This is a genomic window from Escherichia sp. WS3063, from assembly GCF_046486595.1.
Classification (GTDB): Bacteria; Pseudomonadota; Gammaproteobacteria; order Enterobacterales; family Enterobacteriaceae; genus Escherichia; species Escherichia coli.
Window position 1 is genome coordinate 1 of sequence record NZ_JBJQKY010000022.1, and the last position, 57,671, is coordinate 57,671.

Below are 57,671 nucleotides of genomic sequence, written 5' to 3' on the forward strand. Positions count from 1 at the left end.
CAGATCAAGAGCCTGTCCAATGTGCATAAAAAAATCCGGAAACAAGTGAGCGTTTCCGGATTCTTACACAGCCACTGGATCGGTCAACTGATCCTTAACTGATCGGCATTATCCCTTCTGGGGCCGTTTTTTTGTTTTACCCAAAGCAACTTTCCCATAAACCGACAGCATTGTCCTTCATCATATTTGCGACGATGTATAACGCCTACACACAGCGATATTGTACTTTACAGGTTACAAGTCAATGTCGGTGTATAAGCGCTCTGTGAGGGGTATAGTGGCGTTAAAGAACTGTCGAGAAGGGTATATACACCGGATGAAGTGAGTAAAACGAACTGACAGGATAAAAGCGCCCTGCTCACCCTGTCAGTAAAGAAATTCTTATTAATCGTGGCGATGCCTTTCCTGAATAGCCGTTAATGAGCCGACTTCTAACGCTTCTTTATAGTGTTTACGGCATACAGAAACGTAGCGTTCATTACCACCAATAACCACCTGCTCACCTTCGTTATAAGGTCTGCCTGCTTGATCAAGACGCAGCACCATGCTTGCTTTGCGGCCACAAAAACAGATGGTTTTTAATTCAACCAGTTTGTCGGACCATGCCAGTAAGTATTGGCTGCCAATAAATAACTCACCTCGAAAATCGGTACGTAAACCATAACAAAGTACGGGTATATCGAGTTGATCAACAACCTCCGATAATTCATATACTTGTTGTCTGGTTAAAAACTGGCATTCATCAACCAGTACGCAATGAATTGCCTGCTGTTCATGTTCCGCACGAATCTCATCAAATAATGATGAATTTTGGTTAAATAATTTTGCAGGCGATGACAAACCTATACGCGAACTGACTTTCCCGGCACCAAAGCGATCATCAATTTCTGCCGTATATACGACAGTGCGCATGCCGCGTTCCTGGTAATTGTATGAAGATTGCAACAATGCTGTAGACTTACCCGCATTCATTGCGGAATAGTAGAAATATAGCTGTGCCATCAGCCACAGGCCCTCAATGATATGAATTAAAGTTGGCTGGAGTTTATCATAATTCGTCAGTTTTTCAGCTCAACAGTATGCACAGAAGTGGTATATGCGTTCTCCCTTACGAAGCCTTGCATAATCCTTCTGAGCTATCATTACAACTGCCTCGCTTGTTATAAGCGGGTAAATGACTGCTGGTAACTATTCACAATCTTTAACCTGTTGCGCAAGTAATAGCCCTCTGTTGACCTCCTGGAGATAGTGCAATACTAAGTCCCTGCTCTTATTGCGACTGTTCTACTTTTCATCATTCGCTTAATAGGGAATTCTCGTAAACACGACTAATACAGAAGACTGAAAGGTCGTCAGCCTACGATAATCTCCCCATAAAATGTGACATGAATCAGGAAGTTTTAACCTCACGTGCTGCGAAATCATCGGTGCAAATAGGGCTATATGCCGCGTCTTTTCTGGCTAATTTTATGAAAAGATATTTATTGGCGGCACAAAATAAAGAACAATTTTGAATTCCTTACATTCCTGGCTATTGCACAACTGAATTTAAGGCTCTATTATTACCTCAACAAACCACCCCAATATAAGTTTGAGATTACTACAATGAGCGAAGCACTTAAAATTCTGAACAACATCCGTACTCTTCGTGCGCAGGCAAGAGAATGTACACTTGAAACGCTGGAAGAAATGCTGGAAAAATTAGAAGTTGTTGTTAACGAACGTCGCGAAGAAGAAAGCGCGGCTGCTGCTGAAGTTGAAGAGCGCACTCGTAAACTGCAGCAATATCGCGAAATGCTGATCGCTGACGGTATTGACCCGAACGAACTGCTGAATAGCCTTGCTGCCGTTAAATCTGGCACCAAAGCTAAACGTGCTCAGCGTCCTGCAAAATATAGCTACGTTGACGAAAACGGCGAAACTAAAACCTGGACTGGCCAGGGCCGTACTCCAGCTGTAATCAAAAAAGCAATGGATGAGCAAGGTAAATCCCTCGACGATTTCCTGATCAAGCAATAATCTTTTGTAGATTACACTTGCTTAAAATCCCGCCATCGGCGGGATTTTTTATTGTCCGGTTTAAGACAATTTAATAAGAATAAGCTATAAAAAAACGGCGTCGATTGCTCAACGCCGTTTCGTGGATAACACCGATACGGAAGTTACTTCTTAATGCCCATCTCTTCTTCAAGCCAGGCTTTAAATTCCGTGCCAAGGGTGTTATGACGAATACCGTATTCAACGAAGGCCTGCATGTAACCTAATTTATTACCGCAGTCATGGCTCTTCCCTTTCATATGATAGGCTTCCACCGTTTCTTTTTCGATCAGCATATCAATTGCGTCGGTGAGCTGAATTTCATCACCAGCACCCGGAGGGGTTTTTGCCAGCAACGGCCAAATATCCGCGCTAAGAACGTAACGACCCACAATAGCGAGATTAGACGGCGCAACATCCGCTTTTGGTTTTTCAACCACGCCAACCATCGGTACGCTTTCACCCGGCGCTAATTCAACGCCTTTGCAATCCACAACGCCATATGCGGTCACATCAGCAACCGGTTCAACCATGATCTGGCTATGACCCGTTTCATCAAAGCGGCGGATCATCTCTGCCAGGTTATCCTGTGACAAATCGGATTCATATTCATCCAGAATAACGTCAGGCAAAATAACAGCCACAGGTTCATCACCCACTACCGGGTGAGCACACAATACCGCGTGTCCCAGGCCTTTCGCCAGCCCCTGACGAACTTGCATAATAGTCACGTGCGGCGGACAAATAGACTGCACTTCATCAAGCAGTTGACGTTTTACACGTTTTTCCAGCATTGCTTCCAGTTCAAAACTGGTATCAAAGTGGTTTTCAATCGAGTTTTTAGATGAGTGAGTAACCAGCACAATTTCAGTAATGCCAGCCGCAATACATTCATTCACGACGTATTGAATTAATGGCTTATCGACAAGTGGCAGCATCTCTTTCGGGATGGCTTTCGTCGCCGGCAACATCCTGGTTCCTAATCCCGCAACGGGGATAACGGCTTTTTTGACTTTCGTATTAATGGCAGCCATTTAAATTCTCCTGGACTGTTCGTGTTTTGAACGTGTTCATATTTCTGTATCGCATCCCAGTATATCAGCACCCCGAAGGGGCTAAGTTCTGAAAAGGAGGCGAGTTAGCATAATTAAGACAATTACTTATACGAATGGCGACGATAGTACCACCAGCCGACATTAGCAGGTAATGCAAATTTAGCCCGCGTTATCGTTTGCTCATTCTGCAGACAACATCAAGCGAAGCCGACCACCGGTTCCCCATATTTGACATTGCCAGGCATCGCATCGCTGGCTCAATTGATTCAAATAAGCGTTACCTAAAGTGCCTAACGGAACACCATTACTGATTTGTACCTGGTGTTCGCCGGTATTTAACGTCGCATTCAGACCCGCAGAAACCAGAATGAGATTTTTCAGTTCGCGATGATAATAGCCAACTAATAGCGGAAACTGCCCCGGCAGATTGGCCTGACGGAGTAAATGGTTTACCTGCTTCAATAACGCGCCCAACTCTGGCAACCGTTGATTTTGATGTGCAAGCTGTTCCTGTAATAATCCGTTAAACAATGCGCGTAATAACAAGGCAGCAAGTACGCCATTATGTCCAGCTCGGGTGACATCAAGGCAATAAAATGCCAGATCGTTTTCCGAAAGTGCGGCAATATCAAGCACCAGGCCGGGTTTGTCCGCGGCAACCAATTGACGATAATTAACCCGGCAATGGGAAATCACCTGCTGAACCGGCGGTTGCAATTCCTGTAATAATTTCGCCGCTGCGGCAGGGTTATCAACCATTGCATCCCAGTCGCGAAAAAGCCTTTCCTCTTCCTCAACGCGGGAATTAAACATGCTGGGATAGAGACAGGCAAAAACCATCTCGCGCAAGCGATTCAGATCTTTAACTGGTTTCAGCAAAACATCTTCAACGCCCAGACGTAACGCTTTGGCAATATCTGCCATATTTTCAGTGGCAGATATCACCAGAACCGGTGTCTGGTCACCTCTGTTGCGTATATGTTCCAGCAGTTTAAGCCCGTTCATTCGTGGCATCGCGATATCACATATCATCAGGTCTGGAGTGAAACCTCCCAGCAACTCAAGGGCATCCACCCCATCAGCCGCCAGTACCGTTGTCGCTCCCAATGAGGAAAACCACGAATCCAGAAGCGAGCGAAATACCTGCTCATCTTCAACAATGAGAATCTGTTTTCCGACCAATGGCTGCGTCATGTTCTCTCCCCTGACTGGCTTTACTCAATAGTGGCATGCTATTGCCACCTGCGCCTGTCAGAATTAACTTAAGTGTAGATAAAAATTCTGGTCAAATGTTGGTGCGTACCAACGGCAAAAGTTCGTCCATTTTCCTTTCCACTGCCAGCTGTCCGGCCGCAATGGCAGCGTGCGCGCGATGGAAATCAAGCGTAGATATTTGCGGGCAAACAGGTTGAATCAGAATATCGGGCGGATCACCTGCCATGCGGTTCCTTTTAAGGCGGTTCTCCAGCACCTGGATAGAAGTGGTCATAATCTCTGTTGCCGTTGGCGCTGTCACCGCCCGACGTGTCGTTATGCTGCCCAACCTTTCTTTCAGACGCGCATGCCACGGCAGAGAATCACCATTCTCGCTATTTTCTTCACTGACATTAAATGAGAGCAGATCTTGTTGCATCAAATGAGCATCGTGCTGCAGGTCGACCGCTATCACAATATCAGCACCCAATGCACGCGTGAGCGAAATAGGAATTGGGTTAACTACTGCCCCATCAACCAGCCAGTAGCCGTTATGCGCAACGGGTGCCATGAGTCCTGGAATACTGCATGATGCACGAATAGCAAGATGGATATCGCCTTCAGTAAACCATAATTCGCGCCCAGTACTTAAATTGGTGGCAACAGCCGCGAAGCGACGGGAACAATTTTCGATCTCTGTTTCCGGCATTATTTCGCGATATTGATTGAAGACACGCTCGCCGCGCAGTAACCCACCGCGCTGCCAGGAGAGATCCATCAGGCGTAAAACATCCCAATAACTGAAAGAGGTTACCCAATCTTCCAGCGCAGATAATCGATCGCATGCATAGGCCGCGCCCACCAGCGAACCAATTGAGCATCCTGCAACGATATCAATTTCAATACCCACTTTTTTTAGCGCATTAATAACGCCAATATGCGACCAACCTCTCGCCGCGCCAGATCCCAGCGCCAGCCCTATTTTTATCTTTCTCATTATTCCCGCAAGATTCCCCTGGAATGCAATCGTAGCAACATCGCTACTGCTCGGTTAACATAGTGCTACTCAGGCGGTTAATACGCCGTTATTGTTTCCAGGGAGATTATTTGTGTCTCAGCTTTGTCCCTGTGGTAGTGCTGTCGAGTATAGCCTATGTTGCCACCCTTATGTGTCTGGTGAAAAGGTTGCACCTGATCCAGAACATCTCATGCGTTCGCGTTACTGCGCTTTTGTGATGAAAGACGCAGATTATTTAATAAAGACCTGGCATCCATCTTGTGGAGCGGCGGCGTTACGTGCCGAATTGATGGCCGGATTTGCGCATACTGAATGGTTGGGATTGACCGTATTTGAACATTGTTGGCAGGACGCCGACAATATCGGATTTGTCAGTTTTGTTGCTCGATTTACCGAAGGTGGTAAAACAGGTGCAATAATTGAACGTTCGCGATTTTTGAAAGAAAACGGTCAATGGTACTATATTGACGGTACACGTCCGCAGTTTGGTCGCAACGATCCCTGCCCTTGTGGTTCAGGTAAAAAATTTAAAAAGTGCTGCGGCCAATAATGGTTGACGGTACGGTTTAGCAAACACTCTCAACAAGGTTTTTCCAGCAATGCATTCACTCCAACGTAAAGTTCTGCGTACTATTTGTCCGGACCAAAAAGGTCTGATCGCACGTATTACCAATATTTGCTACAAGCACGAGTTAAATATCGTACAGAACAATGAATTTGTTGATCACCGTACCGGGCGCTTTTTTATGCGCACGGAACTGGAAGGGATTTTTAATGATTCCACCCTGCTGGCGGATCTCGATAGCGCATTGCCAGAAGGCTCCGTGCGTGAGCTGAATCCTGCCGGTCGTCGCCGGATAGTGATTCTGGTCACTAAAGAAGCGCATTGCCTTGGCGATTTGTTGATGAAAGCCAATTACGGCGGCCTGGATGTCGAAATCGCGGCAGTTATTAGTAACCACGATACTTTACGTTCTCTGGTTGAGCGTTTTGATATTCCGTTTGAGCTGGTAAGCCATGAAGGGTTAAGCCGCAACGAGCACGATCAAAAGATGGCGGACGCCATTGATGCTTATCAACCTGACTATGTGGTGCTGGCGAAGTATATGCGGGTATTAACGCCGGAATTTGTGGCACGCTTCCCGAATAAAATCATCAATATTCACCATTCATTCCTGCCTGCGTTTATCGGCGCACGTCCTTATCACCAGGCCTATGAACGTGGTGTGAAGATTATTGGCGCAACCGCTCACTATGTGAATGACAATCTGGACGAAGGCCCAATCATCATGCAGGACGTTATTCATGTCGATCATACCTACACAGCTGAAGATATGATGCGCGCAGGTCGTGACGTCGAGAAAAACGTCTTAAGTCGTGCGCTATACAAAGTACTGGCACAGCGCGTCTTTGTTTACGGTAATCGGACGATTATTCTTTAATCGCCAGCAAAAATAACTGGTTACCTTTAATCCGTTACGGATGAAAATTACGCAACCAGTTCATTTTTCTCAACGTAACACTTTACAGCGGCGCGTCATTTGATATGATGCGCCCCGCTTCCCGATAAGGGAGCAGGCCAGTAAAAAGCATTACCCCGTGGTGGGGTTCCCGAGCGGCCAAAGGGAGCAGACTGTAAATCTGCCGTCATCGACTTCGAAGGTTCGAATCCTTCCCCCACCACCATCTCAAGTATTACCTCAAAATTTGAATTACCCCTGGTGGGGTTCCCGAGCGGCCAAAGGGAGCAGACTGTAAATCTGCCGTCATCGACTTCGAAGGTTCGAATCCTTCCCCCACCACCATCACTTTTCAAAAGTCCGTAAACTCTCAAACGAATCCGCAATTAAATATTCTGCCCAAGCGGGGAAGGATGAGAAGCTTCGACCAAGGTTCGACTTGAGCGCCAGCGAGAGAGCGTTGCCGCAGGCAACGACCCGAAGGGCGAAGCGCGCAGCGCTGAGTAATCCTTCCCCCACCACCATCACTTTCAAAAGTCCGTGAACTCTCAAACGAATCCGCGATTAAATATTCTGCCCATGCGGGGAAGGATGAGAAGCCTCGACCAAGGTTCGACTCGAGCGCCAGCGAGAGAGCGTTGCCGCAGGCAACGACCCGAAGGGCGAAGCGCGCAGCGTTGAGTAATCCTTCCCCCACCACCATCACTTCCTTAAATAATCAAAACCTGTTACTCCGAGCTAATTTTGCCCGATGGCACCACGTTTACCGGGCCTACAATATCCTCCCCTGTAGGTCGGATAAGCGAAGCGCATCCGACAACTCACCCCGCACCGTGCCCATAAAAAAACCCCGCCGAAGCAGGGTCTATGTGAACTAAAATTCGCTTAGTGACGAGCGCGCACTAGCTGGTACTTACGTGTCAGATACTCCACCGGTACGCTCCAGATGTGTACCAGACGCGAGAACGGGAACAGCAGGAATAACGTCATCCCCAGCACCAGGTGCAGACGGAAGATAAACGCCACACCATCGAGGTGTTGAGAAGCGCCACCGTGGAAGGTCACCACCGACTGCGCCCAGCCAACCAGTTTCATCATCTCGCTACCGTCCATATGCTGAGCGGAGAACGGAATGGTCAACAGGCCCAGCGCGCACTGGATAACGAGCAGCGACAGGATCAGGATATCCGCTCCGGTAGTGGTTGCACGCACGCGTGGGCTGAACAGACGACGCTTCAGCAACAGCACGCCGCCAATCAGACACAGCACGCCGCTGGCACCACCAGCAAACATCGCCATTTTCTGTTTCACTTCAATCGGCAGCCAGGCTTCATACATCCAGTGCGGCGTCAGCATACCGAAGAAGTGACCAACAAAAATCCCCAGAATACCGATATGGAACAGGTTCGACGCCAGGTTCATCCCTTTGCGATCCAGCATCTGGCTGGACGCCGCGCGCCAGGTGTACTGCCCGTAGTCATAACGCAGCCAGCTACCAATCAGGAAGACCGCCCCGGCTATGTACGGGTAGATATCAAAGAAGAACATATTCAGGAATTGCATTAGTGCTGTCCTCCGGTGGTGATATTCAGATATTGCGGCGCGACGGCACCGGCAAAGCGACGCTGATGAGCAGTGATTGCTGAATCACCGCAGCCTTTGTCAGCAAAGAATTTAACCTGCTCTTCTTCCCAGACAGCATCCAGCGCCTGCGGCGTATCATCGCGCGCTTCGTCGGCAATTTTTTCCGCCACTTTGTCGCTGTCGATAGCGGTATTGGCCAATTTCAGCAGCAGATCAAACATCACGGCATAACGGCTTTCACGCTGTTGCAGACGCGCGCTCAGCAATGCCAGAATCGGCGCGATATCTTTCAAACCTTCCACGGCTTCGCTTTGCGGCAGCTGCGACAGGTACTCCAGATACAGCGGCAGATGGTCCGGTAATTCGCGGCTGTTTAACTGCAAGCCGTGCTGCTCGTACTGCGCCAGCAGGTCCACCATCGCCTGGCCGCGGTCACGGGATTCACCGTGAACATGTTCAAATAGCAACAGTGACGTGGCGCGGCCACGGTCGAACAGTTCGCTGTACTGGGCCTGGGCATCGAGCGGATCCATCGCCGTTAAATCGCGCAGGAAAATGCCCAGCGCATGGGCATCTTCTTTCGACAGATTTTTCGACGCAGCAATCGCCTCAAACATCTCTTGTTGATGCTGCCATAAGGCAGCATCCGGATATTCAAGGAGACGCGATACAATCACGAGTTCGATCATGGATGCGGCTCCGTTTTGCTGGTCACATCGATGGCATCGATACGACGGCTGTTGAACAGATTGAATTTGGTATCTGAACCGTGGCAGCCATCACCAAAGGTAAAGCCGCAGCCATTTTTCTCCGGGAAGGCTTCCCGTGCCAGTTCACGATGACTACTCGGCACCACAAAGCGATCTTCGTAGTTAGCAATCGCCAGATAACGGTACATCTCCTGTGCCTGGGCTTCGGTCAGACCGACCTCTTCCAGCGCACGGGTATCAACTTTACCGTCAACGGTTTCAGCACGTTTGTAATGACGCATCGCCAACATACGTTTCAGTGCGCGCAGTACCGGTTTGGTATCACCGGCGGTCAGCAGATTCGCCAGATACTGTACCGGAATACGCAAGCTTTCGACGTCTGGCAGAATGCCGTTGCTACCCAGCTCACCCGCGTCTGCTGCAGACTGAATCGGAGACAGAGGCGGCACGTACCAGACCATCGGCAGTGTGCGATATTCTGGATGCAGCGGCAGCGCCAGTTTCCATTCCATTGCCATTTTATAAACCGGCGACTGCTGTGCGGCTTCAATAACGCTCAGCGGAATACCGTCTTTAATCGCCTGCTCGATGACTTTCGGATCGTTCGGATCGAGGAACACCTCCAGCTGACGCTGGTAAAGATCTTTCTCGTTCTCGGTGCTGGCTGCACGTTCAATCGCGTCGGCATCGTACAGCAGCACGCCAAGATAACGGATACGACCGACACAGGTTTCTGAGCACACGGTCGGCTGACCCGCTTCAATACGCGGATAGCAGAAGATGCACTTCTCAGACTTACCGCTCTTCCAGTTGAAGTAGATTTTTTTGTACGGGCATCCGGTGATGCACATACGCCAGCCACGGCATTTATCCTGGTCGATCAGGACGATGCCATCTTCTTCACGCTTGTAAATCGCACCGCTCGGGCAGGTCGCCACACATGCCGGGTTCAGGCAGTGTTCGCACAGGCGCGGCAAATACATCATAAAGGTGTTTTCGAACTGGCTATACATCGCCTTCTGGATGTTGTCGAAGTTCTTGTCTTTCGCCAGTTTGTCAAACTCACCACCCAGGTCATCTTCCCAGTTCGGCCCTTTTTCGATTTTCGCCATCCGTTCCCCGGTAATCAGCGAACGCGGACGGGCAATCGGCTGCGATTTGCTGCCTTCCGGCGCGGTATGCAGGTTCTGATAGTCAAAATCGAACGGCTCGTAATAATCGTCGATCCCCGGCAGATGCGGGTTAGCGAAGATTTTACCCAGCAACATGGCACGGTTACCCATGCGCGGCTGCAGTTTGCCGTTGATTTTACGGATCCAGCCGCCTTTGTATTTTTCCTGGTTTTCCCAGTCAGTCGGGAAGCCCTGACCCGGCTTGGTTTCCACGTTGTTGAACCACGCGTATTCCACGCCTTCACGGCTGGTCCAGACGTTTTTACAGGTAACTGAACAGGTGTGGCAGCCGATGCACTTATCGAGATTCAGCACCATGCCGACTTGTGAACGAATTTTCATTTTACGCTCTCCTGTACCTGGTCATTGCCTTCGCCATCTAACCAGTCAATGTTCTTCATCTTACGCACTACAACAAACTCATCGCGGTTAGAACCTACGGTGCCGTAGTAGTTAAAGCCGTATGCCAGATGGGCATAGCCGCCGATCATATGCGTCGGTTTCGGCGTGATACGGGTGACCGAGTTATGGATACCACCACGCTGTTGGGTAATTTCCGAACCAGGCAGGTTAACGATACGTTCCTGCGCGTGGTACATCATGGTCATCCCTGCCGGAACACGCTGGCTGACAACCGCACGGGCAGTCAGAGCACCGTTGCTGTTGAAGACTTCAATCCAGTCGTTATCGGCGATACCCAGATCTTTGGCATCGGCTTCACTCAACCAGACCACCGGACCACCGCGACCTAAAGTCAGCATCAGCAGGTTGTCGCTGTAGGTGGAGTGGATACCCCACTTCTGGTGCGGCGTCAGGAAGTTGAGCGCTTTTTCCGGGTTGCCATTGGATTTCTGGCCCATCACTTCTTTCACCGAACGGGTGTCGATCGGCGGACGATAAACCAGCAGGCTTTCACCGAAATCACGCATCCATTGGTGATCCTGATACAGCTGCTGACGGCCAGAGAGCGTACGCCACGGGATCAGCTCGTGAACGTTGGTGTAACCGGCGTTGTAAGAAACGTGTTCATCTTCAAGGCCAGACCAGGTCGGGCTGGAGATGATTTTGCGCGGCTGTGCCTGAATATCGCGGAAGCGAATCTTCTCGTCTTCTTTATTCAGCGCCAGATGCGTATGGTCACGACCGGTAAACTCGCTCAGGGCAGCCCAGGCTTTCACGGCTACCTGACCGTTGGTTTCCGGTGCCAGCGTCAGGATCATCTCTGCCGCATCAATTGCGGTGTTCAGCATCGGCTGGCCTTTCGCCGGACCTTCCGCTTTGGTGTAGTTGAGCTTACGCAGCAGATCCATCTCGCTCTGGGTGTTCCAGGCAATCCCTTTACCGCCATTACCGATTTTCTCCATCAGCGGGCCGATAGAGGTAAAGCGTTCGTAAGTCGCCGGATAATCGCGCTCTACGACCATAATGTGTGGCGCGGTTTTACCAGGGATCAGGTCGCACTCGCCTTTTTTCCAGTCTTTCACATCCAGCGGCTGCGCCAGTTCAGCGGCAGAGTCGTGCTGGATAGGCAGCGTGACGATGTCGGTTTCTTTACCCAGATGGCCGACGCACACTTCGGAGAATTTCTTCGCGATGGCTTTGTAGATTTCCCAGTCGCTTTTCGCTTCCCAGGCCGGATCGACCGCCGCAGACAGCGGGTGAATAAACGGATGCATATCCGAAGTATTCATGTCGTCTTTTTCGTACCAGGTCGCCGTCGGCAAAATGATGTCGGAATAGAGACAGGTGCTCGACAGACGGAAGTCCAGCGTAACCACCAGATCCAGCTTGCCTTCCAGACCATTGTCCTGCCAGTCCACTTCTTCCGGCTTCACGCCGCCCTGTTGCCCCAGATCTTTACCCTGGATACCGTGCTCCGTCCCCAGCAGGTACTTGAGCATAAACTCATGACCTTTACCGGAAGAACCGAGCAGGTTAGAACGCCAGATGAACAGGTTGCGCGGGTGGTTTTTACCGTTTTCTGGTTGTTCTGCCGCAAAACGGATGGAACCCTCTTTCAGGGATTTCACCGTATAGTCCACCGGATTCATCCCGGCTTTTTCCGCTTCGCCAGCGATAGTCAGCGGGTTAGTGCCTAACTGCGGTGCAGACGGCAGCCAGCCCATGCGTTCCGCACGGACGTTAAAGTCGATCAAGTGTCCGGTATAGCGGGATTTGTCCGCCATCGGTGACAGCAACTCTTCCGCCGTGACGGTTTCATAACGCCACTGGCTGGAGTGGTTATAGAAATAAGAAGTGCTGTTCATGTGACGCGCCGGACGCTGCCAGTCAAGGGCAAACGCCAGCGGCTGCCAGCCGGTTTGCGGACGCAGTTTTTCCTGACCTACATAGTGCGCCCAGCCGCCCCCGCTCTGACCGACACAGCCGCAGAAAATCAGCATGTTGATCAGACCACGATAGTTCATATCGAGGTGATACCAGTGGTTCAGCCCCGCACCGACGATAATCATCGAACGACCGTGCGTTTTATCAGCGTTATCGGCAAATTCACGGGCGATGCGAATAATCTGGCTGCGAGAAACGCCGGTAATCTGCTCGGCCCAGGCCGGGGTATAAGCTTTCACATCGTCATAGCTGGTTGCACAGTTAACGTCGTTCAGGCCACGTTCCAGACCGTAGTTTGCCAGCGTCAGATCATAAACGGTGGTCACCAGGGCGGTGCTGCCATCAGCCAGTTGCAGGCGTTTCACCGGCAGTTTGTGCAGCAGCACGTTTTCCAGTTCCACTTTGTTGAAGTGTTCCGTGCCGTCGCCACCAAAGTACGGGAAGCCTACCTCAGCGATCTCATCCTGGCTACCCAGCAGGCTCAGTTGCAGCTCGGTTTCTTCGCCAGTTTTGCCGTCGCGCTGTTCAAGATTCCATTTGCCCTTCTCGCCCCAGCGGAAGCCAATAGAACCGTTCGGCGCAACCATTTCGCCATTGGTATTAAAGGCGACAGTTTTCCATTCCGGATTGTTTTCCTGGCCCAGCGCATCAACCAGATCAGCAGCGCGCAGCATACGACCTGCAGCGTAGTAACCGTCGCGTTCTTCCAGCATCACCAGCATCGGCATGTCGGTGTAGCGACGCACATAGTCGGTGAAATACTGGCTTGGGTTGTCGAGGTGGAATTCACGCAGCATTACGTGGCCCATCGCCAGCGCCATTGCCGCATCGGTGCCCTGTTTCGGTGCCAGCCACAGATCGCACAGTTTGGCGATTTCAGCGTAGTCTGGTGTGACGGCAACAGTTTTGGTCCCTTTGTAACGCACTTCAGTAAAGAAGTGAGCATCCGGGGTACGCGTCTGCGGCACGTTTGACCCCCAGGCGATGATGTAGCTGGAGTTGTACCAGTCAGCAGATTCCGGTACGTCAGTTTGCTCGCCCCAGGTTTGCGGAGACGCAGGAGGCAAGTCGCAGTACCAGTCGTAGAAGCTTAAGCAAGTACCGCCAATCAGCGAGAGATAGCGTGCACCCGATGCGTAAGAAACCATCGACATTGCCGGAATTGGCGAGAAACCAGCAACACGGTCCGGGCCGTAGTTTTTGATGGTGTAAACGTTAGATGCGGCGATCAGTTCGTTCACCTCCTGCCAGGAAGAACGAACAAATCCACCGCGTCCACGCGCCTGCTTAAAGCTTTTCGCTTTATCGGCGTCTTCAATGATAGAAGCCCATGCCTCAACCGGATCGCTATGCAGCGCCTTCGCTTCACGCCACATTTTCATCAGGCGTTTGCGCATCATCGGGTATTTCAGGCGGTTGGCACTGTAAAGATACCAGGAGTAGCTGGCACCGCGCGGGCAGCCGCGAGGTTCATGGTTTGGCAGATCCGGACGGGTACGCGGATAGTCAGTCTGCTGGGTTTCCCAGGTGACCAGACCGTTTTTGACGTAGATTTTCCAGCTGCAGGAGCCGGTGCAGTTTACCCCGTGGGTAGAGCGGACGATTTTGTCATGCTGCCAACGCTGGCGATATCCATCCTCCCAGTCACGGTTGGTATTGAGAAGCTGGCCATGCCCATCGGCAAAGGTTTCACCCTTCTGTTTGAAGTAGCGAAACCGGTCCAGGAATTTACTCATCGGTTTTCTCCTGTGGGAGCCTGTCGGCCCTCTGATAAATCGACATTGCTAATGTTTAAGGGCAAGGTAACGCTCTGAAACAGCGTGGGAATTGATAACGATCAAGAGTGATGGGGATGAAAAATAAAGTAAATTCCTAAGATACCCCTTTAGGATAATTAACAGACACCACATAACAGACTGTAAATTAAGACGTTTTATACCTGTAGTTATTTAAACTATTAAGATTTTTATGCAGATGGGTATTAAGGAGTATTCCCCATGGGTAACATATTAATGGCTCTTAATGAAATCCGGCGAAATAAGCCATATAATATGAGTATGTTGTAACTAAATGACGCATAAAAAAAGCGCGACATCATGCCGCGCAAAGGATAATCAAATATTTTACTCTATATAATTCGGTTTACAGGAAGGCGGCAAGTGAATGAATCCCAGGAGCTTACTAAAGTAAGTGACTGGGGTGAATGAACGCAGCCGCAGCACATGTAACCCGAAGTATGACGAGTAACGGTTTATTTTTTAGAATGCCGACCATATACCGCCCAGGTAATCACTACGCAGGCGATATAGAAAATCAAAAATACCTTCATTGCGCCGACTGGCGAACCCGTTAATGCCAGCGAGCTACCAAACGCTTTCGGGATAAAGAAGCCACCAATAGCGCCAATCGCAGAGATGAAACCCAGCGCCGCTGCCGTGTCGGTTGCCGCTTCACGCATCGCACGTTCGTCAGAACCCCCTTCTGCTTTCACGCGATCCATTGTCAGTTTACGGAAGATCACGGAAATCATCTGGAATGTGGAACCACTACCCAGCCCAGCTGTCAGGAACAGCGCCAGGAAGACTGCGAAGAACGCCATGAAGCTTCCGCCCTGTCCGTCAGTCGGTAAGGTCAGGAACAGCAGGCCGCTGAAAATCGCCATCAGGATAAAGTTCACCAGCGTGACACGAGTTCCGCCCAGACGGTCAGATAATGCACCACCTGCAGAACGCGCCAGCGCACCAATAAACGGCCCGAAGAAAGCGTATTGCAGAATCTGAACATCCGGGAACTGCGTTTTTGACAGCATCGCAAAGCCCGCGGAGAAGCCGATGAAGGAGCCGAAGGTTGCCAGATACAGCAGGCTCATAATCCACAGATGACCCCGTTTGAGTACCGGCAACTGCTCCTTGATGGAGGCTTTCGAGGTAGCAAGATCGTTCATGCCAAACCACGCCGCAATGGTGAAGATGGCAAGGAACGGCACCCATACCCAGGACGCATTCGCCAGATACAGCTCAGTCCCATCCGGCTGTTTGACACCCTGGCTACCAAATACTGCGAAAATCGACAGTGATACCACCAGCGGAGCAACCAACTGCATGACGCTGACGCCCATGTTGCCCAGACCACCATTCAGACCCAGCGCCCCCCCCTGCTTCTGTTTCGGAAAGAAGAAGCTGATGTTTGCCATACTGGATGCGAAGTTCGCGCCAGCAAAGCCGCACAGCAGAGAGATGATGATGAAGACGCTATAAGGCGTGGAGGTATCCTGCACGGCAAAACCCAGCCAGACGCAAGGAATAATCAGAATACCGGTGCTGAACGCCGTCCAGCGACGACCACCGAAGATAGGAACCATAAAGGAGTATGGAACACGTAATAACGCGCCAGAAACCGAAGGCAGCGCAGTCAACATAAATAGCTGATCGGTCGTAAAATTAAAACCGACTTTCGGTAAGTTCACCGCAACAGCGCTGAACAACATCCATACGCAAAACGCCAGCAGCAGACAGGGAACGGAAATCCACAGGTTGCGGCTGGCAATACGTTGACCGCGTTGTTGCCAGAACGCAGGATCTTCCGGTCGCCAATCTGTAATGACAGCTCCAGTAGCCCTTTCGGGGGCGGATGAGTGACTCATAGACACCTCTGATACTCGTTTCGATGTCTGCCACCTTAGTGTCTGTAGCTAAAGGCAATTTGATGTAAATCAAACGATAAGATAACTTTATCTATCATTGATATTTATCATTACCCATAGTGAGTACAGTGATTTCATAAAAATTATGAGATTTTTCACGGTGCTGTAAAATCCCTACCCTTACCGATGTAAAGCGACTAACCACGCGGCAAATAAGGAGTAACTCTTTCCGGGTATGGGTATACTTCAGCCAATAGCCGAGAATACTGCCATTCCAGAATGTATCGTCACATTCATTAAGGTTATTGCTCATTTAAAGCCTGAAGGAAGAGGTTTACATGCTTAAACGTTGTCTCTCTCCGCTCACCCTGGTTAATCAGGTTGCGCTTATTGTGTTGCTTTCTACTGCTATTGGACTGGCAGGGATGGCAGTTTCTGGCTGGCTGGTGCAAGGCGTTCAGGGCAGCGCCCATGCGATCAACAAAGCGGGATCGCTGCGCATGCAAAGTTACCGTCTGTTGGCGGCAGTGCCATTAAGCGAGAAAGACAAGCCCTTAATTAAAGAAATGGAACAAACGGCATTTAGCGCCGAGTTGACTCGAGCAGCGGAACGAGACGGACAACTGGCGCAATTACAGGGTTTACAAGATTACTGGCGTAATGAACTGATCCCTGCGCTGATGCGTGCACAAAACCGCGAAACGGTGTCAGCGGATGTCAGCCAGTTTGTTGCCGGGCTTGATCAGCTGGTATCTGGTTTTGACCGCACCACGGAAATGCGCATTGAGACAGTGGTACTGGTCCATCGGGTAATGGCGGTATTTATGGCACTTTTACTGGTGTTCACTATTATCTGGTTGCGGGCGCGACTGCTACAACCGTGGCGGCAACTGCTGGCAATGGCGAGTGCCGTCAGCCATCGCGATTTTACCCAACGCGCAAACATCAGCGGGCGCAACGAAATGGCGATGCTTGGAACTGCATTGAACAATATGTCTGCAGAACTGGCCGAAAGTTATGCCGTACTTGAGCAGCGGGTTCAGGAGAAAACTGCCGGGCTGGAGCATAAAAATCAGATCCTCTCTTTTTTATGGCAGGCTAACCGCCGTTTGCATTCCCGCGCCCCGCTGTGTGAACGCCTGTCACCGGTACTCAACGGCTTACAGAATTTAACCCTGCTACGTGATATCGAACTGCGGGTGTATGACACTGATGATGAAGAGAATCATCAGGAGTTTACCTGCCAGCCAGATATGACTTGTGATGATAAAGGCTGCCAGCTCTGCCCGCGCGGCATATTACCCGTTGGCGATCGCGGCACAACCCTGAAGTGGCGGCTGGCTGACTCTCATACGCAGTACGGTATTTTGCTGGCGACCCTGCCGCAGGGGCGTCATCTTAGCCATGATCAACAACAACTGGTGGATACCCTGGTTGAACAACTCACCGCCACGCTGGCGCTGGATCGCCATCAGGAACGTCAGCAACAGTTGATCGTGATGGAAGAGCGTGCCACCATTGCGCGCGAACTGCATGATTCTATTGCCCAATCTCTCTCTTGCATGAAGATGCAGGTGAGTTGTTTACAGATGCAGGGCGATGCGCTGCCAGAAAGCAGCCGCGAACTGTTAAGTCAGATCCGTAACGAACTGAATGCATCCTGGGCGCAGTTGCGTGAATTGCTCACCACATTCCGTTTGCAGCTCACCGAGCCTGGATTACGTCCGGCGCTGGAGGCGAGTTGCGAAGAGTACAGCGCCAAATTTGGCTTCCCGGTGAAGCTGGATTATCAATTGCCGCCTCGTCTGGTGCCTTCGCATCAGGCAATCCACTTGTTGCAAATTGCCCGTGAGGCATTAAGTAACGCCCTCAAACATTCGCAAGCGAGTGAGGTCGTGGTGACGGTGGCGCAAAACGATAATCAGGTCAAACTGACCGTCCAGGATAACGGCTGCGGCGTGCCTGAAAATGCCATCCGCAGCAATCACTACGGCATGATAATAATGCGCGACCGTGCGCAAAGTTTACGAGGCGATTGCCGCGTCCGCCGTCGTGAATCAGGTGGCACCGAAGTGGTTGTCACCTTTATTCCCGAAAAAACTTTCACAGACGTCCAAGGAGATACCCATGAGTAATCAGGAACCGGCTACTATCCTGCTGATCGACGATCACCCGATGCTGCGAACTGGCGTAAAACAGCTTATCAGTATGGCACCAGATATCACCGTGGTTGGCGAAGCGAGTAATGGCGAACAGGGTATTGAACTGGCGGAATCTCTTGATCCCGATCTGATCCTGTTAGATCTCAATATGCCCGGCATGAACGGTCTGGAAACGCTGGATAAACTGCGCGAAAAGTCCCTCTCCGGTCGCATTGTGGTATTCAGCGTCTCTAACCATGAAGAAGATGTGGTCACCGCACTGAAACGCGGCGCGGATGGCTATCTGTTAAAAGATATGGAACCGGAAGATCTGCTGAAAGCATTGCATCAGGCAGCTGCTGGCGAAATGGTATTAAGCGAAGCATTAACGCCTGTTCTGGCCGCCAGCTTGCGCGCTAACCGTGCCACTACTGAACGCGATGTTAACCAGTTAACCCCACGCGAGCGCGATATTCTCAAGCTGATTGCCCAGGGTTTGCCGAACAAGATGATTGCCCGCCGCCTGGATATCACCGAAAGCACAGTAAAAGTGCACGTCAAGCACATGCTGAAGAAAATGAAGCTCAAGTCTCGCGTGGAAGCTGCGGTATGGGTGCATCAGGAGCGCATTTTCTGATTACGGTTCCCAGCGCAGTTCGTCGTTTGACAATGCGTCGAACGGTTCGACAAGCGTTAGCGTGATCTCATTGGAGGAGACACGCTGCCCCTGGTTATCTTCCACCACTACTGACAATCGCCAGTGATTGCTTGCGCCTTCCCCGTTTTGCCAGTCAGGCATGATCAGCGTCCAGCCCTCCTCACTGTTGGCTTGTGCGCCCGGCGTCAAACTTAATATCTGCGTATCGCCCTGCCAAATCAGTTGCCGAATACCGTAACGACTGCGGATTTGTAATTTCAGCGGCACTGTTTCGCCAGGTTTTAGATCCCACGGCGGTGTCGCCAGAAACACCGTTAAGGTTTTTCGCTGTCGGTACTCAAGAGTCGGAAGATTATTTCGCTGCGGATTGTCATAGCGACTACCACGTAACGACTGACTTTCGGCAACTTCGCCCGCAGAAAGTTGTTTTTTGAGCGGTACACCAAAGCGGTAGTTAAGATTCAGCCCGAGGTTATTTTGATTCTCGCCACTTTCACCCTGTTTATGCCGGGCCGTCACAGTGACTAAGGGCACAGGGGTGTAATTTAATCCCAGACTCAACGCGACGGGATTGTGATAACCCGTACCAGAGTTAAACAAATCGACACGATCACCAAAATACTGTTCTACGCTGACACTGGTATTGAGGTGTTGATAGAACGGCATGCGCATCCGGGCTGTCAGGTCGTACCCGCGCGCCATCCGCTGTTCCTGCGTGGCTGTCTGTTCATGCCATGCAGCAAACGGCTGATAAAAGTTTGCCGATAGTCGCAAATATTCGCCCCACGCTTCGGCACCAAAGCCCGCTCGCTGAAGATTTTCGTCCAGCAAGTTGTCATAAAAAGTGTTATAACCCACCAGCCAGTTGCCGCGCGCCCAGCGTTGCCCTACGCCCACATTGCTCACCAAGCCATCATCCTGCTGAGTAAGACCAAGCTGGCTCCAGGTGAGATAACGATCATTATCTTGTAACGGCACAAACCAGCTTCCGCGACTGCCGGTGAAATGTCCTTCGTTATCCACTTTGACGTCAACACTGGCATTTCCCCACGGTGATAGCCAGGACTCTACGTGCTGATTAACCTGTTGACTAAGCGCGTCGCGGACTTTTCCTAATGCGAAAGCTTTTGCCTGCTCGCCAGTATCCAGCCCGTTATCATTCATACTGGTTTCGCCGAAATCTTTCACAATTTCCGCAAAGTGTTTTTCCCCATCATGATTTTCAGGTGCCATGCCTAAATCCGGCAGACCATCATTGTTATTATCAAAGGGATTTGCCGCTTTTTGCTCGAAGGTAGATTGTGCGTTAGCTGTACCGCCTGCCGCCAGCAAGAGTAAATAAAACGGAATAATGCGAGGAACGAAACGGCTCAAAACGTCGGTAACTTCCGGTAAAAATGAAAAACCATAGCCTTAAAGAATAACGATTACTGGCACCTTTTGTCGTATTTTCTCGCGCTTTCAGGAAAATCCTTAAAAATGTGACCGATTGGTCAGACGCTGCAGAAGCGGTAAGATAGAAGATGAGTGTCTAATTCCCTGAATACAGGAGTAAATAATGCAAAAAATCGTGATCGTTGCCAATGGAGCACCTTACGGGAGCGAATCCTTGTTTAACAGCTTGCGGCTGGCCATTGCGTTACGAGAGCAGGAGAGCAATCTGGATCTGCGTCTGTTCCTGATGTCTGATGCGGTCACAGCCGGGTTGCGCGGGCAAAAACCAGGGGAAGGCTACAACATTCAGCAAATGCTGGAGATCCTTACCGCTCAGAATGTACCGGTGAAATTGTGCAAAACCTGTACTGACGGACGCGGGATTAGCACACTTCCTCTGATTGATGGGGTGGAAATCGGTACTCTTGTTGAACTGGCGCAATGGACGCTGTCAGCCGATAAAGTGCTCACATTTTAATGTTTGAGGGGGCGTCTGACGCCCCACTATGAGGGAAGTTTACTCAGGCGAATCCCGGCCGTAACACAGCATCCGGATAATTCTCCGCCAGCAGTTTTTTTACCGATACCAGCAAATCATTCAGCCCATCGTCCTGCATTCCCAGTTTGATAAGCTCCTGTTCCAGTGAAAACAGGTATTGTGCGTTGGTTCCCAGCGGACCGCTCGCCGCCGCAATCAACGGCGCGATGACCTGAGCGCGAGTGTCAGATTCATATTCTGGATGTCGCGGGTCCATAATAAACACAATGGCGTTTACTGTGCGTCCATCATCAAGATCAAGCTGACACCAGGTTGGCAGATAACAGCCGGTAATCATCTCGCGCTTCCACAACAGGGTTAGTTCCTGCTCCAGCGTCTCTTCTGGCAGTCGATAGGCGACGCCTGTGGTGCGTCCGCCCTCTTTCAGTGCAAGCATCCGTCCCGGCTGGTGCGCAGTCCCGCGCCCGGCGGTCAGGCGCAGGCAAAACGCGCGATGCCATCCAACCAGTGTACCGGTGCACGACTCGGTAAACTCCAGTGCCGGATTCCACATCAACGATCCATAACCGAAGATCCACACCGGTCCCTCATCAGGTCGACAAGCCAGCGTCGCCGCCAGCGAAGCCGCCCGTTGTTCTGCTGACCATAAGAGTGATTCTTCAATGGCACCAAATGCCGTTTTACAATCGGCATTCATCAAGAAATCACGCGTTATCACCTTACACCTCCGCCACTGCATACTTCCCTGCGACAACTTTTTGGTGTCTTCCGGACATTTTTACTGCTCATTTTGAAACCACTAACGGGACAATATGCAATCCACGGACCACTTGCAAGGCAACACCGCACGAATAGCTTTAACTAAGCTACCGGTTTTACGATTTTTTATGCCATTTATCATCATCCCCTTTGGCATATTCATGCTTCACAGCAGCCCAGGCCACTTTATGCGCGGTTTCTTCGCGACTGGCGTCATCACGCCGATCGTCTTTATCTTTATATTGATCCCATGCGCTGTTGAACGCTTCTTTATAGATATCCTGGGCATGAGACGGTAGAACGTGCTTTACGCTTTCCGGCAGATCGCTTTTCGTTTTATACGGCATCGTTGACTCCTTTTACAAAGTTGAACATTAAGTGTGGTCAACAATATCTACTCTTGCCAAAACATAAGAATTTTCATGTCAGACTCTTCTTAAGAAACGCTAAAACAAACATTGTCTAAACGTAATACTTATTTTTATGCCCCAATGAGTAAAAAATCGACAGCGGGGTAAAAATTCGTAAAATGTTACCGATATCCAGACACTTTCTGTTATTTTCCCTACCTATTTTTTACATTTTCGATAAATTCATCTGCAAAGGGATAACCATAATGTCAAATGCTCAAGAGGCGGTAAAAACCCGCCACAAGGAGACTTCGCTTATTTTCCCGGTTCTGGCGCTGGTAGTGCTGTTCCTGTGGGGAAGCAGCCAGACACTACCAGTGGTCATTGCCATCAATCTTCTTGCGCTTATTGGTATTTTAAGTAGCGCCTTTAGTGTTGTCCGTCATGCGGACGTATTAGCCCATCGCCTGGGAGAACCTTACGGTTCGCTTATTCTTAGCCTTTCAGTGGTTATTCTTGAAGTCAGTTTGATTTCAGCTTTAATGGCAACCGGCGACGCCGCGCCAACGCTAATGCGTGATACGCTCTATTCAATCATTATGATTGTTACCGGTGGGCTGGTTGGCTTTTCATTATTGTTGGGCGGTCGTAAGTTTGCCACCCAATATATGAATCTGTTTGGTATCAAGCAGTATTTAATTGCGCTGTTCCCCCTGGCGATAATCGTACTGGTATTTCCAATGGCTCTGCCTGCGGCGAATTTTTCAACCGGTCAGGCGTTACTGGTAGCATTAATTTCTGCGGCAATGTATGGCGTATTTTTGCTGATCCAGACCAAAACGCATCAAAGTTTGTTTGTCTACGAGCACGAAGATGACAGTGATGACGACGACCCGCATCACGGTAAACCGTCTGCCCATAGCAGCGTGTGGCATGCTATCTGGTTGATTATCCATCTGATTGCCGTTATTGCAGTCACCAAAATGAATGCCAGCCCGCTGGAGACATTGCTCGACAGCATGAATGCCCCTGTCGCCTTTACTGGCTTCCTGGTGGCTCTGTTGATTCTGTCGCCGGAAGGTTTAGGTGCGTTAAAAGCAGTGTTGAACAACCAGGTCCAGCGCGCGATGAATCTGTTCTTTGGTTCAGTGTTAGCAACCATTTCGCTTACCGTACCTGTCGTCACGCTAATTGCCTTTATGACGGGTAACGAATTACAGTTTGCACTTGGTGCGCCAGAAATGGTGGTGATGGTGGCCTCTTTAGTGCTGTGCCATATCTCCTTCTCCACCGGACGTACTAACGTGCTCAATGGCGCAGCGCATCTGGCACTGTTTGCCGCCTATTTGATGACGATATTTGCCTGACAGTTATATCTCCTCCGATGACGGAAATCGGGGGAGATAAGATAAATTCCTGCTTATTGTATTTCTTCATACTACCTGGACAGCTCGTTAATCAGAATTGCGAGCCTGTACCACAACCTGCACGAAACCACTGCAACAGCTGTTGAAAAGCCGGAATGTACTCTTTATTGCAAACATTTCAGGGATGAAGTGAAGATGAATTGAGACGTAGTATCCACACCAAGCCGGAATTATCCGGTGAGGCGCAATGTTGCGGGGGCTTTATCCCTGGTGGCATTGGTTGCTGGAAAGAGAAAACCCCCGCACGTTGAGAGGTAAAACCTGACAACAAAACGGGGGCTAATCTTGAAACCAGACACTTCAAGAATAGCCGCAAAATGTTGTCATTACAACAAGGCGGCTATATGACGCTCGCGCAGTTTGCCATGACTTTCTGGCACGACCTGGCAGCACCGATCCTGGCGGGGATTATTACCGCAGCGATTGTCAGCTGGTGGCGTAACCGGAAGTAAGGTGAAAACGGGCGTCAGGCTGCCGTGATGGCAATATGCGCCCGAAACCGGCCGCAGGGGTAACAGCCTGCGGCCATTTTTGTCTTTATCTCTTCCACAAGTAAATATTGGCACCCCGAGCTGGAAGCATCATCCAGAGTACTCATGAAACGACTGTAACAGCTGTTGAAAAACCGGAATGCACTCTTCATTGCAAACATTTCAGGGATGAAGTGAAGATGAATTGAGTCGTAGTATCCACACCAAGCCGGAATTATCCGGTGAGGCGCAATGTTGCGGGGGCTTTATCCCTGGTGGCATTGGTTGCTGGAAAGAGAAAACCCCCGCACGTTGAGAGGTAAAACCTGACAACAGAACGGGGGCTAATCTTGAACCATCAACAATTCAAGAATAGCCGCAAAATGTTGTCATTACAACAAGGCGGCTATATGACGCTCGCGAAGTTTGCCATGATTTTCTGGCACGACCTGGCAGCACCGATCCTGGCGGGGATTATTACCGCAGCGATTGTCGGCTGGTGGCGTAACCGGAAGTAAGGTGAAAACGGGCGTCAGGCTGCCGTGATGGCAATATGCGCCCGAAACCGGCCGCAGGGGTAACAGCCTGCGGCCATTTTTGTCTTTATCTCTTCCACAAGTAAATATTGGCAACCCGAGCTGGAAGCATCATCCAGAGCCCTCATGAAACGACTGTAACAGCTGTTGAAAAACCGGAATGCACTCTTCATTGCAAACATTTCAGGGATGAAGTGAAGATGAATTGAGACGTAGTATCCACATCAAGCCGGCGTTATCCGGTGAGGCGCAATGTTGCGGGGGCTTTATCCCTGGTGGCATTGGTTGCTGGAAAGAGAAAACCCCCGCACGTTGAGAGGTTTAACCTGACAACAGAACGGGGGCTAATCTTGAACCAGAACAATTCAAGAATAGCCGCAAAATGTTGTCATTACAACAAGGCGGCTATATGACGCTCGCGCAGTTTGCCATGATTTTCTGGCACGACCTGGCAGCACCGATCCTGGCGGGAATTATTACCGCAGCGATTGTCGGCTGGTGGCGTAACCGGAAGTAAGGTGAAAACGGGCGTCAGGCTGCCGTGATGGCAATATGCGCCCGAAACCGGCCGCAGGGGTAACAGCCTGCGGCCTTTTTTGTATCTGGCACCCATGAAAAAAGTCTTAACGCAGAACGCTAAGACTTTATTTTTCAAGCAAAAAAGATTACTTGCTGGTATCCAGTTCTTCGAAACCTTTCACCAGATCATCAATCGCTTTCATCTGCTTGAGGAACGGTTCCAGTTTAGCCAGCGGCAGCGCGGATGGACCATCACATTTCGCATGTTCCGGATCCGGATGCGCTTCAATAAACAGCCCCGCCAGACCTACCGCCATACCGGCTCGTGCCAGCTCAGCCACCTGAGCACGACGACCACCGGAAGCTGCGCCAAACGGATCGCGGCATTGCAGTGCGTGGGTCACGTCGAAAATCACCGGCGAGTTACCAGACACTTTCTTCATAATGCTGAAGCCCAGCATATCAACAACCAGGTTGTCATAGCCGAAGTTAGCACCGCGATCGCAAAGAATCACTTTTTCGTTGCCGCCTTCTTTGAATTTATCAACGATATTACCCATCTGTCCCGGGCTGACAAACTGCGGTTTCTTGACGTTAATTACCGCACCGGTTTTCGCCATGGCTTCAACCAGGTCTGTCTGGCGAGCAAGAAACGCCGGCAACTGAATCACATCTACAACATCAGCAACGGGCTGTGCCTGGCTTGGTTCGTGAACGTCGGTGATAATTTTCACGCCAAAAGTCTGCTTCAACTCCTGGAAGATTTTCATTCCTTCTTCCAGGCCCGGTCCACGATAAGAGTGGATGGAGGAGCGGTTGGCTTTGTCAAAAGAGGCTTTGAATACGTAAGGGATACCCAGTTTCTGGGTCACGGTTACATAGTGCTCGCAAATGCGCATCGCCAGATCGCGAGATTCCAGCACGTTCATACCGCCAAACAGTACGAACGGCAGGTCATTTGCTACGTTGATGTCGCCAATGCTAACCACTTTTTGTTTCATAGGATCGCCTTAATCTTGAGTAAAATGTCGATTAATTAATGCAGCACAATATGTTTATGCGCGATGTTATTTATTTGCGCACGGATCATTTCGCTGATCGGGTCTTCCGGACACTGTTCAACGAAATAACTTAAATCGTTCAACGCAACGTGTTCGCAATCCAGTTGCGCATAAATCAACCCGCGATCGCGAATTTCATAGGGATCTTCCGGGTTAAATTGTAATAAAGCTTCGCTGGTACGTAGCGCCAGCTCCATCTGATTTTCTTCCATCAACGAGGCTTTGAGTGTATCCAGCAATTTGCGGATTACCTCAATGTTATCAGCTTCATCAAGGTCTTCATAAAACAGTTCCGCCGACGGGCTGATATTTCCCTTTAACCACACATCCAGCATATGTTCACTTAACGATTCACCGTTAAAAGGATTAATCAGCCAAATTTCGCCATCCGGACATTCAATGCGCAATATCAGCTGCGTAGGGAAAATCACCGGCAGCAGCGGCAAATCGAGACGATTCGCGACCCATAATAAAACGGCACCTAATGATACCGCACTGCCCTGTCGATTCTTTAACACCTGGTCCAGCCATAATGCATCGGAAAGACGATAAACGCCGCGTGAGGCTTTAAATCCCCAGTCGCCGTAAAACAGCGCGATCAGTTTTTCCAGCTGTTCTTCTAAAGGCAGAAGCTGGCTGATTTCTTCCTTCGCCAGACTAACGAGACGCTCCAGTTCGTCGTAAACATCTTGCGAGGGAAAATCGCGGCGGATTGCTTCGCAAGCCAGGATCATGCCTTCGCACAATGGCGCTTTATTAAATTCGAAATCAGCTAACGATCTCATGACTTACCCCAGTAACGGTACTTTTGTGGTGGCGAGTTTAATGATGATGTACAGCACCACCAACGCCAGCGGGAAGGCAATAATGCGCGCCTGCTGACTGTGCATACGACGATAATCGAGTGCAATAAAACCCAAAACGATATAAATGATAACTCCAAACAGCTTTTCAGTCAGCCACTGTGCCTGCCCGGAAAATGGCAGGATGTGCGCTTTAGCCATCAACGCAATGCCGCTTAACAATAACAGCGTATCGACAACCGGCGGCACAATGCGCGTCCAACGAGCAAAAGCCTGTGGATGTTTCTGATAACGTAGCCAGAAACGTAAGGTTAATAGCCCAACAGAAAGCGCGATACTAATAAGATGAACACTAAGCAGTGTAGAAAAACTTGTCATTGATAATAGCGGCCGAGCGTTACGCGCTCGTTATCACCATAGTCCCGACAGGTTTCGACGTCATGATATCCCGCGTGGATAAATGCCTGTCGCACCGCTTCGCCCTGCTGCCAGCCATGTTCCAGAAGCAGAAAGCCGCCGGATACCAGCGCGTTACGCGACTGTTCGATGATATGCACGATGTCTGCCATTCCACTGTCTGCCGCAACCAGCGCAGTGAGCGGCTCAAAGCGGACATCGCCTTGTTGAAGATGTGGGTCCTGCTCGTCAATATACGGCGGATTACTGACAATCATCGCAAACTGCTGCCCGGCTAGCGCGCTAAACCAGTCGCTTTGCAGAATATGGATGTTTTTGATCGCCAGATTCTGGGCATTACGTTGCGCCAGAGAGACAGCATCTGGCATACGATCTACAGCGGTAATTTCGCAGTCCGGGCGCTCGCTAGCCAGCGCCAGCGCAATCGCCCCGGTACCCGTCCCGAGATCGAGAATACGGCAAGGTTGTTCAGGCAACCGCGCCAGTGCCTGCTCCACCAGACACTCCGTATCCGGGCGCGGAATTAAGGTCGCTGGCGAAACAAATAACGGCAGCGACCAGAATTCTCGCACCCCGGTTAAATGAGCAATAGGTTCACCATCGCGACGACGCGTCAGTAGCGCATCAAGTTGCTGACATTGTTCGTCAGTCAGCTGCGTTTCACCAAAGGCGAGAATAAAAGTACGCCCTTTGCCGGTAACATGCTCCAGCAGGATTTCAGCATCACGCCGCGGGCTTTCGCTCGCCTGAAGTTGGCTTATTGCTTCACGTAACCAGTGTTGATATTCCATTATTCCTGCTCGGACAACGCCGCCAGTTGGTCGGCCTGATGTTCCTGGATAATCGGTTCAATCAGCATATCCAGCTTACCTTCCATCACTTCATCCAGGCGGTAGAGCGTCAGGTTGATGCGGTGATCGGTAACGCGCCCCTGCGGGAAGTTGTAAGTACGGTTACGGTCGCTGCGATCGCCACTCCCCAGCAGGTTACGACGGGTAGACGCTTCGGCCTGTTGCCGTTTTGCCATTTCAGCAGCGTGGATACGAGCACCGAGTACAGAAAGTGCTTTAGCTTTGTTTTTATGTTGTGAACGTTCGTCCTGACATTCAACAACAATTCCGGTCGGCAAGTGAGTAATACGAATTGCCGAATCGGTGGTGTTAACGTGCTGCCCCCCCGCCCCTGACGAGCGGAAAGTATCAATGCGCAAATCTGCTGGGTTGATGTCCGGCAGTTCTGCGTCAGGCAGTTCTGGCATTACCGCAACGGTACAAGCAGAAGTATGAATACGACCCTGCGATTCCGTAGCAGGAACACGCTGCACGCGATGACCGCCAGATTCGAATTTCAAACGACCATATACACCATCACCGCTAATTTTGGCGATGATCTCTTTATAACCACCATGTTCACCCTCGCTGGCGCTCATGATTTCTACCCGCCAGCGGCGGGCTTCGGCGTAACGGCTGTACATACGGAACAGATCGCCAGCGAAGAGCGCCGCTTCGTCGCCGCCGGTTCCGGCACGGACTTCGAGGAAGGCGTTACGTTCGTCATCAGGATCTTTTGGTAGTAACAGAACCTGTAATTGCTGTTCCAGTTGCTCGCTTTTTTCTTTAGCTTCGCGCAGTTCATCCTGCGCCATCTCACGCATTTCAGGATCGTCGAGCATCATCTGTGCGGTTTCGATATCTTCCTGAACCTGTTGCCAGTCGGTAAAACAGCGCGAAACATCACTTAACTGCGCATATTCGCGTGATAATGCGCGAAAACGTTCCTGGTCGGCGATAGTTTGCGCGTCACCCAGCAACGCCTGAACTTCTTCATGGCGTTCATGCAGGGCTTCCAGTTTGGCAACGATAGAAGGCTTCATAGGCGTAAATGCACCCTGTAAAAAAGGAAAATGATGTACTGCTACTCCAGCCCGAGGCTGTCGCGCAGAATATTCAGGCGTTCGTTATCCCCGTCACGGGCGGCCTGTTGAAGTGATTTCGTTGGCGCATGGATCAGGCGGTTAGTCAGTTTCCATGCCAGATCCTGCATAATGGCTTGAGCGTCGCCGCCCTGCTCAAGGGCCGCTAACGCTTTGGCGGTTAACTCATCGCGAACGTGCTCTGCCTGGCTGCGATACTCGCGAATGGTCTCGCTGGCGCTTTGTGCGCGCAGCCACGCCATAAATTCGCTGGTTTCCTGAGCGACAATAGTTTCCGCCTCAACCGCTGCGGCTTTACGCTGCGCCAGGTTGTGCGAAATGATGCTTTGCAGATCATCAACGCTGTAAAGATAAGCATTCGCCAGTTTGCCAACTTCCGGCTCAACATCGCGCGGAACGGCAATATCCACCAGCAGCATTGGTTGATTGCGACGGCTTTTTAATGCGCGCTCCACCATGCCTTTACCGATAATCGGCAACGGGCTGGCGGTGGAACTGATGATGATATCGGCTTCGCGCAGACGTTCGTCGATATCACTCAGGGCAATCACTTCCGCGCCAACCTCATCTGCCAGAATTTGGGCACGTTCGCGAGTGCGGTTGGCGATAATCATCTTCTGTACTTTGTGTTCGCGCAGATGACGCGCTACCAGCTCGATGGTTTCGCCCGCGCCAACCAGCAGTACCGTCACCGTAGAGAGCGATTCAAAGATCTGCCGCGCCAGCGTACAAGCCGCAAAAGCGACAGACACAGCACTGGCACCGATATCTGTTTCAGTGCGAACGCGTTTCGCCACAGAGAAAGATTTCTGAAACATGCGTTCCAGTTCGCTGGCCTTCATATGACCTTTTTGCGAATCAGCAAACGCTTTTTTCACCTGACCGAGGATTTGTGGCTCGCCAAGGACGAGAGAATCAAGCCCACTGGCAACGCGCATTAAATGACTGACCGCATCGTTATCCTGATGCCAGTAGAGGCTATTACGCAGATCGTCTTCGTTGAGATTATGGTAATCACACAACCAGCGAATGAGCGCCTCTTGCAGGTCATCCCGTTCTTCAACGCTGAGATAAAGTTCTGTGCGGTTACACGTCGACAGCACCACACCGCCCTGCACCATCGGCTGCGCGAGCAGACTGTCAAGCGCCTGATCGAGCTTATCCGGCGAAAACGATACACGTTCTCGCAGCGATACAGGTGCCGTTTTATGGTTGATACCGAGTGCTAAAAGGGTCATGTCTGCGGGAAATAATACCAACGTTGATAGGGTTAGTCTGCTTGCATCATACAGGATGCGTAAGATCAATAAAAGAGAGCGCCCCCTTTTGGAGTAATTGCCGAAAGCCGTTAGATTCTGGCAATTAAGACAACTTGAACATAGACGATGGCTAACGGTAACGCTAGCATTAAGGGTTATAACTGCAACGTATCTCAAGGACTTGTCATCATTATGCCCCTGCCCGATTTTCGTCTTATCCGCCTGCTACCGCTGGCTGCTCTTGTGCTCACTGCCTGTTCCGTTACCACGCCCAAAGGTCCTGGCAAAAGCCCGGATTCGCCACAATGGCGTCAGCATCAGCAAGACGTGCGTAATCTTAATCAGTATCAGACTCGCGGCTCGTTCGCTTATATTTCTGATCAACAAAAAGTCTACGCCCGCTTTTTCTGGCAACAAACCGGCCAGGATCGCTATCGTCTGCTGCTGACTAACCCATTGGGCAGCACGGAACTGGAGCTGAATGCTCAACCGGGTAACGTGCAGTTAGTCGACAATAAAGGTCAGCGTTACACCGCCGATGACGCCGAAGAGATGATTGGCAAATTGACCGGAATGCCGATTCCGCTCAACAGTTTGCGCCAGTGGATTTTAGGTTTACCGGGTGATGCAACCGACTACAAACTGGACGATCAATATCGCCTGAGCGAAATTACCTACAGCCAGAATGGCAAAAACTGGAAAGTTGTTTACGGTGATTATGACACCAAAACGCAACCTGCGATGCCAGCCAATATGGAACTCACCGACGGTGGTCAACGCATCAAGTTAAAAATGGATAACTGGATAGTGAAATAATGCGGACACAGTGGCCCTCTCCGGCAAAACTTAATCTGTTTTTATACATTACCGGTCAGCGTGCGGATGGTTACCACACGCTGCAAACGCTGTTTCAGTTTCTTGATTACGGCGACACCATCAGCATTGAGCTTCGTGACGATGGGGATATTCGTCTGTTAACGCCCGTTGAAGGCGTGGAACATGAAGATAACCTGATCGTTCGCGCAGCGCGGTTGTTGATGAACACTGCGGCAGACAGCGGGCGTCTTTCGACGGGAAGCGGTGCGAATATCAGCATTGACAAGCGTTTGCCGATGGGCGGCGGTCTCGGCGGTGGTTCATCCAATGCCGCGACGGTTCTGGTGGCGTTAAATCATCTCTGGCAATGCGGACTAAGCATGGATGAGCTGGCGGAAATGGGGCTGACGCTGGGCGCAGATGTTCCTGTCTTTGTACGTGGTCATGCCGCGTTTGCCGAAGGCGTTGGTGAAATACTAACGCCGGTGGATCCGCCAGAGAAGTGGTACTTGGTGGCGCACCCTGGTGTAAGTATTCCGACACCGGTGATTTTTAAAGATCCTGAACTCCCGCGCAATACGCCAAAAAGGTCAATAGAAACGTTGCTAAAATGTGAATTCAGCAATGATTGCGAGGTTATCGCAAGAAAACGTTTTCGCGAGGTTGATGCGGTGCTTTCCTGGCTGTTAGAATACGCCCCGTCGCGCCTGACTGGGACAGGGGCCTGTGTCTTTGCTGAATTTGATACAGAGTCTGAAGCCCGCCAGGTGCTAGAGCAAGCCCCGGAATGGCTCAATGGCTTTGTGGCGAAAGGCGTTAATCTTTCCCCATTGCACAGAGCCATGCTTTAAGCCGGGCAAGCTGAGTTTCGGTGACAACGTCACCTTGTTCCAGACGTTGCATCGCGCTCTTTAATACACCGCCTGGAAAGAATCATGCCTGGCCCGCACAGTTTTCGGCAGATTCTTTCCACCAATGGACGCATGCCTGAGGTTCTTCTCGTGCCTGATATGAAGCTTTTTGCTGGTAACGCCACCCCGGAACTAGCACAACGTATTGCCAACCGCCTGTACACTTCACTCGGCGACGCCGCTGTAGGTCGCTTTAGCGACGGCGAAGTCAGTGTACAAATTAATGAAAATGTACGCGGTGGTGATATTTTCATCATCCAGTCCACTTGTGCCCCTACTAACGACAACCTGATGGAATTAGTCGTTATGGTTGATGCCCTGCGTCGTGCTTCCGCAGGTCGTATCACCGCTGTTATCCCCTACTTTGGCTATGCGCGCCAGGACCGTCGCGTCCGTTCCGCTCGTGTACCAATCACTGCGAAAGTGGTTGCAGACTTCCTCTCCAGCGTCGGTGTTGACCGTGTGCTGACAGTGGATCTGCACGCTGAACAGATTCAGGGTTTCTTCGACGTTCCGGTTGATAACGTATTTGGTAGCCCGATCCTGCTGGAAGACATGCTGCAGCTGAATCTGGATAACCCTATTGTGGTTTCTCCGGACATCGGCGGCGTTGTGCGTGCCCGCGCTATCGCTAAGCTGCTGAACGATACCGATATGGCAATCATCGACAAACGTCGTCCGCGTGCGAACGTTTCCCAGGTGATGCATATCATCGGTGACGTTGCAGGTCGTGACTGCGTACTGGTCGATGATATGATCGACACTGGCGGTACGCTGTGTAAAGCTGCTGAAGCTCTGAAAGAACGTGGTGCTAAACGTGTATTTGCGTACGCGACTCACCCGATCTTCTCTGGCAACGCGGCGAACAACCTGCGTAACTCTGTAATTGATGAAGTCGTTGTCTGCGATACCATTCCGCTGAGCGATGAAATCAAATCACTGCCGAACGTGCGTACTCTGACCCTGTCAGGTATGCTGGCCGAAGCGATTCGTCGTATCAGCAACGAAGAATCGATCTCTGCCATGTTCGAACACTAATCGAACCCGGCTCAAAGACCCGCTGCGGCGGGTTTTTTTGTCTGTAATATCCATTTGTATGACCTATGCCTCCTTCACCTGCCATTTAGTTGACAGATGATGCGCTCACGGATGAAACATTATTGTGAACAAAATATTTTCCTCACATGTGATGCCTTTCCGCGCTCTGATCGACGCTTGCTGGAAAGAAAAATATACTGCCGCACGGTTTACCCGTGACCTGATTGCCGGGATAACCGTCGGGATTATTGCTATCCCGCTGGCGATGGCGTTGGCTATTGGTAGTGGTGTGGCACCCCAGTACGGTTTATATACCGCAGCTGTTGCGGGGATTGTCATTGCTCTGACGGGTGGGTCACGCTTTAGCGTTTCCGGTCCGACTGCGGCATTTGTGGTAATTCTCTATCCCGTTTCGCAACAGTTTGGACTGGCAGGACTGCTGGTTGCGACCTTGCTGTCGGGGATCTTTTTGATTCTGATGGGGCTGGCACGCTTTGGGCGCCTGATTGAATATATTCCGGTTTCCGTGACCTTAGGTTTCACCTCGGGTATCGGGATCACCATCGGTACCATGCAGATTAAAGATTTTCTCGGTCTGCAAATGGCCCATGTCCCGGAGCATTATCTACAAAAAGTCGGCGCATTATTTATGGCGCTGCCGACCATTAATGTGGGTGATGCTGCCATTGGCATTGTGACGCTTGGCATTCTGGTTTTCTGGCCACGTCTGGGCATTCGTTTGCCTGGTCACCTTCCGGCCTTGCTGGCTGGTTGCGCGGTGATGGGGATTGTTAACCTGCTCGGCGGACATGTTGCTACCATCGGTTCGCAATTCCACTACGTTCTGGCCGATGGTTCTCAGGGTAACGGTATTCCGCAACTGCTGCCGCAACTGGTGCTGCCGTGGGATCTACCTGATTCAGAATTCACGCTAACCTGGGATTCTATTCGCACACTGCTGCCTGCGGCATTCTCAATGGCAATGCTCGGCGCAATCGAATCTCTGCTCTGCGCCGTGGTGCTGGATGGTATGACCGGGACGAAACACAAGGCGAACAGCGAACTGGTTGGACAGGGATTGGGGAATATCATCGCCCCGTTCTTTGGTGGTATTACCGCTACAGCTGCCATCGCGCGTTCTGCCGCTAACGTCCGTGCCGGGGCAACTTCCCCTATCTCGGCGGTGATCCACTCTATTCTGGTTATTCTTGCCCTGCTGGTACTGGCACCGCTGCTCTCCTGGCTGCCGCTTTCCGCCATGGCAGCCCTGCTGTTGATGGTGGCGTGGAACATGAGTGAAGCGCACAAAGTGGTCGACTTGCTGCGTCATGCACCGAAAGATGACATCATCGTCATGCTGCTGTGCATGTCGCTGACCGTGCTGTTCGATATGGTTATTGCCATCAGCGTGGGGATCGTGCTGGCATCGCTGCTGTTTATGCGTCGTATCGCACGTATGACTCGCCTGGCACCAGTAGTCGTAGACGTTCCAGACGATGTTCTGGTTCTGCGCGTTATTGGCCCGCTGTTCTTTGCTGCCGCGGAAGGCTTGTTCACGGACCTGGAGTCACGTCTTGAAGGCAAACGGATTGTGATTCTGAAGTGGGATGCCGTTCCGGTACTTGATGCTGGTGGTCTTGATGCGTTCCAGCGTTTTGTGAAGCGTCTACCCGAAGGATGTGAACTGCGCGTGTGCAACGTGGAATTCCAGCCACTGCGCACTATGGCTCGCGCAGGCATTCAACCGATCCCGGGCCGCCTTGCGTTCTTCCCGAATCGTCGCGCGGCGATGGCGGATTTATAAGTACGAGATTGACCAGTCAGCGCAAACTGACTGGTCAGCAAACTGCATTATTTGTTAGCTATGACGGCGATTATCGCTACGGCGGCAACGTTTGTCATAGTGGCGAACCCACCAGTAACGGTCGCACACCTGTTCATGCCCGCCAACACGGGCACCCGCCAGCCAGAGAATGGCACCGACGAAAATACTTAGCACTGCACCATGTGCGAAATACTGGGGCATATTAAACTGTGGTAACTGGTTGAGGATTGAATACCCCACGCCGACCACCATTACCACCAGACCCAACCCCATGAGCACGTTACCGAGTAACGAAGCGTTTTTGCGTTTCATATGTCACCTCCGGAACTTTCTGGGTTGTAACAGGGAATACCCCTCTTCCTTATGTGTAAAGTATAGACAACACCCTGTGGGTTATGTGCGGGCGTGATCACAATTACAACCCTTATTTCAACAAAACTTTACAAATAAACGCCTGAACACCTTGACTTTCTAATAGTCCACTTAGGCAATTATTGCGTTATCTGCATTTGATACGCAGTTTTTTGTCAAGCGGGGCCGCAACCAGTAAACTACGCGCCAGTTATGTACACACTCAGGACAAAAAAACGTGACGATTAAATTGATTGTCGGCCTGGCGAACCCCGGCGCTGAATACGCCGCAACGCGACATAATGCTGGAGCCTGGTTCGTTGACTTACTGGCAGAGCGATTGCGCGCTCCGCTGCGCGAAGAGGCTAAATTCTTTGGTTATACTTCGCGAGTCACCCTTGGAGGCGAAGATGTCCGCCTGTTAGTCCCGACTACATTTATGAATCTCAGCGGCAAAGCCGTTGCGGCGATGGCCAGTTTTTTCCGCATTAATCCGGACGAAATTCTGGTGGCCCACGACGAACTGGATCTGCCTCCTGGCGTCGCCAAATTTAAGTTGGGCGGTGGCCATGGTGGTCACAATGGACTGAAAGACATCATCAGTAAATTGGGTAATAACCCTAACTTTCACCGTTTACGCATCGGAATTGGTCATCCAGGCGATAAAAATAAAGTTGTCGGTTTTGTGTTAGGCAAACCGCCTGTTAGTGAACAGAAGTTAATTGATGAAGCCATCGACGAAGCGGCACGTTGTACTGAAATGTGGTTTACAGATGGCTTGACCAAAGCAACGAACCGATTGCACGCCTTTAAAGCGCAATAAGTCGTTGTCTGCGGCATTTTTGCCGAGTGCCGTGTATAATAGGCAAAGTTATTTCCATTTCTGCAATCTGTTAGCAATAACAGGTTGATTATTAAGATATTAAGGTGATTTAAATCATGGGATTCAAATGCGGTATCGTCGGTTTGCCCAACGTCGGGAAATCTACCCTGTTCAACGCGCTGACCAAAGCCGGTATTGAAGCGGCCAACTTTCCATTCTGTACCATTGAGCCGAACACAGGCGTCGTACCAATGCCTGACCCTCGCCTGGATCAACTGGCTGAAATCGTAAAACCGCAGCGTACGCTTCCCACGACCATGGAATTTGTCGATATCGCCGGTCTGGTAAAAGGCGCATCGAAAGGCGAAGGTCTGGGTAACCAGTTCCTGACCAACATCCGTGAAACCGAAGCGATCGGTCACGTTGTTCGCTGCTTTGAAAATGACAACATCATTCACGTTTCCGGCAAAGTTAACCCGGCGGATGATATTGAAGTTATCAACACCGAACTGGCGCTGGCGGATCTCGACACCTGTGAACGTGCGATTCATCGCGTACAGAAGAAAGCCAAAGGTGGCGATAAAGACGCGAAAGCTGAGCTGGCGGTCCTGGAAAAATGCCTGCCCCAGCTGGAAAACGCAGGTATGCTGCGCGCGCTGGATTTAAGCGCTGAAGAGAAAGCGGCTATTCGTTACCTGAGCTTCCTGACGCTGAAACCAACAATGTACATCGCCAACGTCAACGAAGACGGTTTTGAAAACAACCCGTATCTTGACCAGGTGCGTGAAATCGCGGCGAAAGAAGGTTCTGTTGTGGTTCCGGTTTGTGCTGCTGTTGAAGCAGACATTGCCGAACTGGACGACGAAGAACGTGACGAGTTTATGCAGGAGCTTGGGCTGGAAGAGCCGGGCCTGAACCGTGTGATCCGTGCCGGTTATAAGCTGCTGAACCTGCAAACTTACTTCACCGCTGGGGTGAAAGAAGTACGTGCATGGACCATTCCGGTTGGTGCAACCGCGCCGCAGGCCGCTGGCAAAATCCATACTGATTTTGAAAAAGGCTTTATCCGTGCACAAACCATCTCGTTTGAAGATTTCATCACTTACAAAGGTGAACAAGGCGCGAAAGAAGCAGGCAAAATGCGTGCAGAAGGCAAAGATTACATCGTTAAAGATGGCGATGTAATGAACTTCCTGTTCAACGTCTAATTCCGCTAATACTACTCTGGCGGTTAATAACGAGCCATTATGTGAGTTGCACGTAATGGCTTTTTTACGCCTGCTACGCGTCTTCTTTCAATTCTGAGTTACCAAAACTCATAATCAGACTCCTGACAATATTAACAATGCAGCTTTTATGTGATAACAATCACAGTGCATTAACCGTTCAAGAGTTTGTCATGAAAAAAACATTTACCTTCAGCCTGTTAGCAATTGTCTTTGCAAGCCTGTTGAGTGCTTGTGTTCCCCACCATCATCACCGCCACAGCGATGGCCCTCGTGGTCCTGCGCCCTCCGATAAGGCAATGCCACCTTCAAATGGTGGACCAAATCACGGCAGTCATGGTGGCTATTAATTAGCAATTCATAGCGGGAAAGTACATACTCTCCCGCTATCCACGGCGCTTAAACTGCCCTGCATCAATGCCATGTTGCTTCATTTTCCGCCACAGCGTAGTGCGGCCGATTCCAAGTAAAGCCGACATTTCCTGAATGCGACCGCCTGTGACCTGGGCTGCGTTAATAATTGCCTCTTTTTCAACTTCCGCAAATGACAGACTGGTGGAAAGGCGGGTGGCGCTGACATCATCTGTCGCCTGCTCGGTAAACAGATGTTCAGGTAAATCACTGACGCGAATGCGCCCGTTATCACTACTCAGAGCAAGATTCTCGATGACGCTGTAAAGTTCAAAATCGTTGCCTGGCCATGCACAAGAAACCAGGCGAGCGAGGGCATCGTCATCAATTTTCAGCCGCGTAGAGAAGCGTTTTTCAAGGCTGCGTAATTTGTTATTCACCAGCGCCGGAATGCTGCCACGCCGCATACGCAGAGGCGGGATGGTAATTTCAAATGCATGCAGCGCGTAATACAGCTGGCGACTAAAGCGATTTTGTTCCACCAGCATTGCCAGGTCCGCGGTCGTTGTGGCAATCACTTTGACATCAATGGGTATTAAACGCCGCGCATCCAGTCGCGTGATAACACCCTGCTTGATAACCTGAAGCAAAGCAGACTGTAACTCCACCGCCAGATATTCAATCTTTTCAAGAAACAGCGTGCCGCCGTGCGCCAGTTCCAGCCGACTCAGACGACCATTTTCATTGTCCGTGCGATCGCCGCCAATAAATTCTTCCGCCAGCGCCGCATCACCATATAACTCACAATTGACGGCGATATAAGGCCCCGCTGCACGCTCACTTTCATTATGAATTGCCTGACTTAGCAGTGCCTTGCCCACGCCCTCTTCTCCACAAAGCAGGACAGGAAAGCTACTGCGCGCCGCCTGGCGACCAAAATGAATCAAGCGGCGGGTTTGCGGATCGTCCTGTGGCATATGAGCGAAGGTATGGCTGACTTTTCCTAATTGACTGGTCATTAACTGCCGCATCTGTTCCACAGGATGGAGCAACAAAATAAAGCTGGTTCCCTGCGTTTCTATTATCGGTTTAAGGGTTATCACCGCATCAATAAACTGGTGCTGACTTTCAAAGGTTGCTTCTACGTGTTTGAGCGGATGTGCCTGTTTTATTGCTTGTTGCAATACGGCGGGTAACGTTAAGAGTTCAGTGATTGCTCGTCCCTGACTTGCCGTCGCGTCAAGGCGCAAGACTCGCGCCGCCTGGGCGTTGATAAATTGCAAATGACCCTGCTCGTCCCAGCTAATCACGCCATCATCCATACTTTCTAACAGGGCATTAAGTTGATTTAAATGACGGTTAGTTTCAGCGAGCAAACTGTCCGTCAGCAGTAAATTTCCGACCTCGCGTGCGATTGCCAACGTCAACGGCAAATCAGCTGCGGTAGTTTGTTCAACCGGACACGCCAGCGCTATTGTTCCCGTCAATCGGCCCTTGCTGTCAAACAACGGCGTTGCGCAAAAGGCCCAGTTCCAGAGTGCCTGTTTGAAATGTTGATCGGCCATCGTTTTCACGGCCTGACCAGAGATAGCCGCTAATGATAGCGCACAAGTACCAATAATTCCCTCGGCGCAATACGTGCCGTCATTGAATCCCAGTGCACTTAGCTGCTGCAAGGTTTGCGGATCGCCATTACGGCTGAGAATGCAGGCGGTTTCATCGAGGATAAGCAGCGCACACGCTCGCGGTGCCATATATTCCCAGGCATCTTCCAGCGCAGCCTGCCCGAGCGTCAGCATCGCTTTCTTACGCCGATAAATAGAAGCAAATGTCACGCCCTGGGCCTGGTGTGGTACGTTCCATGTCTCCCGTTTCATCAGCTTAATGCATCGCTCCCAGGAGGTTGCAATTAAGGGAGATATGTCCCGACCATCGTTGTTAAAAGCGCCACTCATATCCCGCATCCCTTATGACAAAAGGTGTTCCGGCTCGCAATTTTAAGTATTAATACACGTAAAAGTTTCAATATGGAACATTCATTAAAGAATATGTTTCACTATGAAACATAATTTGGGCTAATTTTCTTTTCCCTTGCCTGATGCACAATGGATTCATCGGCAGTCAGTGGTCGCCGTGTCGTTGAACATCATCCATGCCCTACCGTAATTGCTGGAGCAAAATAATGAAAAAATTGATCAATGATGTGCAAGACGTACTGGACGAACAACTGGCAGGACTGGCGAAAGCGCATCCATCGCTGACACTGCACCAGGATCCGGTGTATGTCACCCGAGCTGATGCCCCCGTTGCAGGTAAAGTCGCCCTGCTGTCGGGTGGCGGCAGCGGACACGAGCCGATGCACTGTGGCTATATCGGTCAGGGGATGCTTTCGGGAGCCTGTCCGGGCGAAATTTTCACCTCACCGACGCCCGATAAAATCTTTGAATGCGCCATGCAAATTGATGGCGGCGAAGGTGTACTGTTGATTATCAAAAATTACACCGGCGATATTCTTAACTTCGAAACAGCAACCGAGTTACTGCACGATAGCGGCGTAAAAGTGACCACTGTGGTCATTGATGACGACGTTGCAGTAAAAGACAGTCTTTATACCGCCGGGCGGCGCGGCGTTGCCAACACCGTATTAATTGAAAAACTCGTAGGTGCAGCGGCGGAGCGTGGCGACTCACTGGACGCCTGTGCGGAACTGGGGCGTAAGTTGAATAATCAAGGCCATTCAATAGGTATCGCTCTCGGTGCCTGTACCGTTCCTGCCGCGGGCAAACCTTCTTTTACCCTGGCGGATAATGAGATGGAGTTTGGCGTCGGCATTCATGGTGAGCCGGGTATTGACCGCCGCTCCTTCTCTTCCCTTGATCAAACCGTCGATGAAATGTTCGACACCCTGCTGGAAAATGGCTCATACCATCGCACTTTGCGTTTCTGGGATTATCAACAAGGCAGTTGGCAGGAAGAACAACAAACCAAACAACCGCTCCAGTCTGGCGATCGGGTGATTGCGCTGGTTAACAATCTTGGCGCAACTCCGCTTTCTGAGCTGTACGGCGTCTATAACCGCCTGACCACACGTTGCCAGCAAGCGGGATTGACTATCGAACGTAATTTAATTGGCGCGTACTGCACCTCACTGGATATGACCGGTTTCTCAATCACCTTACTGAAAGTTGATGACGAAACGCTGGCACTCTGGGACGCCCCGGTCCACACCCCGGCCCTTAACTGGGGTAAATAAGGAGAAAGCAATGTCACTGAGCAGAACTCAAATTGTTAACTGGCTCACTCGTTGTGGCGATATTTTCAGCACCGAGAGCGAGTATCTTACCGGACTGGATCGCGAAATTGGCGACGCTGACCACGGGCTAAATATGAACCGAGGCTTTAGCAAAGTGGTGGAAAAACTCCCTGCTATCGCAGATAAAGATATCGGTTTCATTCTCAAGAATACCGGTATGACGCTGCTTTCCAGCGTCGGTGGTGCCAGTGGTCCGCTGTTCGGTACCTTCTTTATCCGCGCCGCACAGGCGACCCAGGCACGGCAAAGCCTGACACTGGAAGAGCTTTATCAGATGTTCCGCGATGGCGTGGACGGCGTAATCAGTCGCGGGAAAGCCGAACCTGGCGATAAAACCATGTGTGATGTGTGGGTGCCGGTGGTGGAATCGTTACGTCAGTCCAGCGAGCAAAATCTCTCTGTTCCGGTGGCGCTCGAAGCTGCCAGTAGAATCGCCGAATCCGCTGCACAAAGTACGATTACGATGCAAGCCCGCAAAGGCCGCGCCAGTTATCTCGGTGAACGCAGTATTGGTCACCAGGATCCCGGCGCGACCTCGGTGATGTTTATGATGCAAATGTTGGCGTTAGCCGCAAAAGAGTAAGGAATTGGTGATGGTAAACCTGGTCATAGTTTCACATAGCAGCCGACTGGGAGAAGGTGTCGGTGAATTAGCCCGTCAGATGTTAATGAGTGATAGTTGTAAAATCGCCATTGCCGCGGGAATTGACGATCCACAAAATCCTATTGGTACCGATGCCGTCAAAGTGATGGAGGCCATCGAATCTGTTGCTGATGCCGACCATGTGCTGGTCATGATGGATATGGGTAGCGCATTATTGAGTGCTGAAACTGCGCTGGAATTGCTGGCTCCCAAGATCGCCGCAAAAGTACGTTTGTGTGCTGCGCCGTTGGTCGAAGGTACACTGGCAGCAACGGTCAGCGCGGCCTCGGGAGCGGATATCGACAAAGTTATCTTTGACGCTATGCATGCGCTGGAAGCCAAACGTGAACAACTGGGTTTACCGTCCTCCGACACTAAAATCTCTGACACATGTCCTGCGTACGATGAAGAAGCCCGTTCTCTGGCGGTGGTCATAAAAAACCGTAACGGCCTGCATGTACGTCCGGCCTCCCGGCTGGTTTATACCTTATCGACATTTAATGCCGATATGTTGCTGGAAAAAAACGGCAAATGCGTCACACCAGAGAGTATTAACCAGATTGCGTTACTACAAGTTCGCTATAACGATACGCTGCGCCTGATTGCGAAAGGGCCAGAAGCTGAAGAGGCACTGATCGCTTTCCGTCAGCTGGCTGAAGATAACTTTGGTGAAACGGAGGAAGTCGCTCCACCTACTCTGCGTCCCGTTCCGCCTGTTTCGGGTAAAGCCTTTTATTATCAACCAGTTTTATGTACGGTACAGGCAAAATCAACCCTGACCGTGGAAGAAGAACAAGATCGATTACGCCAGGCTATTGACTTCACGTTATTAGATCTGATGACGTTAACAGCGAAAGCAGAAGCCAGCGGGCTTGACGATATTGCCGCAATCTTTTCTGGTCACCATACACTGTTAGATGATCCGGAACTGCTGGCGGCGGCAAGCGAACTCCTTCAGCATGAACATTGCACGGCAGAATATGCCTGGCAGCAAGTTCTTAAAGAACTTAGCCAGCAATACCAGCAACTGGATGATGAATATCTACAAGCTCGCTATATTGATGTGGACGATCTTCTGCATCGCACCCTGGTCCACCTGACCCAAACGAAAGAAGAACTCCCGCAGTTTAACTCGCCAACTATTCTACTGGCGGAGAACATTTATCCTTCCACAGTACTGCAACTGGATCCGGCGGTTGTAAAAGGTATCTGCCTTAGCGCCGGAAGTCCGGTATCCCACAGCGCCCTAATCGCCCGTGAACTGGGGATTGGCTGGATTTGCCAGCAGGGTGAGAAACTGTATGCGATACAACCAGAAGAAACGCTAACGCTGGACGTTAAAAGGCAACGTTTCAACCGTCAGGGTTAAGCCACTGTTCGGATGGCATCGTTCTGATGTCATCCGGCAATTTACTCAGCACTAATGGTTTTTAACTACCTGTTATATTTTTCACCAATTTATGATGATTTTTCTTCGCTAATCACGAACCCAACGCCGCTGGCTGGCTAATAAACAGACGTTATTTGATCACTCTATTTCGCCGTTATTTATCCCTTTAATTCCCTTTTCTAAAATGCCTGACAGTTCGCAGAATGAGATTTCGATCATGCAGCTAGTGCGATCCTGAACTAAGGTTTTCTGATACTTGAATACCGTTTTATTCGGTTTCGCCAAAGGAGAATGATTGATGAAATCCCCCGCACCTTCTCGCCCGCAAAAAATGGCGTTAATTCCAGCCTGTATCTTTTTGTGTTTCGCTGCGCTATCGGTGCAGGCAGAAGAAACACCGGTAACACCACAGCCGCCTGATATTTTATTAGGGCCGCTGTTTAATGATGTGCAAAACGCCAAACTTTTTCCGGACCAAAAAACCTTTGCCGATGCCGTGCCGAACAGCGATCCGCTGATGATCCTTGCTGATTATCGGATGCAGCAAAACCAGAGCGGATTTGATCTGCGCCATTTCGTTAACGTCAATTTCACCCTGCCGAAAGAAGGCGAGAAATATGTTCCGCCAGAGGGGCAGTCACTGCGCGAACATATTGACGGACTTTGGCCGGTATTAACGCGTTCTACCGAAAACACAGAAAAATGGGATTCTCTGTTACCGCTGCCGGAACCTTATGTCGTGCCGGGCGGACGTTTTCGCGAGGTATATTACTGGGACAGTTACTTCACCATGTTAGGACTTGCCGAAAGCGGTCACTGGGATAAAGTCGCGGATATGGTGGCCAATTTTGCTCATGAAATAGACACTTACGGTCATATTCCCAACGGCAACCGCAGTTACTATTTAAGCCGCTCGCAACCGCCCTTCTTTGCCATGATGGTAGAGTTACTGGCGCAGCATGAAGGCGATGCCGCGTTGAAGCAATACCTGCCGCAAATGCAAAAAGAATATGCTTACTGGATGGACGGTGTTGAAAACCTGCAAGCCGGACAACAGGAAAAACGCGTTGTCAAACTTCAGGATGGTACCCTTCTCAACCGCTACTGGGACGATCGCGATACGCCACGACCAGAGTCATGGGTGGAAGATATTGCCACCGCCAAAAGCAATCCGAATCGACCTGCCACTGAAATTTACCGCGACCTGCGCTCTGCCGCTGCGTCTGGCTGGGATTTCAGCTCGCGCTGGATGGACAACCCGCAGCAGTTAAATACCTTACGCACCACCAGCATCGTACCGGTCGATCTGAACAGCCTGATGTTTAAAATGGAAAAAATCCTCGCCCGCGCCAGCAAAGCTGCCGGAGATAACGCGATGGCAAACCAGTACGAAACGCTGGCAAATGCCCGTCAAAAAGGGATCGAAAAATACCTGTGGAACGATCAACAAGGCTGGTATGCCGATTACGACCTGAAAAGTCATAAAGTGCGCAATCAGTTAACCGCGGCCGCCCTGTTCCCGCTGTACGTCAATGCGGCAGCGAAAGATCGCGCCAACAAAATGGCGACGGCGACGAAAACACATCTGCTGCAACCCGGCGGCCTGAACACCACGTCGGTGAAAAGTAGGCAACAATGGGATGCGCCAAATGGCTGGGCACCGTTACAGTGGGTCGCGACAGAAGGATTACAAAACTACGGGCAAAAAGAGGTGGCGATGGACATTAGCTGGCACTTCCTGACCAATGTTCAGCACACCTATGACCGGGAGAAAAAGCTGGTGGAAAAATATGATGTCAGCACCACCGGAACAGGGGGCGGCGGTGGCGAATATCCATTACAGGATGGCTTTGGCTGGACCAATGGCGTGACGCTGAAAATGCTGGATTTGATCTGCCCGAAAGAGCAACCGTGCGACAATGTTCCGGCGACGCGTCCACTCAGTGAATCAACAACACAGCCGGTAAAACAAAATGAGGCGGAACCTACGCCTTAACTTTACTGTATATCGAGCAATGCCATTACGTGCATAAAATTGGCATTGCTCTTTCTTCACCACGAAATACCAAATACCACTCTTTCTACGGTCTATGCCTTTATTTTCTTTTATCAGAGAAGATTTTATTTTTATTTTATCAACTTGTTAATCATTACACCTCTATTTATATTTCCCCCCCACTCCCCATTCTCCCTGACAATTTTCTTGTGGAACAAAGTGTTATTTAAGAAACAAGCAAATCATTCTGTCTCTTTAGACAAATTTTGACATCAAACATGATCTTTTTCGCTATATGTGTAAGTATATAGCGGTTTTAATTATCAGGATATTACTTATGTCACTAACCAGACGGAGGTTTACACAGATTCTTGCGTCGACATTGTTCCTGCATCATCTGCCGTCCTTTGCACAATCAGTCAAATTCTGGGCCTCACTGACGCTTCCCGAAGCCCAAAACATTACACGCATCGTCAGCGCAGGCGCGCCCGCCGATTTACTATTGCTGGCTGTCGCGCCAGAAAAAATGGTCGGTTTTTCCTCTTTTGATTTTGCCCGTCAGGCATTAATTCCATTGCCAGAGCACATTCGCCAGTTCCCCAGGCTGGGACGACTCGCCGGGCGCGCCAGCACACTCTCGCTGGAAGGGCTTATGGCGTTACATCCCGATTTGGTCGTTGATTGCGGCAATACGGATGAAACCTGGATCTCCCAGGCACGGCAGGTTAGCGAACAGACACAAATACCCTGGTTATTGCTTAACGGGAAACTGGAACAATCAGCAGAACAGTTAACAACGCTTGGCAAAACGTTAGGCGAAGAGCACCGCGCCGCAGAACAAGCCAATCTCGCCAGCCGCTTCGTTGGTGAAGCTCAGGCATTCGCCACCTCACCCGCCGCTAACCTCAGCTTTTATGCTGCGCGCGGTCCTCGAGGGCTGGAAACGGGCTTACAGGGTTCGTTGCATACCGAGGCGGCGGAATTATTAGGTTTGCATAACGTCGCGCAAATAGCCGATCGCCACGGTCTGACACAGGTTTCCATGGAAAATCTCCTGCGCTGGCAGCCGGATATTATTCTGGTTCAGGAGGCCGTTACTGCAGATTTTATTCGTCGTGATCCTCTCTGGCAGGGCGTGAAAGCGGTTGCGGAACAACGCATCTTATTTTTAAGTGGCCTGCCCTTTGGCTGGCTGGATGCCCCGCCGGGAATCAACCGTCTTCTGGGATTACGCAGACTTCACGCCTGGCTGGATCCCGCCATCAATCGTCAGTTTAAAAGTGACATGCAGCATTATGCCCAACTGTTCTGGCATTGTTCACTCAGTGACGCCGACTATCAAAAATTGGTGGCGAGCTAATGAGAACCGTAAACGGATGTATTTTGCTGCTGGCAGCTATCAGTATCACTTTTGCCGCCGTAAGTGGGGCTTATCATCTCGATATGCAGCAACTGCTGGCGCTCATTCTTCGTCAAGAAAATGTTCCTGTGCAGGAACAAATTGTCTTCTGGCAAATCCGCGTGCCGCGTATTCTTGCTGCGCTGTTTCTGGGCGCGGCGCTGGCAGGGGCCGGAACCACCTATCAGGGAATGTTCCGTAATCCCTTAGTGTCACCGGATATTTTAGGCGTCTCCGCCGGTGCCGGACTTGGTGCCTGCGCGGCAATCCTGTGGGGATTATCCATTGTTTACATCCAGCTGTACGCATTTTGCGGCGGGCTGATGGTGGTCGCGGGCGTCTGGTTGATTACGCGTCGGGTGACCCGCCACGATCCGATCTTAACCCTGGTGCTGGTAGGCATTGCGTTAGGAACATTGTGCGGAGCGGGGATATCGCTAATAAAAACGCTGGCCGATCCTTACACCCAGTTACCGTCAATTACCTTCTGGTTGCTGGGGGGGCTGTCCACCGTGACCTTACGCGATCTCTGCTATGCTGCACCGATCATTCTCATAGGCTCCTTGCCCCTGTTTTTTCTCCGCTGGCGCATGAATTTACTCACACTTTCCGACGACGAAGCCCGTTCGCTGGGACTGAACGTGACACGTCTGCGCTTTGGATTGATTGTCTGCGCCACACTAATCACCGCCAGCACGGTAGCAATAGCGGGCATAATTGGTTGGGTCGGCCTGGTCGTTCCGCACATTGCCCGCTTGTTGACCGGTCATAACCATCAGCAGCTGTTGCCCATGGCAATGTGTACTGGCGCGATTCTGCTCCTGCTTACCGATACGCTGGCACGCAGCATTGGAACAACAGAAATCCCACTTGGCATTCTGACCGCTTTTGTTGGCGCACCGTTTTTCCTGTTTTTGTTGTTACGCGGAGGTCGCCAGTGACTTTGCTTGCCGTCCGTCATGCGTCTCTGGGTTACTCCCGCCATCCGGTGCTACGCGACGTGTCCTTCACCCTGTCGCAAGGAACAATTTGTTGTCTGTTAGGAGCCAATGGTTGCGGCAAAACCACACTCATGCGCTCCATTCTTGGCGTTATACCGTTATTAAAAGGCGAGATCTTACTGGATAGCCTCCCTGTGCAGACACTCAGCCATCGCCAGCGCGCGCAGGCTATTGCCTGGGTGCCGCAGGCGCACGACGGCATTTTTGCTTTTAGTGTGCTGGATATGGTGTTGATGGGCCTGGCCCCCACCATAGGCGCTTTTTCCGTTCCCGGTAAGCAAGAACGCCTGAAAGCAACGGAGCAACTGGAAAAGCTGGGCATTTTGCATCTGGCGACACGACGCTGGAATACGCTTAGCGGCGGTGAACGTCAGCTGGCTTTAATCGCCCGTGCACTCGTCCAGCAACCGCGCTTGTTATTACTGGATGAGCCTGCCTCCAGCCTCGATTTCGGTCATCAGATCCAACTACTGGACACGCTGGCGCAGCTCAAAAATAACGGCATGACAATGTTAATGTCGACTCATCATCCGCTCCATGCCAACGCCATTGCCGACAGCATTATCCAGGTAGAGCCAGATGGACGAGTAACACAAGGCTTACCGACCGAACAGTTAACAACGAAAAAACTGGCTGCCCTGTACCGGGTTTCTGCCGACCAGATTCACCATCACCTCTCTGCAATTAAGCACTAAGGAAAAATCATGCTCATTGACGATATTGATTTTGCAGACCTTTACCTTCAGCAACTCAGGCTGGCCCATCGCACAGAAAAAACGCCGGATCACTGGGATCAACGGGCGGAAAAAATGGCGGAAAATTGCGCCTCGCCTACGGACAGCTACCTGCAACAACTGACCGCTAAAATTGATCTGCAAGGCGCGCAGACCTTATTCGATATGGGCTGCGGACCGGGTACCGTATCGCTGGCGCTGGCTGACAAACTCACGACGATTTATGGCGTTGATTACAGTCAGGGGATGCTGAACGTTGCCGCCCGTCGCGCCGCCGCGCTAAAGGCAGACAATGTCCACTGGATCCAGCGCGCCTGGGAAGAGGACTGGAGTGACCTGCCACGCTGCGATATTGCCGTGGCTTCCCGCTCCACTCTGGTGGCTGATATGCGCCAGGCAATGAGCAAACTGAATAATCAGGCACGGCTTCGCGTCTATACGACTCATCTGGTCAGCACCTCGTTCGTCTCTCCAGCCATTCAGCGGGCGGCTGGTCGGGAAGTGATCGAATTACCCAACTATATATTTGCGCTCAACGTCCTGTATCAGATGGGAATTTATGCCCACGTTGATTTTATCCGTGGACAAAATTGCCAACAGGATAACAGCACCTGGGAACGTTTTGAGCAGAACGTCAGCTGGAGTATTGGCGCGCTTAACGACGATGAGCGTGAGCGGTTATATCACTGGTATCAACAACAAGATGCTCGTGCCCTCGCCCCTGCCAGCCGCGACTGGGCGCTCATCTGGTGGGATAGCGTACCGCAGGAGGCACTGCGATGATTTTCCTTTCTCAGGCACAAATCGATGCGTTACTTCTGGAAGATATCCAGGGCGGTGACCTGACCACGCGAGCATTAAATATTGGACACCAGCATGGCTATATAGAGTTTTTTCACCGTCAGGGCGGCTGCGTCAGCGGAATTTCTGTCGCGTGTAAGATGTTAACTACGCTGGGATTAACTATTGATGACGCAGTCAGCGACGGTTCACAAGCGAACGCGGGTCAGCGGCTAATCCGTGCGCAAGGTAATGCCGCAGCACTTCATCAGGGATGGAAGGCAGTCCAGAATGTGCTGGAGTGGAGTTGCGGTGTTTCTGATTATCTCGCTCAAATGCTGGCGTTACTTCGTGAACGTTACCCTGATGGCAATATCGCCTGCACCCGAAAAGCAATTCCGGGCACCCGCTTACTGGCCTCGCAGGCAATTCTGGCTGCCGGAGGACTGATTCATCGTGCCGGATGTGCGGAAACCATATTATTGTTTGCCAACCACCGTCATTTTCTTCATGACAATCAGGACTGGTCAGGCGCAATCAATCAGTTACGTCGCCACGCACCCGAGAAGAAAATAGTTGTTGAAGCCGACACGCCGAAAGAGGCAATCGCCGCGTTACGCGCGCAACCAGACGTACTTCAGCTCGACAAATTTAATCCGCAACAGGCAACTGAAATTGCGCAAATAGCACCGTCGCTGGCTCCTCACTGCACGCTGGCTCTGACCGGCGGAATTAATCTGACAACACTCAAAAATTACCTCGACTGCGGCATTCGCCTTTTTATTACCTCCGCGCCTTATTACGCGACACCAGCTGACATTAAAGTCAGTCTGCAACCCGCAGCCTCTATTTAATTCTTTGTTAAACGGAATTTATTCTATGAGACTCAAAAAACGTTATCTCTGCACAGCATTATCACTTGCCTTTACCCAGCAGGCCGTAGCGGCTCAGGAGAGTGACACGCTGACCGTATGGTCCAGTCCGGTATCATCGACGACGACCACCGTTCTCGATCAACCCACCATGAAGGCCCTGGATAAACAGAATGTCGCTCAGGCATTAAGTGTCGTCCCCGGCGTGGTGCTGCAAAAGTCAGGTAGCCGCAACGAAGAACAGGTCAAAGTTCGTGGCTTTGATAGTCGTCAGGTGCCAGTCTATTTCGACGGTGTGCCCATTTATGTTCCCTATGACGGCAACCTCGATCTGGCGCGGATTCTGACCAACAATTTGGGGGCAGTTGAAGTTTCCAAAGGGTATTCGTCGCTGCTTCAGGGGCCTAATCAGATGGGCGGAGCCATTAATATCACCACCCAGAAGCCAACAAAACCTCTGGAAGCAAGTCTGGGATATCGCCAGGGATGGAGCCGTAGCCAGGACAATGCCTACGATATGCATGCTTCATTTGCCGCCAGCAGCGATCTGGGGTATTTGCAAGTCAGCGGTAGCCAGCTAAAGCAGGATTTTCTCGGCCTGCCGCATGGTGTAAATAATGATATTGCAGGCAAACACGGCAAGATGATTAATTCATCGGCTGATGATAAACGCGGCATTGTGAAGCTCGGTTTTACACCACGCGAAAACGATGAATACACATTGACTTACATTAAGCAGGATGGTGAAAAAGATAACCCGCCATACAGTGGAAATAGTGGTCAAAAATCACGCTACTGGCAGTGGCCAGAGTATGACAAAGAAAGTTTTTATTATCAGGGAACGACCCAACTAAACGATCGTTTTACCCTGAAAAGTCGGCTGTATCGCGACACCTTTGAAAATACGCTAATGATGTACAACTCGCTGGCTGATTTGAAAAATAAAAAAGGCAGCTACAGCCATTATTCCGATTACAGCGACGGTGCCGGGTTACAACTGGCAGCCGATGTGCGTGAAAACGATCTGCTGTCGTTTGCCGTTAACTGGAAAGATGACGTACACCGGGAAAAAGGTGCGCCGCACGCCGCTTACGATCGCTATGAAGATCGTACCTGGTCGCTCGCCAGTGAATATCAATGGGCTGCTGCCGATAATGTCGATGTCGTGGCTGGAATCAGCTATGACTGGCGCGATAGCGTAGAAGCGAAAAAACATGAGAAAGATGGCAGTATCACCCATTATGACGACAACAATCAGTCAGCTTTTAACTGGCAGGTGATGGGGAAATACCACTTTGCCAATGAAGACACGCTGGCGCTTTCGTACTATGACCGCACACGCTTTCCGACGCTGAAAGAACGCTATACCACGTCCAAACCTGCGTATAACCAGATAGCGATTGTTAACCCGCAGCTCAAACCGGAACGCGCGCGCGGGGTGGATTTAACCTGGAATGGTGCCTTCACGCACGACTGGGGGTTTGAGGTCAGCGTTTACTATAACCGGGTGAGTGATGCCATCCTCTCGCACAATATCGATGCCGATACCATTCAAAATCAGAACAGCGGCACGGTGGATTACAGCGGTCTGGATGCCGGTATTAAGGGGAAAATCAGCAATATACTGGATGTAGGATTGAGCTACGCCCTGATCCACGCTGACGCCAAACGCAAAGACATCGGCAAGATAACCGATCTGCCAACGCAGACAATGACCGCATGGATGACTCTCAAACCGTGGGAGCCGTTAAGCGTAACGCTGTCGGAAGAGGCGCGTTCCTCCAGCTACAGCAACAGTGACGGTTCACAAAAAGCCGCCGGTTTTGCGGTGACCCACATTCGAGCCGATTACACCTTAGGTCATGGCTTCAGCGTCAATGCGTCGGTCAATAACCTGTTTGATACCAAATATGCCTACAGTGAAGGGTTTATTGAAGAAGGTCGCAATTTCTGGGCAGGTATCGAGTATACGTTCTGATGTGAAAGCGGATAGCGGCATCTGTATCACTATCCGCCTTATGAAAATCTTATTCTCTTCGCAGGAGGCGGAATACGCCCAGCACCAGGATAGCGCCCACCACCGCCACCAGGAAGCTGTGCAAATTAAAACCGCTGATGGTGCCGCCAATGCCAAACATGGTCGCCAGCCAGCCGCCGACCACCGCACCGACTATCCCGAGAATACAGGTCAGGAAAAATCCACCACCATCACGTCCCGGCATGATTAGCTTGGCGATTATGCCGGCTATCAGGCCAAAAATAATCCAGGCAATAATTCCCATGTTCAGGCCCTCGTTTCGATGAATCGGACGCAAGAAATGCTTACGTCAACGCTCTAAGTATAGGCAAGGGCGGGATCGATGCTGGGCGTATGTCGGCTGATTTAAGAACGACATGTAAAAAATATTCACGCATTTGTATTAAGTTTTGTTAACTGTGACCGATAAACCTAAGACAGTTTGTCAGTCAGGAGTTTTTCCGCGTGAGTCATTACCATGAGCAGTTCCTGAAACAAAATCCGTTAGCCGTCCTGGGCGTGTTACGCGATTTGCACAAAGCCGCAATTCCTTTGCGTATTAGCTGGAATGGCGGGCAGCTGATCAGCAAAATACTGGCAATAACTCCGGATAAACTGGTGCTGGATTTCGGCAGCCAGGCCGAAGACAACATCGCCGTGCTAAAGGCGCAGCACATTACCATTACCGCCGAAACTCAGGGTGCGAAAGTCGAGTTTACTGTTGAACAACTACAGCAGAGTGAATACTTGCAGCTTCCGGCATTTATTACCGTACCGCCTCCCACCTTGTGGTTTGTACAACGACGCCGATATTTCCGCATCTCCGCCCCACTCCATCCGCCTTATTTTTGCCAGACCAAACTGGCGGATAACAGTACGTTACGTTTCCGCCTGTATGATTTATCGTTAGGCGGCATGGGCGCATTACTGGAAACAGCAAAGCCTGCCGGATTGCACGAAGGCATGCGCTTCGCTCAGATTGAAGTCAACATGGGGCAATGGGGTGTTTTTCACTTTGACGCCCAGTTAATCTCCATCAGCGAGCGCAAAGTGATTGATGGCAAGAATGAAACCATCACCACTCCCCGTCTGAGCTTCCGTTTTCTTAACGTCAGCCCGACGGTGGAGCGGCAATTACAGCGGATTATTTTCTCTCTCGAGCGAGAAGCCCGGAAAAAAGCGGACAAAGTGCGCGACTGATTTACATCGCGTCCAGTGCCTGCTCAAGTTTGTAGATATAGCGCGGAGCCTGCGGCGCAGGATGATTTCGCGCTACGTGATCGAGGAACTCGTCAGCATCCAGATCGTTGATTTTGCTGATCGCCTTTTTCCGATCTGACGAGAAAGTCCGTAGCAGCGCACCTGCCCCGTTAGCGTATGACACCACCAGCGCATATTGCAGTACCTTCGGATCTTCAATACCTGCCAGCGGGCCGGTTTCCAGAATATTCAGGTAAGCCGCTCCCATTGAAATATTACGCTCCGGATTTTTCAGCTCGCTGGTCGTCGGCTCACCACTCCAGCCCATACGACGATATACATCACGTCCGGAGGTTGAAGCTTTTATCTGCATCAAACCAATGGCATTCGATTTACTCACCGCGTTCGGATTACCACCCGATTCGATAGCGATAATCGCCGTGATCAATTGTGGATCGACGCCCCAGGCTGCACCGGCTTTCTGGCTTATTGGCATCCACTGCATCGCACGTTGCACCGGAACTTTCGCGTTCCACGGCGGGTTCGTATAGTCATGCTTTGATGAACAACCCGCTAATAACACAATCAAAAAGGCAAACCATCTCAATTTCACTTCTTCTATCCTTATAGCCTGGAATCGCCGTTGAGGTGACAACGGCACACCTAAGCGGCATGATATACATTTCGTTTCTGTTGTCAGCAAGGAATTGCCATGTCTCTGTTTCACTTAATTGCCCCATCGGGTTACTGCATTAAACAGCACGCCGCGCTGCGTGGTATCCAGCGCCTTACCGACGCGGGGCATCAGGTCAATAACGTCGAGGTTATTGCCCGTCGTTGTGAGCGTTTTGCGGGTACGGAAACGGAGCGTCTGGAAGATCTCAATTCCCTTGCCAGACTGACCACCCCCAACACCATCGTGCTGGCTGTACGCGGCGGTTACGGTGCCAGTCGTTTACTGGCAGATATTGACTGGCAGGCACTGGTGGCTCGCCAACAACATGACCCGTTGCTCATTTGCGGACATAGCGATTTTACCGCCATTCAGTGCGGTCTTCTGGCGCATGGCAATGTCATCACCTTTAGCGGCCCCATGCTGGTAGCAAACTTTGGCGCGGATGAACTGAACGCCTTTACCGAGCACCATTTCTGGCTGGCGTTACGCAATGAAACCTTCACCATTGAATGGCAAGGGGAAGGCCCGACATGTCAGACCGAAGGCACGTTATGGGGAGGCAATCTCGCGATGCTGATTTCACTGATTGGTACACCGTGGATGCCGCAAATCGAAAACGGTATTCTGGTGCTGGAAGATATTAACGAGCATCCTTTCCGCGTCGAACGTATGCTGTTGCAGCTCTATCATGCTGGAATTTTGCCACGTCAGAAGGCGATTATTCTCGGTAGCTTTAGCGGCAGCACGCCTAATGATTATGACGCAGGTTACAACCTGGAGTCAGTGTACGCGTTTTTGCGTTCCCGACTGTCGATTCCACTCATTACCGGCCTCGATTTTGGTCATGAACAACGTACGGTTACGCTGCCGTTGGGCGCACAAGCCATGCTTAATAACACCCAGGAAGGCACTCAGTTGACGATTAGCGGTCATCCTGTTCTTAAAATGTAAAAAAATCACGCTTCAGGGCTAAGTAAAACGCTGTCTCTGCCGCTAATATGGTAGGGTTTATATAAGAGACAGCGTAATCAGGAGTAACCGACCGTTGGATGCCACAACAATAATTAGCCTTTTCATCTTAGGATCCATCCTTGTCACCAGCAGTATATTACTTAGTTCATTTTCTTCCCGTCTTGGCATTCCTATTCTGGTTATTTTTCTGGCGATCGGCATGCTGGCAGGAGTCGATGGCGTCGGCGGTATCCCGTTTGATAATTACCCCTTCGCCTACATGGTAAGTAACCTGGCGCTGGCGATTATTTTGCTCGACGGCGGGATGCGCACTCAGGCCAGTTCCTTTCGTGTGGCGTTAGGACCGGCACTGTCGCTGGCGACGCTGGGCGTACTTATCACCTCAGGTTTAACCGGCATGATGGCGGCGTGGCTGTTTAATCTTGATTTGATTGAAGGCTTATTAATCGGCGCTATCGTCGGCTCCACCGATGCTGCAGCGGTCTTTTCTCTGCTGGGTGGTAAGGGGCTTAACGAACGTGTTGGCTCGACGCTGGAAATTGAATCCGGCAGTAATGATCCAATGGCGGTCTTTCTGACGATTACCCTGATTGCGATGATCCAGCAACATGAAAGCAGTGTCAGTTGGATGTTCGTGGTCGATATTCTGCAGCAATTTGGCCTCGGGATTGTCATCGGTCTTGGCGGTGGTTATTTACTGCTGCAAATGATTAATCGCATCGCCCTGCCCGCCGGTTTATATCCATTGCTGGCATTAAGCGGCGGTATTTTAATTTTTGCTTTAACCACGGCGCTGGAAGGCAGCGGTATTCTGGCTGTTTATCTGTGCGGTTTTCTGCTGGGTAATCGCCCGATTCGCAACCGCTACGGCATTCTGCAAAATTTCGACGGCCTCGCCTGGCTGGCGCAAATCGCCATGTTCCTGGTGCTGGGGCTGTTGGTTAACCCAAGCGATCTGCTACCTATTGCCATTCCGGCGCTCATTTTGTCCGCATGGATGATTTTCTTCGCCCGTCCTCTTTCGGTATTTGCCGGATTGCTACCATTCCGTGGCTTCAATCTGCGTGAGCGCGTGTTTATCAGCTGGGTGGGATTACGCGGCGCGGTGCCGATTATTCTGGCCGTGTTCCCGATGATGGCGGGGCTGGAGAATGCACGTCTGTTCTTTAATGTCGCCTTCTTTGTGGTTCTGGTTTCACTGCTCTTGCAGGGAACATCACTCTCGTGGGCGGCGAAAAAAGCCAAAGTGGTGGTTCCGCCCGTCGGACGTCCGGTGTCACGCGTTGGCCTGGATATTCATCCGGAAAATCCGTGGGAGCAGTTTGTTTATCAATTGAGTGCCGATAAATGGTGCGTGGGCGCGGCACTGCGCGATTTGCATATGCCAAAAGAGACGCGTATTGCGGCACTGTTTCGTGATAACCAGCTGCTTCATCCTACCGGCAGCACCCGACTGCGCGAAGGCGATGTATTGTGTGTAATTGGTCGGGAACGCGATCTTCCGGCGCTCGGTAAACTGTTCAGCCAGTCGCCACCGGTCGCGCTGGATCAACGCTTCTTTGGTGACTTCATTCTCGAAGCCAGCGCCAAATATGCTGATGTTGCGCTGATATATGGCCTGGAAGACGGGCGAGAATATCGTGATAAGCAGCAAACGCTGGGTGAAATTGTCCAGCAGTTGTTAGGCGCGGCACCGGTTGTCGGTGACCAGGTAGAGTTTGCCGGGATGATCTGGACGGTGGCCGAGAAAGAAGATAATGAAGTGTTGAAGATTGGCGTACGGGTGGCTGAAGAGGAAGCTGAATCTTAAATTTAATGCAGCATCTATCGCCGGATGCGATGCTTTACTGACCGCAGCCTGAGCCTGTAATAAACTTGTCATTTCCTGATTTTGATATGTTCATTCCAACATCAGAAGAAAGTTAAATTATGGATGACAAACCATTGCAGGCTCTGGCTAATGAACTCAAAACACCGGCTCAAGAAAGTCAGCGTAAGGGTTTCTTCCGACTGCAACAGGTGAAGAAAAACCAGCCCCGCATTACCGGTATCCCCGTCAACCATCAGGGGCCCCTGCCTGACATCGCCTGAACATATTCCCCCACGCAACCTGCCGCACTGACGTAGCCCACACAATAGGCGTTTCATCCGCCTGTAGCACCGGATGCATGAGCGATTTCTTATAGTTATTCCTTTGCTTAATAACGATTATTTCCGGGTCGTTCGCTCTCGTATTTTCTTTAATACGTCAGAGCTACCTGGGCCGTAATACAGCATGTACCAGACCCGACACGGCATTTCTTACCAGGGAAAAAGTCAACGATGAGTAGTTATATCAGCGCAAATGACGTCCTGTGGCTCCTTTGCGGTGACCACATTCACGTCTCCGGCGCTGCCAGAGGATATTTATTTCAAGGATACGTAGCATTATGGCTAGCTTTAAAGACATCTGCCCATTCGCCCCCGCCATTCCTCCATCTTCCGTTAACCCAGGCGTACGACGCCCGCCAGGGCGGCTCTTCCTGTCGGCGGAACTCAAGAATCAAATTTTGCAGAACATGAAGTATCTCAGCCCGCAAAAATTCAGCTGGGGTGATGCCCCCTGGCAGATCATTGACCTTAGTACCGCGGGCAAAGTGAACATACAGGTGGACAACAATACCATCATCACGTTGGGGACTCCCCTGAATCAGCAACATAACGAGTTCATGATGGTCGCCAAATGGTGCGAATGGGCTATACAGCAGGATGGTTTGCAAGAAAACCTGCAAAAAAAACTGCACGAGGTCCTGGAAGAAAACCGGCAAAACAAACAGTCAGAAATTCCCCAAGAAGACCTGAAAGAAAGGCTG

General features: G+C 50.8%; 54 protein-coding genes, 2 tRNA genes and 2 other RNA genes (1 of these 58 running past the window's edge). 36 read left to right on the plus strand and 22 right to left on the minus strand.

Translation table 11 applies throughout. From position 1 onward, the window contains the following. Positions 1 to 384 precede the first annotated feature (384 nt). Complete coding sequence (gene tdk, locus ACJHYW_RS18590; protein ID WP_000068076.1) at positions 385 to 1,002, minus strand: thymidine kinase; 618 nt, start codon at positions 1,000 to 1,002, stop codon at positions 385 to 387. Positions 1,003 to 1,605: 603 nt separating this feature from the next. Here tdk and hns point away from each other — a divergent pair. Next, entirely contained in the window at positions 1,606 to 2,019 is a 414-nt protein-coding gene (gene hns, locus ACJHYW_RS18595; protein ID WP_001287378.1) for a histone-like nucleoid-structuring protein H-NS, read from the plus strand. A 143-nt stretch (positions 2,020 to 2,162) separates the two neighbouring features. Here the strand turns inward: hns and galU are convergent, their stop codons facing one another. The 3 genes from galU to rssA form a co-directional block, all read right to left on the minus strand. Then, complete coding sequence (gene galU, locus ACJHYW_RS18600) at positions 2,163 to 3,071, minus strand: UTP--glucose-1-phosphate uridylyltransferase GalU (protein ID WP_000718995.1); 909 nt, start codon at positions 3,069 to 3,071, stop codon at positions 2,163 to 2,165. A 201-nt stretch (positions 3,072 to 3,272) separates the two neighbouring features. Further along, on the minus strand, positions 3,273 to 4,286 hold the full coding sequence (gene rssB, locus ACJHYW_RS18605) for a two-component system response regulator RssB (protein ID WP_000193447.1): 1,014 nt from the start codon (positions 4,284 to 4,286) through the stop codon (positions 3,273 to 3,275). A 91-nt stretch (positions 4,287 to 4,377) separates the two neighbouring features. Then, positions 4,378 to 5,283 carry a patatin-like phospholipase RssA gene (gene rssA / locus ACJHYW_RS18610; protein WP_001226473.1) on the minus strand — a complete coding sequence of 302 codons (906 nt, stop codon included), beginning with the start codon at positions 5,281 to 5,283 and terminating at the stop codon, positions 4,378 to 4,380. Positions 5,284 to 5,395: 112 nt separating this feature from the next. On the opposite strand from rssA, the gene ACJHYW_RS18615 reads away from it, so the two are divergent. From ACJHYW_RS18615 to ACJHYW_RS18640, 6 genes are all read left to right on the plus strand, one after another. After that, complete coding sequence (locus ACJHYW_RS18615; RefSeq protein WP_001361954.1) at positions 5,396 to 5,854, plus strand: YchJ family protein; 459 nt, start codon at positions 5,396 to 5,398, stop codon at positions 5,852 to 5,854. Between the two features lie 49 nt (positions 5,855 to 5,903). Then, entirely contained in the window at positions 5,904 to 6,746 is an 843-nt protein-coding gene (gene purU / locus ACJHYW_RS18620; RefSeq protein WP_000555859.1) for a formyltetrahydrofolate deformylase, read from the plus strand. A 159-nt stretch (positions 6,747 to 6,905) separates the two neighbouring features. Next, positions 6,906 to 6,990, plus strand: a tRNA-Tyr gene (locus ACJHYW_RS18625). Positions 6,991 to 7,024: 34 nt separating this feature from the next. Further along, positions 7,025 to 7,109 (plus strand) — tRNA-Tyr (locus ACJHYW_RS18630). A 47-nt stretch (positions 7,110 to 7,156) separates the two neighbouring features. Beyond that, positions 7,157 to 7,288: non-coding RNA, RtT sRNA (locus ACJHYW_RS18635), on the plus strand. A gap of 46 nt (positions 7,289 to 7,334) precedes the next feature. Beyond that, positions 7,335 to 7,466: non-coding RNA, RtT sRNA (locus ACJHYW_RS18640), on the plus strand. Between the two features lie 183 nt (positions 7,467 to 7,649). Here the strand turns inward: ACJHYW_RS18640 and narI are convergent. From narI to narK, 5 genes are all read right to left on the minus strand, one after another. Next, positions 7,650 to 8,327 carry a respiratory nitrate reductase subunit gamma gene (gene narI / locus ACJHYW_RS18645; protein WP_001160110.1) on the minus strand — a complete coding sequence of 226 codons (678 nt, stop codon included), beginning with the start codon at positions 8,325 to 8,327 and terminating at the stop codon, positions 7,650 to 7,652. After that, complete coding sequence (gene narJ / locus ACJHYW_RS18650; RefSeq protein WP_000571699.1) at positions 8,327 to 9,037, minus strand: nitrate reductase molybdenum cofactor assembly chaperone; 711 nt, start codon at positions 9,035 to 9,037, stop codon at positions 8,327 to 8,329. The genes narI and narJ overlap by 1 nt, the downstream gene beginning before the upstream one ends. Continuing rightward, positions 9,034 to 10,572 carry a nitrate reductase subunit beta gene (narH, locus tag ACJHYW_RS18655; protein ID WP_000702660.1) on the minus strand — a complete coding sequence of 513 codons (1,539 nt, stop codon included), beginning with the start codon at positions 10,570 to 10,572 and terminating at the stop codon, positions 9,034 to 9,036. Before narH ends, narJ begins: the two co-directional genes overlap by 4 nt. Further along, positions 10,569 to 14,312, minus strand: a complete 3,744-nt coding sequence (locus ACJHYW_RS18660) for a nitrate reductase subunit alpha (RefSeq protein WP_000032941.1) — start codon at positions 14,310 to 14,312, stop codon at positions 10,569 to 10,571. The genes narH and ACJHYW_RS18660 overlap by 4 nt, the downstream gene beginning before the upstream one ends. Positions 14,313 to 14,827: 515 nt before the next feature. Then, positions 14,828 to 16,219: a nitrate transporter NarK gene (narK, locus tag ACJHYW_RS18665; protein WP_000019836.1), complete on the minus strand. Its 1,392-nt coding sequence runs from the start codon at positions 16,217 to 16,219 to the stop codon at positions 14,828 to 14,830. A 338-nt stretch (positions 16,220 to 16,557) separates the two neighbouring features. Here narK and narX point away from each other — a divergent pair, with 338 nt between their 5' ends. Then, on the plus strand, positions 16,558 to 18,354 hold the full coding sequence (gene narX, locus ACJHYW_RS18670; protein ID WP_000918063.1) for a nitrate/nitrite two-component system sensor histidine kinase NarX: 1,797 nt from the start codon (positions 16,558 to 16,560) through the stop codon (positions 18,352 to 18,354). Then, positions 18,347 to 18,997: a two-component system response regulator NarL gene (gene narL, locus ACJHYW_RS18675; protein WP_000070491.1), complete on the plus strand. Its 651-nt coding sequence runs from the start codon at positions 18,347 to 18,349 to the stop codon at positions 18,995 to 18,997. The genes narX and narL overlap by 8 nt, the downstream gene beginning before the upstream one ends. Here narL and ychO read toward each other — a convergent pair whose 3' ends face one another. Continuing rightward, on the minus strand, positions 18,998 to 20,392 hold the full coding sequence (ychO, locus tag ACJHYW_RS18680) for an inverse autotransporter invasin YchO (protein WP_000086193.1): 1,395 nt from the start codon (positions 20,390 to 20,392) through the stop codon (positions 18,998 to 19,000). Between the two features lie 184 nt (positions 20,393 to 20,576). Between ychO and ychN the strand changes: the two genes are divergently transcribed. Next, complete coding sequence (gene ychN / locus ACJHYW_RS18685) at positions 20,577 to 20,930, plus strand: DsrE/F sulfur relay family protein YchN (RefSeq protein ID WP_001169669.1); 354 nt, start codon at positions 20,577 to 20,579, stop codon at positions 20,928 to 20,930. Positions 20,931 to 20,973: 43 nt separating this feature from the next. Here the strand turns inward: ychN and chaC are convergent, their stop codons facing one another. Further along, complete coding sequence (chaC, locus tag ACJHYW_RS18690) at positions 20,974 to 21,669, minus strand: glutathione-specific gamma-glutamylcyclotransferase (RefSeq protein ID WP_012311798.1); 696 nt, start codon at positions 21,667 to 21,669, stop codon at positions 20,974 to 20,976. Positions 21,670 to 21,826: 157 nt separating this feature from the next. Beyond that, a complete protein-coding gene (gene chaB / locus ACJHYW_RS18695; RefSeq protein WP_001146442.1) occupies positions 21,827 to 22,057 on the minus strand; it encodes a putative cation transport regulator ChaB in 231 nt (76 codons plus the stop codon). Between the two features lie 269 nt (positions 22,058 to 22,326). Here chaB and chaA point away from each other — a divergent pair, with 269 nt between their 5' ends. The 4 genes from chaA to ACJHYW_RS18715 all read left to right on the plus strand — a co-directional run bounded on the left by chaA (position 22,327) and on the right by ACJHYW_RS18715 (position 25,010). Then, complete coding sequence (chaA, locus tag ACJHYW_RS18700; protein WP_001295620.1) at positions 22,327 to 23,427, plus strand: sodium-potassium/proton antiporter ChaA; 1,101 nt, start codon at positions 22,327 to 22,329, stop codon at positions 23,425 to 23,427. 404 nt (positions 23,428 to 23,831) lie between these two features. Continuing rightward, the gene (locus tag ACJHYW_RS18705; protein ID WP_000170965.1) at positions 23,832 to 23,939 is read left to right on the plus strand and encodes a type I toxin-antitoxin system toxin Ldr family protein; all 108 of its coding nucleotides are present in this window, start codon (positions 23,832 to 23,834) and stop codon (positions 23,937 to 23,939) included. 428 nt (positions 23,940 to 24,367) lie between these two features. Continuing rightward, on the plus strand, positions 24,368 to 24,475 hold the full coding sequence (locus tag ACJHYW_RS18710) for a type I toxin-antitoxin system toxin Ldr family protein (protein WP_000170926.1): 108 nt from the start codon (positions 24,368 to 24,370) through the stop codon (positions 24,473 to 24,475). Between the two features lie 427 nt (positions 24,476 to 24,902). Then, complete coding sequence (locus tag ACJHYW_RS18715; protein ID WP_000170954.1) at positions 24,903 to 25,010, plus strand: type I toxin-antitoxin system toxin Ldr family protein; 108 nt, start codon at positions 24,903 to 24,905, stop codon at positions 25,008 to 25,010. 148 nt (positions 25,011 to 25,158) lie between these two features. Here ACJHYW_RS18715 and kdsA read toward each other — a convergent pair whose 3' ends face one another. From kdsA to hemA, 6 genes are read right to left on the minus strand one after another with little or no spacing between them, the layout of a single operon-like run. Then, positions 25,159 to 26,013 carry a 3-deoxy-8-phosphooctulonate synthase gene (gene kdsA / locus ACJHYW_RS18720; RefSeq protein ID WP_000811065.1) on the minus strand — a complete coding sequence of 285 codons (855 nt, stop codon included), beginning with the start codon at positions 26,011 to 26,013 and terminating at the stop codon, positions 25,159 to 25,161. Between the two features lie 35 nt (positions 26,014 to 26,048). Then, complete coding sequence (sirB1, locus tag ACJHYW_RS18725) at positions 26,049 to 26,858, minus strand: invasion regulator SirB1 (protein ID WP_001257044.1); 810 nt, start codon at positions 26,856 to 26,858, stop codon at positions 26,049 to 26,051. Positions 26,859 to 26,861: 3 nt separating this feature from the next. After that, positions 26,862 to 27,254, minus strand: coding sequence for an invasion regulator SirB2 (sirB2, locus tag ACJHYW_RS18730; RefSeq protein WP_000200374.1), 393 nt, complete (start codon positions 27,252 to 27,254; stop codon positions 26,862 to 26,864). Continuing rightward, positions 27,251 to 28,084, minus strand: coding sequence for a peptide chain release factor N(5)-glutamine methyltransferase (gene prmC / locus ACJHYW_RS18735; protein WP_000456458.1), 834 nt, complete (start codon positions 28,082 to 28,084; stop codon positions 27,251 to 27,253). Before prmC ends, sirB2 begins: the two co-directional genes overlap by 4 nt. Then, positions 28,084 to 29,166: a peptide chain release factor 1 gene (gene prfA / locus ACJHYW_RS18740; RefSeq protein ID WP_000804726.1), complete on the minus strand. Its 1,083-nt coding sequence runs from the start codon at positions 29,164 to 29,166 to the stop codon at positions 28,084 to 28,086. The genes prmC and prfA overlap by 1 nt, the downstream gene beginning before the upstream one ends. A 41-nt stretch (positions 29,167 to 29,207) precedes the next feature. Continuing rightward, entirely contained in the window at positions 29,208 to 30,464 is a 1,257-nt protein-coding gene (gene hemA, locus ACJHYW_RS18745; RefSeq protein ID WP_001330437.1) for a glutamyl-tRNA reductase, read from the minus strand. Between the two features lie 213 nt (positions 30,465 to 30,677). Between hemA and lolB the strand changes: the two genes are divergently transcribed. The 4 genes from lolB to dauA all read left to right on the plus strand — a co-directional run bounded on the left by lolB (position 30,678) and on the right by dauA (position 35,054). Beyond that, a complete protein-coding gene (gene lolB, locus ACJHYW_RS18750) occupies positions 30,678 to 31,301 on the plus strand; it encodes a lipoprotein insertase outer membrane protein LolB (RefSeq protein WP_001130701.1) in 624 nt (207 codons plus the stop codon). Then, positions 31,301 to 32,152, plus strand: coding sequence for a 4-(cytidine 5'-diphospho)-2-C-methyl-D-erythritol kinase (ispE, locus tag ACJHYW_RS18755; RefSeq protein WP_001260350.1), 852 nt, complete (start codon positions 31,301 to 31,303; stop codon positions 32,150 to 32,152). Before lolB ends, ispE begins: the two co-directional genes overlap by 1 nt. A 150-nt stretch (positions 32,153 to 32,302) precedes the next feature. Continuing rightward, positions 32,303 to 33,250: a ribose-phosphate diphosphokinase gene (prs, locus tag ACJHYW_RS18760; protein ID WP_001298109.1), complete on the plus strand. Its 948-nt coding sequence runs from the start codon at positions 32,303 to 32,305 to the stop codon at positions 33,248 to 33,250. Positions 33,251 to 33,374: 124 nt separating this feature from the next. Beyond that, positions 33,375 to 35,054: a C4-dicarboxylic acid transporter DauA gene (gene dauA / locus ACJHYW_RS18765; RefSeq protein WP_001033344.1), complete on the plus strand. Its 1,680-nt coding sequence runs from the start codon at positions 33,375 to 33,377 to the stop codon at positions 35,052 to 35,054. Between the two features lie 54 nt (positions 35,055 to 35,108). On the opposite strand, the gene ychH is transcribed toward dauA, so the two are convergent. Beyond that, entirely contained in the window at positions 35,109 to 35,387 is a 279-nt protein-coding gene (gene ychH, locus ACJHYW_RS18770) for a stress-induced protein YchH (RefSeq protein WP_000823885.1), read from the minus strand. 277 nt (positions 35,388 to 35,664) lie between these two features. On the opposite strand from ychH, the gene pth reads away from it, so the two are divergent. The 3 genes from pth to ACJHYW_RS18785 all read left to right on the plus strand — a co-directional run bounded on the left by pth (position 35,665) and on the right by ACJHYW_RS18785 (position 37,825). Next, positions 35,665 to 36,249: an aminoacyl-tRNA hydrolase gene (pth, locus tag ACJHYW_RS18775; RefSeq protein ID WP_000152933.1), complete on the plus strand. Its 585-nt coding sequence runs from the start codon at positions 35,665 to 35,667 to the stop codon at positions 36,247 to 36,249. A gap of 116 nt (positions 36,250 to 36,365) precedes the next feature. After that, positions 36,366 to 37,457: a redox-regulated ATPase YchF gene (gene ychF / locus ACJHYW_RS18780; protein WP_000505866.1), complete on the plus strand. Its 1,092-nt coding sequence runs from the start codon at positions 36,366 to 36,368 to the stop codon at positions 37,455 to 37,457. A gap of 191 nt (positions 37,458 to 37,648) precedes the next feature. Continuing rightward, complete coding sequence (locus ACJHYW_RS18785) at positions 37,649 to 37,825, plus strand: hypothetical protein (RefSeq protein WP_169780884.1); 177 nt, start codon at positions 37,649 to 37,651, stop codon at positions 37,823 to 37,825. Positions 37,826 to 37,861: 36 nt separating this feature from the next. On the opposite strand, the gene dhaR is transcribed toward ACJHYW_RS18785, so the two are convergent. After that, on the minus strand, positions 37,862 to 39,781 hold the full coding sequence (gene dhaR, locus ACJHYW_RS18790; protein ID WP_000011878.1) for a dihydroxyacetone kinase operon transcriptional regulator DhaR: 1,920 nt from the start codon (positions 39,779 to 39,781) through the stop codon (positions 37,862 to 37,864). A gap of 227 nt (positions 39,782 to 40,008) precedes the next feature. Between dhaR and dhaK the strand changes: the two genes are divergently transcribed. The 10 genes from dhaK to ACJHYW_RS18840 all read left to right on the plus strand — a co-directional run bounded on the left by dhaK (position 40,009) and on the right by ACJHYW_RS18840 (position 51,932). Continuing rightward, positions 40,009 to 41,079, plus strand: a complete 1,071-nt coding sequence (gene dhaK / locus ACJHYW_RS18795) for a dihydroxyacetone kinase subunit DhaK (protein WP_000733701.1) — start codon at positions 40,009 to 40,011, stop codon at positions 41,077 to 41,079. Between the two features lie 10 nt (positions 41,080 to 41,089). After that, positions 41,090 to 41,722: a dihydroxyacetone kinase subunit DhaL gene (gene dhaL, locus ACJHYW_RS18800; protein WP_000059412.1), complete on the plus strand. Its 633-nt coding sequence runs from the start codon at positions 41,090 to 41,092 to the stop codon at positions 41,720 to 41,722. Between the two features lie 10 nt (positions 41,723 to 41,732). Continuing rightward, positions 41,733 to 43,151 carry a dihydroxyacetone kinase phosphoryl donor subunit DhaM gene (gene dhaM, locus ACJHYW_RS18805; RefSeq protein ID WP_001299308.1) on the plus strand — a complete coding sequence of 473 codons (1,419 nt, stop codon included), beginning with the start codon at positions 41,733 to 41,735 and terminating at the stop codon, positions 43,149 to 43,151. Positions 43,152 to 43,470: 319 nt separating this feature from the next. Continuing rightward, positions 43,471 to 45,168 (plus strand): alpha,alpha-trehalase, encoded by a 1,698-nt coding sequence (gene treA / locus ACJHYW_RS18810; RefSeq protein ID WP_000841719.1) that lies wholly within the window; start codon positions 43,471 to 43,473, stop codon positions 45,166 to 45,168. Between the two features lie 337 nt (positions 45,169 to 45,505). Then, positions 45,506 to 46,528, plus strand: a complete 1,023-nt coding sequence (locus tag ACJHYW_RS18815; RefSeq protein ID WP_000060136.1) for an iron ABC transporter substrate-binding protein — start codon at positions 45,506 to 45,508, stop codon at positions 46,526 to 46,528. Beyond that, entirely contained in the window at positions 46,528 to 47,508 is a 981-nt protein-coding gene (locus ACJHYW_RS18820) for a FecCD family ABC transporter permease (RefSeq protein WP_001261263.1), read from the plus strand. Before ACJHYW_RS18815 ends, ACJHYW_RS18820 begins: the two co-directional genes overlap by 1 nt. Beyond that, on the plus strand, positions 47,505 to 48,263 hold the full coding sequence (locus ACJHYW_RS18825) for an ABC transporter ATP-binding protein (RefSeq protein WP_000173310.1): 759 nt from the start codon (positions 47,505 to 47,507) through the stop codon (positions 48,261 to 48,263). Before ACJHYW_RS18820 ends, ACJHYW_RS18825 begins: the two co-directional genes overlap by 4 nt. A 9-nt stretch (positions 48,264 to 48,272) precedes the next feature. Then, positions 48,273 to 49,085 carry a class I SAM-dependent methyltransferase gene (locus ACJHYW_RS18830; protein ID WP_022645549.1) on the plus strand — a complete coding sequence of 271 codons (813 nt, stop codon included), beginning with the start codon at positions 48,273 to 48,275 and terminating at the stop codon, positions 49,083 to 49,085. Then, positions 49,082 to 49,936, plus strand: a complete 855-nt coding sequence (gene modD / locus ACJHYW_RS18835) for a ModD protein (RefSeq protein ID WP_000576816.1) — start codon at positions 49,082 to 49,084, stop codon at positions 49,934 to 49,936. Before ACJHYW_RS18830 ends, modD begins: the two co-directional genes overlap by 4 nt. 25 nt (positions 49,937 to 49,961) lie before the next feature. After that, positions 49,962 to 51,932, plus strand: a complete 1,971-nt coding sequence (locus tag ACJHYW_RS18840; protein WP_001295995.1) for a TonB-dependent receptor plug domain-containing protein — start codon at positions 49,962 to 49,964, stop codon at positions 51,930 to 51,932. A 49-nt stretch (positions 51,933 to 51,981) separates the two neighbouring features. On the opposite strand, the gene ACJHYW_RS18845 is transcribed toward ACJHYW_RS18840, so the two are convergent. Then, positions 51,982 to 52,236, minus strand: a complete 255-nt coding sequence (locus ACJHYW_RS18845) for a GlsB/YeaQ/YmgE family stress response membrane protein (RefSeq protein WP_001330447.1) — start codon at positions 52,234 to 52,236, stop codon at positions 51,982 to 51,984. 200 nt (positions 52,237 to 52,436) lie between these two features. Here ACJHYW_RS18845 and ACJHYW_RS18850 point away from each other — a divergent pair, with 200 nt between their 5' ends. Continuing rightward, complete coding sequence (locus ACJHYW_RS18850) at positions 52,437 to 53,171, plus strand: flagellar brake protein (RefSeq protein WP_000020130.1); 735 nt, start codon at positions 52,437 to 52,439, stop codon at positions 53,169 to 53,171. A gap of 1 nt (position 53,172) precedes the next feature. Here the strand turns inward: ACJHYW_RS18850 and emtA are convergent, their stop codons facing one another. Further along, positions 53,173 to 53,784: a membrane-bound lytic murein transglycosylase EmtA gene (emtA, locus tag ACJHYW_RS18855; protein ID WP_001295994.1), complete on the minus strand. Its 612-nt coding sequence runs from the start codon at positions 53,782 to 53,784 to the stop codon at positions 53,173 to 53,175. Between the two features lie 99 nt (positions 53,785 to 53,883). Between emtA and ldcA the strand changes: the two genes are divergently transcribed. From ldcA to ACJHYW_RS18875, 4 genes are all read left to right on the plus strand, one after another. Beyond that, a complete protein-coding gene (gene ldcA, locus ACJHYW_RS18860; RefSeq protein WP_000051557.1) occupies positions 53,884 to 54,798 on the plus strand; it encodes a muramoyltetrapeptide carboxypeptidase in 915 nt (304 codons plus the stop codon). 94 nt (positions 54,799 to 54,892) lie between these two features. After that, complete coding sequence (locus ACJHYW_RS18865) at positions 54,893 to 56,629, plus strand: potassium/proton antiporter (RefSeq protein WP_000340206.1); 1,737 nt, start codon at positions 54,893 to 54,895, stop codon at positions 56,627 to 56,629. A 119-nt stretch (positions 56,630 to 56,748) separates the two neighbouring features. Then, positions 56,749 to 56,910, plus strand: a complete 162-nt coding sequence (locus ACJHYW_RS18870) for a hypothetical protein (protein ID WP_000342121.1) — start codon at positions 56,749 to 56,751, stop codon at positions 56,908 to 56,910. A 338-nt stretch (positions 56,911 to 57,248) separates the two neighbouring features. After that, positions 57,249 to 57,671: the beginning of a hypothetical protein gene (locus ACJHYW_RS18875; RefSeq protein WP_000135820.1), read on the plus strand. It continues 1,014 nt past the right edge of the window; 423 of the gene's 1,437 nt are visible here — the first part of the coding sequence; its start codon is at positions 57,249 to 57,251; its stop codon lies off the right edge, out of view.

Coding starts and splice junctions, on each gene's coding strand:
- hns (WP_001287378.1), top strand. CDS start 1,606: ATGAGCGAAGCACTTAAAATTCTGAACAACATCCGTACTCTTCGTGCG.
- narK (WP_000019836.1), bottom strand. CDS start 16,219: ATGAGTCACTCATCCGCCCCCGAAAGGGCTACTGGAGCTGTCATTACA.
- ACJHYW_RS18705 (WP_000170965.1), top strand. CDS start 23,832: ATGACGCTCGCGCAGTTTGCCATGACTTTCTGGCACGACCTGGCAGCA.
- chaB (WP_001146442.1), bottom strand. CDS start 22,057: ATGCCGTATAAAACGAAAAGCGATCTGCCGGAAAGCGTAAAGCACGTT.
- ACJHYW_RS18660 (WP_000032941.1), bottom strand. CDS start 14,312: ATGAGTAAATTCCTGGACCGGTTTCGCTACTTCAAACAGAAGGGTGAA.
- narH (WP_000702660.1), bottom strand. CDS start 10,572: ATGAAAATTCGTTCACAAGTCGGCATGGTGCTGAATCTCGATAAGTGC.
- dhaM (WP_001299308.1), top strand. CDS start 41,733: ATGGTAAACCTGGTCATAGTTTCACATAGCAGCCGACTGGGAGAAGGT.
- narX (WP_000918063.1), top strand. CDS start 16,558: ATGCTTAAACGTTGTCTCTCTCCGCTCACCCTGGTTAATCAGGTTGCG.
- prmC (WP_000456458.1), bottom strand. CDS start 28,084: ATGGAATATCAACACTGGTTACGTGAAGCAATAAGCCAACTTCAGGCG.
- ACJHYW_RS18710 (WP_000170926.1), top strand. CDS start 24,368: ATGACGCTCGCGAAGTTTGCCATGATTTTCTGGCACGACCTGGCAGCA.
- ychH (WP_000823885.1), bottom strand. CDS start 35,387: ATGAAACGCAAAAACGCTTCGTTACTCGGTAACGTGCTCATGGGGTTG.
- treA (WP_000841719.1), top strand. CDS start 43,471: ATGAAATCCCCCGCACCTTCTCGCCCGCAAAAAATGGCGTTAATTCCA.
- ldcA (WP_000051557.1), top strand. CDS start 53,884: ATGTCTCTGTTTCACTTAATTGCCCCATCGGGTTACTGCATTAAACAG.
- ACJHYW_RS18715 (WP_000170954.1), top strand. CDS start 24,903: ATGACGCTCGCGCAGTTTGCCATGATTTTCTGGCACGACCTGGCAGCA.
- ACJHYW_RS18845 (WP_001330447.1), bottom strand. CDS start 52,236: ATGGGAATTATTGCCTGGATTATTTTTGGCCTGATAGCCGGCATAATC.
- chaA (WP_001295620.1), top strand. CDS start 22,327: ATGTCAAATGCTCAAGAGGCGGTAAAAACCCGCCACAAGGAGACTTCG.
- ACJHYW_RS18820 (WP_001261263.1), top strand. CDS start 46,528: ATGAGAACCGTAAACGGATGTATTTTGCTGCTGGCAGCTATCAGTATC.
- prfA (WP_000804726.1), bottom strand. CDS start 29,166: ATGAAGCCTTCTATCGTTGCCAAACTGGAAGCCCTGCATGAACGCCAT.
- ychN (WP_001169669.1), top strand. CDS start 20,577: ATGCAAAAAATCGTGATCGTTGCCAATGGAGCACCTTACGGGAGCGAA.
- ACJHYW_RS18870 (WP_000342121.1), top strand. CDS start 56,749: ATGGATGACAAACCATTGCAGGCTCTGGCTAATGAACTCAAAACACCG.
- purU (WP_000555859.1), top strand. CDS start 5,904: ATGCATTCACTCCAACGTAAAGTTCTGCGTACTATTTGTCCGGACCAA.
- rssA (WP_001226473.1), bottom strand. CDS start 5,283: ATGAGAAAGATAAAAATAGGGCTGGCGCTGGGATCTGGCGCGGCGAGA.
- tdk (WP_000068076.1), bottom strand. CDS start 1,002: ATGGCACAGCTATATTTCTACTATTCCGCAATGAATGCGGGTAAGTCT.
- ACJHYW_RS18830 (WP_022645549.1), top strand. CDS start 48,273: ATGCTCATTGACGATATTGATTTTGCAGACCTTTACCTTCAGCAACTC.
- ACJHYW_RS18785 (WP_169780884.1), top strand. CDS start 37,649: ATGAAAAAAACATTTACCTTCAGCCTGTTAGCAATTGTCTTTGCAAGC.
- kdsA (WP_000811065.1), bottom strand. CDS start 26,013: ATGAAACAAAAAGTGGTTAGCATTGGCGACATCAACGTAGCAAATGAC.
- ispE (WP_001260350.1), top strand. CDS start 31,301: ATGCGGACACAGTGGCCCTCTCCGGCAAAACTTAATCTGTTTTTATAC.
- galU (WP_000718995.1), bottom strand. CDS start 3,071: ATGGCTGCCATTAATACGAAAGTCAAAAAAGCCGTTATCCCCGTTGCG.
- modD (WP_000576816.1), top strand. CDS start 49,082: ATGATTTTCCTTTCTCAGGCACAAATCGATGCGTTACTTCTGGAAGAT.
- ACJHYW_RS18815 (WP_000060136.1), top strand. CDS start 45,506: ATGTCACTAACCAGACGGAGGTTTACACAGATTCTTGCGTCGACATTG.
- dhaL (WP_000059412.1), top strand. CDS start 41,090: ATGTCACTGAGCAGAACTCAAATTGTTAACTGGCTCACTCGTTGTGGC.
- narJ (WP_000571699.1), bottom strand. CDS start 9,037: ATGATCGAACTCGTGATTGTATCGCGTCTCCTTGAATATCCGGATGCT.
- rssB (WP_000193447.1), bottom strand. CDS start 4,286: ATGACGCAGCCATTGGTCGGAAAACAGATTCTCATTGTTGAAGATGAG.
- dhaK (WP_000733701.1), top strand. CDS start 40,009: ATGAAAAAATTGATCAATGATGTGCAAGACGTACTGGACGAACAACTG.
- sirB1 (WP_001257044.1), bottom strand. CDS start 26,858: ATGAGATCGTTAGCTGATTTCGAATTTAATAAAGCGCCATTGTGCGAA.
- dhaR (WP_000011878.1), bottom strand. CDS start 39,781: ATGAGTGGCGCTTTTAACAACGATGGTCGGGACATATCTCCCTTAATT.
- ACJHYW_RS18840 (WP_001295995.1), top strand. CDS start 49,962: ATGAGACTCAAAAAACGTTATCTCTGCACAGCATTATCACTTGCCTTT.
- hemA (WP_001330437.1), bottom strand. CDS start 30,464: ATGACCCTTTTAGCACTCGGTATCAACCATAAAACGGCACCTGTATCG.
- sirB2 (WP_000200374.1), bottom strand. CDS start 27,254: ATGACAAGTTTTTCTACACTGCTTAGTGTTCATCTTATTAGTATCGCG.
- ychF (WP_000505866.1), top strand. CDS start 36,366: ATGGGATTCAAATGCGGTATCGTCGGTTTGCCCAACGTCGGGAAATCT.
- narL (WP_000070491.1), top strand. CDS start 18,347: ATGAGTAATCAGGAACCGGCTACTATCCTGCTGATCGACGATCACCCG.
- lolB (WP_001130701.1), top strand. CDS start 30,678: ATGCCCCTGCCCGATTTTCGTCTTATCCGCCTGCTACCGCTGGCTGCT.
- narI (WP_001160110.1), bottom strand. CDS start 8,327: ATGCAATTCCTGAATATGTTCTTCTTTGATATCTACCCGTACATAGCC.